The organism is Polaribacter staleyi (genome assembly GCF_038024045.1).
Classification (GTDB): domain Bacteria; phylum Bacteroidota; class Bacteroidia; order Flavobacteriales; family Flavobacteriaceae; genus Polaribacter; species Polaribacter butkevichii.
In genome coordinates this window covers 2,883,575-2,941,245 of record NZ_CP150665.1, presented here as the reverse complement: position 1 = coordinate 2,941,245, position 57,671 = coordinate 2,883,575, and the positions used below count along the sequence as shown (strand labels likewise).

At 31.2% G+C, this 57,671-nt stretch carries 50 protein-coding genes and 1 tRNA gene; 13 read left to right on the top strand and 38 right to left on the bottom strand.

Annotated features, from left to right (window positions below; genetic code table 11):
- Positions 1-91 precede the first annotated feature (91 nt).
- Positions 92-883 carry a universal stress protein gene (locus tag WHD07_RS12480; RefSeq protein ID WP_343328674.1) on the top strand — a complete coding sequence of 264 codons (792 nt, stop codon included), beginning with the start codon at positions 92-94 and terminating at the stop codon, positions 881-883.
- 1 nt (position 884) lies between these two features.
- On the opposite strand, the gene WHD07_RS12475 is transcribed toward WHD07_RS12480, so the two are convergent.
- A complete protein-coding gene (locus tag WHD07_RS12475) occupies positions 885-3,623 on the bottom strand; it encodes a PD-(D/E)XK nuclease family protein (RefSeq protein ID WP_343328673.1) in 2,739 nt (912 codons plus the stop codon).
- A gap of 145 nt (positions 3,624-3,768) precedes the next feature.
- Here WHD07_RS12475 and WHD07_RS12470 point away from each other — a divergent pair, with 145 nt between their 5' ends.
- Complete coding sequence (locus tag WHD07_RS12470) at positions 3,769-4,575, top strand: nitrilase family protein (protein ID WP_343328672.1); 807 nt, start codon at positions 3,769-3,771, stop codon at positions 4,573-4,575.
- Between the two features lie 200 nt (positions 4,576-4,775).
- Here the strand turns inward: WHD07_RS12470 and WHD07_RS12465 are convergent, their stop codons facing one another.
- The 18 genes from WHD07_RS12465 to WHD07_RS12380 form a co-directional block, all read right to left on the bottom strand.
- Positions 4,776-5,759 carry an acyl-ACP desaturase gene (locus WHD07_RS12465; RefSeq protein ID WP_105049556.1) on the bottom strand — a complete coding sequence of 328 codons (984 nt, stop codon included), beginning with the start codon at positions 5,757-5,759 and terminating at the stop codon, positions 4,776-4,778.
- Between the two features lie 4 nt (positions 5,760-5,763).
- A complete protein-coding gene (locus tag WHD07_RS12460; protein ID WP_343328671.1) occupies positions 5,764-6,492 on the bottom strand; it encodes a lysophospholipid acyltransferase family protein in 729 nt (242 codons plus the stop codon).
- Between the two features lie 44 nt (positions 6,493-6,536).
- Positions 6,537-6,959 (bottom strand): hypothetical protein, encoded by a 423-nt coding sequence (locus tag WHD07_RS12455; RefSeq protein ID WP_343328670.1) that lies wholly within the window; start codon positions 6,957-6,959, stop codon positions 6,537-6,539.
- 101 nt (positions 6,960-7,060) lie between these two features.
- Positions 7,061-8,872, bottom strand: a complete 1,812-nt coding sequence (locus tag WHD07_RS12450) for a hypothetical protein (RefSeq protein ID WP_343328669.1) — start codon at positions 8,870-8,872, stop codon at positions 7,061-7,063.
- Positions 8,873-8,882: 10 nt separating this feature from the next.
- Entirely contained in the window at positions 8,883-11,426 is a 2,544-nt protein-coding gene (locus tag WHD07_RS12445; protein ID WP_343328668.1) for a TonB-dependent receptor, read from the bottom strand.
- 214 nt (positions 11,427-11,640) lie between these two features.
- Positions 11,641-13,209: a glucose-6-phosphate isomerase gene (pgi, locus tag WHD07_RS12440; RefSeq protein WP_343328667.1), complete on the bottom strand. Its 1,569-nt coding sequence runs from the start codon at positions 13,207-13,209 to the stop codon at positions 11,641-11,643.
- Positions 13,210-13,215: 6 nt separating this feature from the next.
- A complete protein-coding gene (locus WHD07_RS12435) occupies positions 13,216-14,484 on the bottom strand; it encodes a peptidoglycan DD-metalloendopeptidase family protein (RefSeq protein WP_343328666.1) in 1,269 nt (422 codons plus the stop codon).
- Positions 14,485-14,585: 101 nt separating this feature from the next.
- Positions 14,586-15,356 (bottom strand): DUF3108 domain-containing protein, encoded by a 771-nt coding sequence (locus tag WHD07_RS12430; protein ID WP_343328665.1) that lies wholly within the window; start codon positions 15,354-15,356, stop codon positions 14,586-14,588.
- Between the two features lie 180 nt (positions 15,357-15,536).
- The gene (locus tag WHD07_RS12425) at positions 15,537-16,454 is read right to left on the bottom strand and encodes a tryptophan 2,3-dioxygenase family protein (RefSeq protein WP_105049563.1); all 918 of its coding nucleotides are present in this window, start codon (positions 16,452-16,454) and stop codon (positions 15,537-15,539) included.
- Positions 16,455-16,633: 179 nt separating this feature from the next.
- On the bottom strand, positions 16,634-17,797 hold the full coding sequence (gene hppD, locus WHD07_RS12420; RefSeq protein ID WP_343328664.1) for a 4-hydroxyphenylpyruvate dioxygenase: 1,164 nt from the start codon (positions 17,795-17,797) through the stop codon (positions 16,634-16,636).
- Between the two features lie 48 nt (positions 17,798-17,845).
- Positions 17,846-18,205, bottom strand: coding sequence for a four helix bundle protein (locus WHD07_RS12415; RefSeq protein WP_343328663.1), 360 nt, complete (start codon positions 18,203-18,205; stop codon positions 17,846-17,848).
- A gap of 28 nt (positions 18,206-18,233) precedes the next feature.
- Entirely contained in the window at positions 18,234-19,391 is a 1,158-nt protein-coding gene (locus WHD07_RS12410) for a homogentisate 1,2-dioxygenase (protein WP_343328662.1), read from the bottom strand.
- 165 nt (positions 19,392-19,556) lie between these two features.
- Positions 19,557-19,865: a hypothetical protein gene (locus tag WHD07_RS12405; RefSeq protein WP_105049566.1), complete on the bottom strand. Its 309-nt coding sequence runs from the start codon at positions 19,863-19,865 to the stop codon at positions 19,557-19,559.
- A gap of 238 nt (positions 19,866-20,103) precedes the next feature.
- Positions 20,104-20,340 carry a NifU family protein gene (locus WHD07_RS12400; protein WP_105049567.1) on the bottom strand — a complete coding sequence of 79 codons (237 nt, stop codon included), beginning with the start codon at positions 20,338-20,340 and terminating at the stop codon, positions 20,104-20,106.
- Between the two features lie 9 nt (positions 20,341-20,349).
- Positions 20,350-21,483: an Mrp/NBP35 family ATP-binding protein gene (locus tag WHD07_RS12395; protein WP_343328661.1), complete on the bottom strand. Its 1,134-nt coding sequence runs from the start codon at positions 21,481-21,483 to the stop codon at positions 20,350-20,352.
- Positions 21,484-21,633: 150 nt separating this feature from the next.
- On the bottom strand, positions 21,634-21,966 hold the full coding sequence (locus WHD07_RS12390) for an MGMT family protein (RefSeq protein ID WP_343328660.1): 333 nt from the start codon (positions 21,964-21,966) through the stop codon (positions 21,634-21,636).
- 608 nt (positions 21,967-22,574) lie between these two features.
- Positions 22,575-23,246: a tRNA (guanosine(46)-N7)-methyltransferase TrmB gene (gene trmB / locus WHD07_RS12385; RefSeq protein ID WP_105049570.1), complete on the bottom strand. Its 672-nt coding sequence runs from the start codon at positions 23,244-23,246 to the stop codon at positions 22,575-22,577.
- A 9-nt stretch (positions 23,247-23,255) separates the two neighbouring features.
- Positions 23,256-23,477 (bottom strand): DUF6341 family protein, encoded by a 222-nt coding sequence (locus WHD07_RS12380; RefSeq protein WP_105049571.1) that lies wholly within the window; start codon positions 23,475-23,477, stop codon positions 23,256-23,258.
- A 41-nt stretch (positions 23,478-23,518) separates the two neighbouring features.
- Between WHD07_RS12380 and WHD07_RS12375 the strand changes: the two genes are divergently transcribed.
- Positions 23,519-24,436, top strand: coding sequence for a DUF6427 family protein (locus WHD07_RS12375; protein WP_343328659.1), 918 nt, complete (start codon positions 23,519-23,521; stop codon positions 24,434-24,436).
- Here the strand turns inward: WHD07_RS12375 and upp are convergent.
- Positions 24,431-25,084 (bottom strand): uracil phosphoribosyltransferase, encoded by a 654-nt coding sequence (gene upp, locus WHD07_RS12370; protein ID WP_343328658.1) that lies wholly within the window; start codon positions 25,082-25,084, stop codon positions 24,431-24,433. The genes WHD07_RS12375 and upp overlap by 6 nt on opposite strands.
- 171 nt (positions 25,085-25,255) lie before the next feature.
- Here upp and lysM point away from each other — a divergent pair, with 171 nt between their 5' ends.
- From lysM to WHD07_RS12325, 9 genes are all read left to right on the top strand, one after another.
- On the top strand, positions 25,256-25,726 hold the full coding sequence (gene lysM / locus WHD07_RS12365; protein WP_343328657.1) for a peptidoglycan-binding protein LysM: 471 nt from the start codon (positions 25,256-25,258) through the stop codon (positions 25,724-25,726).
- Positions 25,727-25,849: 123 nt separating this feature from the next.
- Positions 25,850-26,746 (top strand): DMT family transporter, encoded by an 897-nt coding sequence (locus tag WHD07_RS12360; RefSeq protein WP_343331011.1) that lies wholly within the window; start codon positions 25,850-25,852, stop codon positions 26,744-26,746.
- Between the two features lie 48 nt (positions 26,747-26,794).
- The gene (locus WHD07_RS12355; RefSeq protein WP_343331010.1) at positions 26,795-27,649 is read left to right on the top strand and encodes a YicC family protein; all 855 of its coding nucleotides are present in this window, start codon (positions 26,795-26,797) and stop codon (positions 27,647-27,649) included.
- 102 nt (positions 27,650-27,751) lie between these two features.
- Positions 27,752-28,345 carry a guanylate kinase gene (gene gmk, locus WHD07_RS12350; protein WP_343328656.1) on the top strand — a complete coding sequence of 198 codons (594 nt, stop codon included), beginning with the start codon at positions 27,752-27,754 and terminating at the stop codon, positions 28,343-28,345.
- Positions 28,346-28,428: 83 nt separating this feature from the next.
- Complete coding sequence (gene nadD / locus WHD07_RS12345) at positions 28,429-29,013, top strand: nicotinate (nicotinamide) nucleotide adenylyltransferase (protein ID WP_343328655.1); 585 nt, start codon at positions 28,429-28,431, stop codon at positions 29,011-29,013.
- A gap of 83 nt (positions 29,014-29,096) precedes the next feature.
- Entirely contained in the window at positions 29,097-29,963 is an 867-nt protein-coding gene (locus WHD07_RS12340; protein WP_105049577.1) for a M23 family metallopeptidase, read from the top strand.
- On the top strand, positions 29,963-31,462 hold the full coding sequence (locus WHD07_RS12335) for a GH3 auxin-responsive promoter family protein (RefSeq protein WP_343328654.1): 1,500 nt from the start codon (positions 29,963-29,965) through the stop codon (positions 31,460-31,462). Before WHD07_RS12340 ends, WHD07_RS12335 begins: the two co-directional genes overlap by 1 nt.
- A 194-nt stretch (positions 31,463-31,656) precedes the next feature.
- Positions 31,657-32,109 carry a 6-pyruvoyl trahydropterin synthase family protein gene (locus tag WHD07_RS12330; RefSeq protein WP_105049579.1) on the top strand — a complete coding sequence of 151 codons (453 nt, stop codon included), beginning with the start codon at positions 31,657-31,659 and terminating at the stop codon, positions 32,107-32,109.
- Between the two features lie 78 nt (positions 32,110-32,187).
- Positions 32,188-32,715, top strand: coding sequence for a hypothetical protein (locus WHD07_RS12325; protein WP_343328653.1), 528 nt, complete (start codon positions 32,188-32,190; stop codon positions 32,713-32,715).
- Between the two features lie 52 nt (positions 32,716-32,767).
- On the opposite strand, the gene pth is transcribed toward WHD07_RS12325, so the two are convergent.
- The 3 genes from pth to WHD07_RS12310 form a co-directional block, all read right to left on the bottom strand.
- Positions 32,768-33,334 (bottom strand): aminoacyl-tRNA hydrolase, encoded by a 567-nt coding sequence (gene pth, locus WHD07_RS12320; RefSeq protein WP_343328652.1) that lies wholly within the window; start codon positions 33,332-33,334, stop codon positions 32,768-32,770.
- Positions 33,335-33,507: 173 nt separating this feature from the next.
- Positions 33,508-34,101 carry a 50S ribosomal protein L25/general stress protein Ctc gene (locus WHD07_RS12315; protein WP_343328651.1) on the bottom strand — a complete coding sequence of 198 codons (594 nt, stop codon included), beginning with the start codon at positions 34,099-34,101 and terminating at the stop codon, positions 33,508-33,510.
- A gap of 19 nt (positions 34,102-34,120) precedes the next feature.
- Positions 34,121-35,062 carry a ribose-phosphate pyrophosphokinase gene (locus WHD07_RS12310; RefSeq protein ID WP_343328650.1) on the bottom strand — a complete coding sequence of 314 codons (942 nt, stop codon included), beginning with the start codon at positions 35,060-35,062 and terminating at the stop codon, positions 34,121-34,123.
- A 124-nt stretch (positions 35,063-35,186) separates the two neighbouring features.
- On the opposite strand from WHD07_RS12310, the gene WHD07_RS12305 reads away from it, so the two are divergent.
- Positions 35,187-35,271 (top strand) — tRNA-Leu (locus WHD07_RS12305).
- Between the two features lie 100 nt (positions 35,272-35,371).
- Here WHD07_RS12305 and WHD07_RS12300 read toward each other — a convergent pair.
- From WHD07_RS12300 to WHD07_RS12230, 15 genes are all read right to left on the bottom strand, one after another.
- A complete protein-coding gene (locus WHD07_RS12300) occupies positions 35,372-36,409 on the bottom strand; it encodes a glycoside hydrolase family 43 protein (protein ID WP_343328649.1) in 1,038 nt (345 codons plus the stop codon).
- A 10-nt stretch (positions 36,410-36,419) separates the two neighbouring features.
- Positions 36,420-37,838, bottom strand: a complete 1,419-nt coding sequence (locus WHD07_RS12295) for an MFS transporter (protein ID WP_343328648.1) — start codon at positions 37,836-37,838, stop codon at positions 36,420-36,422.
- Between the two features lie 12 nt (positions 37,839-37,850).
- Complete coding sequence (locus WHD07_RS12290; RefSeq protein WP_343328647.1) at positions 37,851-38,999, bottom strand: endo-1,4-beta-xylanase; 1,149 nt, start codon at positions 38,997-38,999, stop codon at positions 37,851-37,853.
- A gap of 368 nt (positions 39,000-39,367) precedes the next feature.
- Entirely contained in the window at positions 39,368-40,537 is a 1,170-nt protein-coding gene (locus WHD07_RS12285; RefSeq protein WP_343328646.1) for a hypothetical protein, read from the bottom strand.
- Between the two features lie 88 nt (positions 40,538-40,625).
- Complete coding sequence (locus WHD07_RS12280) at positions 40,626-41,030, bottom strand: hypothetical protein (protein ID WP_343328645.1); 405 nt, start codon at positions 41,028-41,030, stop codon at positions 40,626-40,628.
- Positions 41,031-41,177: 147 nt separating this feature from the next.
- Positions 41,178-42,587, bottom strand: coding sequence for an alkaline phosphatase (locus WHD07_RS12275; protein ID WP_343328644.1), 1,410 nt, complete (start codon positions 42,585-42,587; stop codon positions 41,178-41,180).
- Positions 42,588-42,665: 78 nt separating this feature from the next.
- A complete protein-coding gene (locus WHD07_RS12270; RefSeq protein WP_343328643.1) occupies positions 42,666-43,403 on the bottom strand; it encodes a ThuA domain-containing protein in 738 nt (245 codons plus the stop codon).
- 25 nt (positions 43,404-43,428) lie between these two features.
- Positions 43,429-44,721: a sugar phosphate isomerase/epimerase family protein gene (locus WHD07_RS12265; RefSeq protein ID WP_343328642.1), complete on the bottom strand. Its 1,293-nt coding sequence runs from the start codon at positions 44,719-44,721 to the stop codon at positions 43,429-43,431.
- Between the two features lie 13 nt (positions 44,722-44,734).
- On the bottom strand, positions 44,735-46,414 hold the full coding sequence (locus WHD07_RS12260) for a glycoside hydrolase family 43 protein (protein WP_343328641.1): 1,680 nt from the start codon (positions 46,412-46,414) through the stop codon (positions 44,735-44,737).
- Between the two features lie 3 nt (positions 46,415-46,417).
- Positions 46,418-47,509, bottom strand: coding sequence for an endo-1,4-beta-xylanase (locus WHD07_RS12255; protein ID WP_343328640.1), 1,092 nt, complete (start codon positions 47,507-47,509; stop codon positions 46,418-46,420).
- 113 nt (positions 47,510-47,622) lie between these two features.
- The gene (locus tag WHD07_RS12250) at positions 47,623-48,978 is read right to left on the bottom strand and encodes an endo-1,4-beta-xylanase (protein WP_343328639.1); all 1,356 of its coding nucleotides are present in this window, start codon (positions 48,976-48,978) and stop codon (positions 47,623-47,625) included.
- Between the two features lie 33 nt (positions 48,979-49,011).
- Positions 49,012-50,262, bottom strand: a complete 1,251-nt coding sequence (locus WHD07_RS12245) for a carbohydrate binding domain-containing protein (RefSeq protein WP_343328638.1) — start codon at positions 50,260-50,262, stop codon at positions 49,012-49,014.
- 195 nt (positions 50,263-50,457) lie between these two features.
- A complete protein-coding gene (locus WHD07_RS12240; protein WP_343328637.1) occupies positions 50,458-51,948 on the bottom strand; it encodes a RagB/SusD family nutrient uptake outer membrane protein in 1,491 nt (496 codons plus the stop codon).
- A 13-nt stretch (positions 51,949-51,961) separates the two neighbouring features.
- A complete protein-coding gene (locus WHD07_RS12235; RefSeq protein ID WP_343328636.1) occupies positions 51,962-54,949 on the bottom strand; it encodes a TonB-dependent receptor in 2,988 nt (995 codons plus the stop codon).
- Positions 54,950-54,993: 44 nt separating this feature from the next.
- The gene (locus tag WHD07_RS12230) at positions 54,994-57,546 is read right to left on the bottom strand and encodes a glycoside hydrolase family 3 protein (protein ID WP_343328635.1); all 2,553 of its coding nucleotides are present in this window, start codon (positions 57,544-57,546) and stop codon (positions 54,994-54,996) included.
- Between the last annotated feature and the right edge of the window lie 125 nt (positions 57,547-57,671).

The window sequence follows — 57,671 nt, the reverse complement described above, 5'->3', positions numbered from 1 at the left end:
GCAATACAAACAAGTACTTAAAACCCAAAGCTAGTACCTTGTAGTAACGCCCAAAAAAAATATGTAACTTTGCATCTTTAAATACAGCATTATGAAAAATATTTTAGTCCCAATCGGATCTACAGAAAAAGCAATTACCACTTTACAATATGCCATTGATTTTGCAGAAGAAATAAATGCAAACGTATTAGTTTTTAGGGCATATAAAGCAAAATCTAAAGCGGGTAGTATGGTAAATATGACTGCAATTATTGAGCGTGAAACAAAATTATACCTAAAAACATTGGTAAGCGCTGTTGATAGAAAAAATGTAGATGTAAAGTTAATTTCTTCTAAAGGAGGAGTTCTAGAAAGTGTTGAGGCTATAGATAATGAAATTGGTGTAGATTTAATTATTGTGGGAGCTAAAAGTAATTCTATTAAACATGGTGTTTTTCTTGGAAGTACAGCGGGTAGCTTGGTTAAAAAATCTGATTTACCTGTTTTAACGATTCCTGAAGGCTATGTTTATAAACCTATAAAATCTATTTTATTAGCATTTAAATCTGGTATTATTAAAAGTAAAACAGCTTTAAACCCTTTAATTACTTTGGCAGAAAAATTTAATCCAGAAATAAATTCTTTATTAGTTAAAACTGTAGGTTATAAAGATGAAGATTTAGTTTTAGATAAAGGATTAATTGAACTACAAACCACACTTACAACTACAGAAAATGCCACAACGTATCAAGGTGTTTTAGAGCATTTTAAAACTCATAACCCAGATATGTTATGTGTTTTTAGACGTAAAAGAGGTTTCTTTAAAAAATTATGGGAAAAAAATACAGTACTTAAAAAAGAGTTTTATACATCTATTCCTTTATTAACTTTAAAAGGAAAATAAACTAGTATTTTAAATCTGCTGGTTCAATAAAATCTACATCAAGGGTATACATTTCTTTGATGTAGGTTTTTATTTCTACCATAAACTCTGCTAACTTTTCTTCCGTTATTTCAACGTCTGGTTTTCTATAATTTGATGAAAAATTGACAGATAAAAATCCGCTATTTAGGTTTTTAAAAGAATAAATACCTCCTTCTAAAGGTTGCTTAAAATCGTAGTTTTTACTTTTAGTATATAAATAAGCGTACAACAATACCTGTATGGCTTTGTGCTGCTCTTTTTCTCTTAATTTATCAAATTCTACAACACGTAAATCGGCACTACTTACCATACCTGTTTTATAATCTGTAATACGTAACACACCATTTAATTCATCTACTCTATCTACCTGACCATGTATTTTTATAGGATATTCAATACCTTCTATTTCTATGTCTTCGGATAAATTTTCTTCAGTTGCCAGAATCTTTAATTGATTGTTTTTATCTTTTAATAATTCTTTTTCTTGTGATAAAAAATTATTGACAAATCGATTGGCTACTTCAAAAATTAAACGGTTTCTACCTGTAGATATATCTCCGTTTTTAAAGGCTTCTTTAAAATGTTTCACCACCAAATCTTTCGATTTTTTGCCCATCGAATCAATATCCTCTACTTGTAAAAATTTACCTACAAACGGAGTGTATAGTTCGTCCAAAGTTTCGTGAACAACAGTACCTAAGGTGTTATAAGCAACGGTTTCCTCTACATCTTCAAACTCTTTTAATTTAATTATTTTCTGTTTGTAAAACGAAATTGGGTTGTATAAATAATTGGTTAATGCAGACGGAGAAATTCCTTTTACAGCCAATTCTTGTAACTTATCTAAAACCGTTTTATCTTTTTTAATTTCTTTTAACTCCACTTTTTGATTCAGTACTTTTGGAGCAACCGTTTTCTGAATAACGTCTGTTCGCATCATTTCTAATTGCGTAACAAAACGGCTTTTCTCTCCACTTCCTAAAACATCGTGTTCTGTATTATAAATGATAAACACATTTTTGGCTCTCTGCATCAATCTAAAAAAGTGATACGAAAAAATAGCATCTTTTTCTCTGTAAGTTGGCAAACCAAACTCTACTTTAACATCAAAAGGAATAAAAGAATTTTGTTGACTACTTGCGGGTAAAACACCTTCGTTTGTAGAAATTAAAATAATGTTTTCGAAATCTAAAACACGGGTTTCTAACATACCCATTAACTGTAAACCTCTTAAAGGTTCTCCTTGAAAAGATAAACTTTCCGAAGAAATTAATTGTCTAAAAAAGAGTGCTAATGTTTTTAAATCAGGGAAGTATTTAAACTCATTTTGTAAGGTTTTTAATTGCGTAAACGTCGTGTAAAAACGAAATAAATATTCTCTTTCTAAATCGCTTACATCTTCTTTTAAAAGATTGATTAAGTTTAAAACCCGATCTATAAATTCATCTACAGAAGCATACGCGTTAAAAATTGAAATAAGCGCTTCTTTTAACGCTGCATCTATATTTTCTAATAATTTATAGATGTCTTTTTGTTTGATAAACGTCTGGTTATGTTTGGCAATATTGTCTGAAAAAGCATCTATATCTGGTATTATTTTATAAATAGATTGATGTTTTAAAAACCGAATTACATCCTTATAATAAAATTCATTTACAACTGCTTTTTGCAATTTTTCTTGAGAAATAAATAGCTGAAATACAGAAAACAACAAGTTGGTTGTGGGCACATCTTTTAAAGGATATCCCATGGTAATATTAATTGCATTGATGTTTTTAGGCAAAGAATTTAACGTTATTGGCAACAAAGTTTCATCTGCTAAAACCAAAGCTGTATTTTTAAAATCAGTAATTTTTTCTAAAATTTCTCCTGCATATTTTATTTGAGTCGTGTTTTTAGATGCCCCAATTACTTCTATTTTTTTAGGCTCTGAAAATGTTGTACCTAACGTTTGTATTTCGTTTTTCTCGTAATATTTCCATTGTTTTTTATAACCTCTAATAAATTTTCCGGCTTGATGATTTGATTTGAAAAAGGTTTCATCAATATCCCAATAAATTTCTGAATTACCACTTTCTAAAACTTTCTGAAACAATAATTCTTCGGCAGTGTTTAAGGCATTAAAACCAATAATAAAGAATTTTTTTGATGAATTTTTTTCTAAAAACTCATCAATTTTATCGCAAGATTCTCTATAAATTAAACCTTGATATCCTATCTTTTTTTCTTTTAAAAATTGATAAAAAGCATCGTAATACACATTTAATTTCTCTAAAAACGAATAATGATCTTTCATTAACTCGGTTTCTGTAAACTCACCGTCTACAGACCATTTTTTTAAACGCTGAATGTCTCTTAAGTAAATAAAAATCTTTTTAGTTTCTATTAAATGCTGATCTATCTCGTTAAAATCTTGAATAACAGTAAATGCCCAAGAAGCAAAAACATCAAAAGTTACAGGTTCTTTCTCTAACCCTTTATAAATGGTATAAAAATGAAATAATAACTGAATGCTATCTGCCTTTTCTATACCTGAAACCTTATTTATAAATTGCTCTACATTAATTATTTCTGGTAAAAAACCAACCGTAATTTTATCTTTAAAGGTTTGCTTTACAAACACTTTTGCTCTTTGAGATGGAAGTATAAATACCACATCTTGAAAAGATTTTGTGCTTTTTAAAATGTTTTCTATAGTATCAGAAATAAAAGATTGCATAATTAAAATAGATCTCAACTGCGCTCGACCAGACATTTAGGAGAACTTGTCTCCTCGAGCGGAGTCGAGAGGTTTATATTAAATACCAAATTACAATTTTTATCCTATTTTTGAGTAATCTAATTTTTAATTTTAAAAATAAAAAATGCAAAACGAATTGAACATTGTTGGTATTCAGGCAGATTTAGTTTGGGAAAATCCTGCAAAAAATTTGGCTTTTTTTGAAGAGAAAATTAATATGCTTTCTAAAAACACCAATCTTGTTGTTTTACCAGAAATGTTTACTTCTGGTTTTACCATGAACCCAGAAAAAGTTGCAGAAGAAATGAATGGAATTTCGGTTTCTTGGATGCAAAAAATGGCAACAGAAAATGCTTTTGCAATTTGTGGTAGCATGGTGATATACGAAAGACCCTTCGACTGCGCTAAAGGTGACAAAAAATATTACAATCGTTTGGTTTTTGTACATCCTGATGGTAAAATAGAAACGTATGACAAACGACATTCATTTACTTTGGCAGGCGAAGATAAAGTGTATACTTCTGGTGCTGAAAAACTAATTGTAAATTATAAAGGATGGAAAATTTGTCCGTTAATTTGTTATGATTTACGTTTTCCTGTTTGGGCTAGAAACACTGAAAATTACGATCTTTTAATTTTTATGGCAAATTGGCCTGTAATTAGAATTAAAGCATGGGAAACACTTTTAAAAGCACGCTCCATAGAAAATATGTGTTATGTAATTGGCGTTAATAGAACCGGAAAGGATGCTAATAATTATGATTACTCTGGAAACTCTTTAGTCTTGGATTTTTTGGGTGATGAGCTTTCTCAATTAGAAAGTAATGAAATTGGAATTGTTACCACTACTTTGGTGAAAACCGAACAAGATGCAAGTAGAAAAAAACTTGGTTTTTTAAATGATTTGGATACTTTTAAAATTGATTTTTAATGTTTCTACAACATAAAAAGACCTTTCTGTATTTAAACAAAAAGGTCTTTTTAAATTATATATAAGTTTGCAAACAAGTCTAGCCCTGATTAACTCTGCTTTACTATTTTTTTGAATCGTTGAATGCTTCGCATTTGAAACGACATCCTTTTTGTTTTTTACAAAAAGATATAGTGGAAAGCAGGAAATAGCTTCTAATACTAACTAGGATTCATCATCCATTTGAATTTGAAATCTGTTTGAGGAACTACAATTCTTTCTGTAATTCTGTACATTCTATCTGGTAATTTCATTAAATAATCTCTTGCCTTTTCTGCTTCTGGCGTAAGATTTGTAATTTTATCGATTTCCCAAGCTTCATTTAATTTTCTTAAAATATCCACATAATCGAAACCGGTGTAAACACCAACTCTTTGTGCTACAATAGAAAAATCATCGAACAAACTTCCTTTTGCTTCAAAAGATTCTCTTAAATGCATTGCAGGCATTACAATCTTATGTTTCATCATGTGCTGAAAAGCCAACATCATTTCACTAGGATCAATTTTAAAAATTTCTTTTACGAATTCTGTATATGCTTGGTGATGACGCATTTCGTCTCCAGCAATAATTCTAGACATTTTTGCCAAAGCTTTGTGCCCTTTTTTACGTGCAATTTTAGCTACGTTGTTGTGAGAAACATAGGTTGCTAATTCTTGAAAACTTGTGTACACAAAGTTTTTATATGGATCTGTAGAAGTACCAATATCAAAACCATCTGCAATTAAATGTTGTGTAGAAATTTCTACTTCACGCATATTTACACGACCAGATAAGTACAAGTATTTGTTTAAAACATCTCCATGTCTATTTTCTTCTGCGGTCCACGTTCTTACCCATTTTGCCCAGCTATTGTCCGGATCTTGAGAAACTCCGTCTAAATCTAATAACCAAGATTCGTAGGTTGGTAATGCTTCTTCTGTAATGGTGTCTCCTACTAAAACAATCCAAAAATCGTCGTGCAATTCTTTAGATAATTCTCTAATTTCTTCTACTTCTGATATAAAAGAGTCTTTCTGAGAATTTGGCAAAAAGTCTGTTGGCTGCCAGATTTTTTCTGCAGGGATTAAATATTTATCTACAAAGGTATGCATGCTTTTTTCTAAGGTTAGCATCACTTCTTTTCTTACGTTGTGTATAGACATATCTTTATTTTATGTGGTCTTTAATGACTGATTCGGTTTTTTCTAATAATTCATTAAAAGGTAATGAATCTATTTTTATGGGTTGATGAACTTTAAATGTAATTGGGCTACCTAAACCTAATGGAAATTTTCCGTATTTAAAAATTTTCCAAGAATTATTTATTGTTATTGGCACAATATAACCTTCTTTATTAAATTTAGTGATGACTTTTAAGCCATTTATGGCAAATTTCTTAGGCTTACCATCTCTACTTCTTGTTCCTTCCGGAAAAATTACGGCTCCCCATTTATTGTTTTTAATTCTTTTTGCAAACTCCATTAATGCTGAAATGGCTTGTTTTGAATCTTTTCTATCGATTAATGCTGCACCACCATGTTTTAGGTTAAAAGAGATACTAGGTATGCCTTTACCGAGTTCTTTTTTAGAGACAAATTTTGGTTGATGTTTTCTAAATGCCCAACTAATTGGTGAAATATCAAACATACTTTGATGGTTAGAAACAAAGATTAGTGAGCAATCTTCTGGTAGTTTGTGTTGATTATCTACCTTAACAACTACGCCTAAAATTAATAATGTTTTAGATAAAAACCAGTTCATATAATCTACTACAAACTGATGCCCTTTATAACCAAATAATTTTAACCCCAACCATTGTAATGGATGAAATATAAGTAGTGATAAAAAAAACACCAATATAAAAATTGGTGATAATATGTAGCTTAAAATTTTCATTTTGAATCTAATATAGATGCTTGCTTATGCAAGGATGCTTGTTATTAAAACCAGTTACTCCAAGGGATTCTAGAAAGAATCAATATTAAAGCAATACCGTAGAAAATTGCAAATGTTTTAAATTTAGCTGCATCTTCTGTTTGCTTTTTATGTTTAGACCAACCTATTGTTATAAATACAATAGCAATAAGCATCATTAAAGGGTGCTCTACAGCTAATAATCTAGTTGCTTTATTTGCCATAACTTCGCCACCATTAGCTTTTAAGGCTTTAAACCAAGGAGACATAAAATACCATCCTAAACCAATTAATAATTGTATATGAGACACTATTAAGGTAAACAAACCTAGTCTTAAATCTTTATCTGTAAATTCTTTTTTTTGCTTTAAACCAATTACTGCATTAACTACTGCAAAAATTAAAATTGCTAAAACAAGGTATGCCCAATATGAATGTATGTCTTTCATGCTTTTTTTATTCTATTTGTATATGTTACAAAGTTACTAATTTTAATAATAAAAAAACCACCTCAATTGAGGTGGTTTTTGTTAAGGTTTTTTTTTAGGATTTATTCATTCCAAACCCATTCTCCATTTTCTTTAATTAAATATCTTATTACATCATTTGTACCATTGTCATACAATAAGTATGTAATTAGGTATTTTTGACCATCTTCTGCAGATGGATTTAAATGATCTAATAATAGGTCTAACGAAAATAATATTTGATCGTCTTCCCAATTATAATCATAATCAGAATAATCCGCAAGATTACTTAAACTTACATTATCAAAATCTGTATTACCTTCTAATTCTGCAGCCATATAAACATAATCATCTGCATTTAAAGTATATTTAATTGTATTATCTGGAATCCAGTTACTACCATCATGACCAAATTGTAATGTTGTACTCATTGTTGATTGATGTTTAACCCAAACTCCATCAGTTTTTGTATATCTATCTCCACGTACTTGCGCACCACTAGAACTAGATACATATTTATATAGTACATCTAAAACAGCATCGTTTTTAGCATAAGGAAATTTTAGGTTTAAAAAAGCTGCTAAATAATCATCTGCAGGCTTAGAGCTTCCAAAGTTTTCAAGTCCCATTGAAGCAAAATCTGCATCAGTAACTGAGTAAAATCCATCTGTAGATGGGATTTTCCAAGCACCTTCATTGAAAGTGTAAATAGCATTATAAGTTTCTTTATTACCTACAGTTTCATCTGCTAAAGTTTCATTACTCATAATAGAAGACCAAGTGTTTGCAACACGGATACCATCTATGATAGCTGATGGTCCACCACCACCCTGACGGATACCAATTCTTTTAGCGCTATTACCAGAATTACCCGTATTTGTAGCTTCAGGAGTAGCAGGTTCTGTATCTGTTACAGACGTTAATACATATAAATTTGCAATACCTGTTTCAACCTCATAAGAAGTTACTATAAGATAAGTAGTATCTAATTCGTAAGCAGTTGTACCATAAGTTAAAGAACTAGAACTAGCACCTATACCAAATAAAACTTTTCCGTTACCATCGCTTTTTGCTCCGGTTCTTGCAGAAAAATTAAAACTTCCGTCTTCTTCCATTAAATGGAAAAAGTAAGTTCCATTACCAACTTCACTTAATTTAATTAAAGCGCTAGAATATACTTTTTTGGAAGTTAATTCTGGAGAAATAGCTGTATTTACATCTTCAGAACCAGCAGTAGAAATAGCTAAAGCCCCCCCAACATTTGAAGAAGGATAATCTGCCATTGTTAAGTTTTCTGTTGTATACATTAATTGATTATCAGCTCCTGAATGATTAACCCAAGCTCCTGCAGAAATTGTAGTTAAATCTCCAGCATTTGTACCGTAATCTAAGTTTTCATCTAAAGAAACCTCAGGTGTTACTGTAAAAGCACTACCTGTAAATTGATCATATTGTGCAGAAACAAAATCTCCTTCTGTTGCAGTAGCATATTTAGCTGTAATGATATCTACCAAATAATCTCCTGGTGTTGCAGTAGATTGGAAACCTAATAAATCACTTCCGCTTGTTGTATAATCTGCTTGATCTAAAGTGTAATTTTTTAAACCAAAAGCATAACCAACATTTAATTGGTAACCTACTAAAACAGATGAATTTTTTCCCCAAACTGGGTATTTATCTGCTAAAAAAGCAGGTAAAGCTGCTTTTGCTTCATCTACGTCGTTAAAACGTCCAGATAATTCTAATGCGTCGTAGTCATCACTTGTAAGTGTATAAGAAGCTTCTCCTACGATTGCATTTTCATTCGCGTCAACTTCTGCATTAATATCTTCTAATGGCTCACAAGAAGTAAATACCATTGAAAAAATTGTTAGTAATAATACTATTTTTTTCATCTTTTGTTTTTTAAAATTTAACTTTTAACCCTAGACTAAATGTTCTACCTGCTCCATAATAAACTTGTGCAGTATCATAAGTAGAACCATCACCATCATTTGCATCTGAAATATATTCTACATCAAATAAGTTGTTCATATTTGCTGTTAAAGTAGTATCAAAATCACCAATTGTAAATTCGTGTCTTAAACCTAAATCAAATAAACTATAGCTTGGTAATTTCCAAGGGTTAGATGTGTTCGTTGGATCATTTCTTCTGTTTACATCAAAGTAAGCATAGTTGTCTCCTGCATAATTAAAATCTAAAGAAATTGTAGTTTTTTCTAATAAATCATACTTTGCACCTAATGCAAATGTAGTTTGTGCTGCATCAGATACTTTTAATCCTTTAGCGTAAACTGTAGAGCTAGCTATTTCAGTACCATCTTGCGCAAATGTTCTACCTACTGCATCGTTTTTCCATTTCCAGTTACCAACAGAAGCCATACCTGTAATAGCTAATTTATCCATAGGTCTAAGCAAGAAATCGAATTCTACACCTTGGTGTAAGGCATCTAAACCATTAATATTTACTGTTAAGTTTTCTCCTCCAGGTCCAGGAAGACTTCTAATAAGAGATTTATCTAACCAAGAAGTTGTGTAAATATTAAGGTTTGCAGAGAATACTTGAGATTTAAAACCGTATCCTACTTCTGCACTAAAAACTTTTTCATTAATAGCATCTTCATTTAAAGCTGTAGATCTATCACTTTGAAAAACGTTTCCTGTTAAAAATGGTGCTTTTGAGAAATAACCTACGTTAGCAAAAACATTTTGTTGATCATCAATATTATAGTTTGCTCCACCTTTAGTACTGTATCCTAAGAAATTTGCTACATCAGATTTTCTTTCAGGATCATTTGCTGCATATTTCATAAAGTCTTCTTTACTGTATGCTGTGTTAGAAATTGCAGTAGAAAAGAATACAGATAAATCATCTACAGAATATTCTAATTGACCAAATACACCATATCTTTTTACGATACCATCGTAATCTTTACTAAATCTATCTCCTACTTGTAATGCTTGACCTCCTGTATTATCAGAACTATCATCGTTATAGAAATACTCTCCTCCTAATAAGTCTGTTACCTCATACCAGTGAGACCCCACATAAGATCTTGCGTCTATACCTACAGATAAAGATAAAGTTTCTGATAATTTAGTTTTTAAAGTTGATAAAACTCCGTACCATTCGTGAGAGTTTTTTGAAGCTGCAAAGAAATCTGTAGCACCTAAAGCTCCGTTTGATATATTTTCATCAACAATTCTATCGAAATCTATTGGTTGGTCTGCACCACCTAATCTATAATCATTGCTAATAAATTTTGAACCTTGAGTTCTTCTTCCTCCTCCTGTACCAAAAGAAGCATATACAGAAGTAGTTAAAAATGTTTCTTCAGAAATTATCCAATCATAATTTAAAGAAATTTGTGGTTTGTGATAAAAGTTAAAAGAAGTATTTTCTACTTGACCATTTCTGTAACCCCAATCTGGATTAAATCTTTTACCTCCTTGTTCTGTTGCTCTATATTCTGCAATAGTTCTTCTATTATATCTTTGTCCGTGTTCTTGAATTGTACCAATTACGTTGAAAGATAATTTATGTTTCTCGTTAATTTCTTTAGAAACATTTAAGAAATAGTTTACACCACTAAACTGAAGACCATCTACATAACCCTCTCCAGAAACTTTAGCTGCAGAAGCTGTTACTGCAAAACCATTGTCCATCATACCTGTAGATAATGTCATTCCATATTTTTGGTAACCATTGTTTCCTGTACTCATTCTAACAATACCACCTTTTTCTGCATCTGTAGATTTAGAAATAACATTAATGGTACCACCAATAGAAGGTACTGCTACCTTAGAAGCTCCTAAACCTCTTTGTACTTGCATTGCAGAAGTAACATCTGATAATCCCGCCCAGTTAGACCAGTAAACTGCTCCGTTTTCCATATCATTAACAGGTATACCGTTAATCATAACTGCAACGTTTTGAGATCTAAATCCACGTAAGTTAATTCTTCCATCTCCATAACCACCACCAGATTTGGTAGCATAAACACCTGGAGTAGATTTTAAAATCTCTGGAAATTCCTGTGCTCCTAATTTAGCTTCAATATCTGCCGCTTTAATTGTAGAAACTGCCACTGGTGTTTTTCTACCAATTGCAAAAGAAGTTGCTGTAACAACTATTTCATCTAAAGCTCCAGCATCCTCTTCTAATTTAATAGATTTAAAATTTGATTTTGAAGAAGAAAACGCAAATTCTCTAGTTTTGTAGCCTATAAAAGAAACTACCACAACCCCAGACTTTGCCTTTGCTGTTAAAGTAAATTTTCCATCAAAATCTGTTGATGTACCGTTTGCTGTACCTTTTACAACAATACTTGCTCCTGGTAATGGTTGGTTTGTATCATCTACAACTGTCCCAGTAATTTTAGTTTGTCCTAAAACTGTAGCTGTTACAAATAGTAAGGCTACAAATAATAAGTTTTTAAAATTTCTCATTGTTTAATTTTATGTTATTAAATGTTCTGCAAAATTCCTCTTTTTGTAGAGTTCTAATGTTAATTTAATGTTAAGCTTTAACAAAAAATTAAGACAAGTAAGCCCATAAAATATTTTTTCTAAACTAATAATCAAACTGTTAAAAATAAACAGATATGTTAACAAAAGTTAACTAAATAATTAATAGTTTAAAAAACAAGACAAAAAACTAAATTTAAGATTTATTCAATAATTTTTTAGCCATTTCTTTTCCTAATTCTACACCAAATTGATCGTAGCTATAGATGTTCCATAAAATTCCTTGTGTATAAATTTTATGTTCATAAAGTGCTATTAATTTACCTAAAGAACGTGGTGTTAATTTATCAAAAAGGATAGCATTACTTGGTCTGTTTCCTTCAAAAACTTTAAAAGGCAAAAGTTTTGCAATTTTATCTTCATCACCAGAAAATTTTAATTCTAAATGCACCTCTTCTTTTGTTTTACCAAAAGCCAATGCATCCATTTGACCATAATAATTAGACATTAATTTTTTATGATGATCTGTTAAACCATATAAAGATTCTTTGTAACCAATAAAATCTGCAGGAATTAATTTGGTTCCTTGGTGTACCAATTGCATAAAAGCATGCTGCATATTTGTACCTGTACTTCCCCAAACAATGGTACCTGTTTGGTAAGTTACTTTTTCGCCATTTCTGTCTACACCTTTACCATTACTCTCCATGGTAGCTTGTTGTAAATAATCTGGAAGTTTAGATAAATACTGAGTATATGGTAAAACAGCCTCTGTTTCTGCTCCATAAAAATTATTATACCAGATACTTAACAATGCTAAAATTACTGGAATGTTTTTATCGAAATCTACATTTTTAAAATGAAGATCCATTTCTTCTGCGCCTTCTAAAAGCTCTTTATAGTTATCGAAACCTACAGACAAACTAATAGACAAACCTACTGCAGACCAAAGTGAAAAACGACCTCCAACCCAGTTCCACATAGGAAAAACGTTACTTTTATCGATACCAAAACTATCAACTGCCTCTAGATTTGTAGAAACTGCCACAAAATGCTTTGGAATATCAAAAATAGTTGCAGATTTTAAGAACCAATTTTTAAGCGTTTCTGCGTTGGTAATGGTTTCTTGTGTTGTAAATGTTTTAGATACAATTACAAATAAGGTTGTTTCTGGATTTAATGTTTTCATAATTTCAGAAACATGATCTCCATCTACATTAGATACAAAATGAGGTGTTAGTTGGTTTTTGTAAAACTTTAAAGCTTCTACAACCATGTCTGGACCTAAATCTGATCCTCCAATACCAATATTTACAATATCTGTAATCGATTTTCCTGTATACCCTTTCCATTTACCAGAAATAACTTTGTTAGAAAAACTTTTAATTTTTCTTAAAGCGGCTTGTATTTGTGGTTTCACATTTTTCCCTTCAACCAAAACAGGTTCATCAGAAGTACTTCTTAGCGCAGTATGTAAAACTTCTCTACCTTCAGTTACATTAATAACATCTCCAGCAAATTGCTTTTCTATGGCATCTTTTAAATCTACCTCATTTGCTAAGTCTAATAACAAACTAATGGTTTCTTTAGTTACTCTATTTTTAGAAAAATCTACCAATAAATCATCAAACTCTAAAGAAAAATCTTCTTTTCTGTTTGCATCTTTATCTAAATCTTTTATTTGGATATTTTTAATCTCGTTAAAATGATTTGTTAATGCTGTCCAAGCATTTGTTGTTGTTGGGTTGATGTTTTTTAAAGCCATTTTATTTTAATTTTGTGCTATTCTTTCTATAACTTCTGGCTCTTTAACCGGAAGTACTTTGTTTTCTAATTGATATTTAAGCGGTTTAATAAACTCTAAATATTGAGGTTTTAAACTTTTCTTTAAAGGTTCTGCAGAAGGTAATTTCTCCCTAAAAGGATCTACTTGTTTGCCATGTTTCCAAAAACGATAACACACATGTGGTCCACCTGTGTTACCTGTCATTCCTACCCAACCAATTACGTCCCCTTGTTTTACGTAGTCGCCTTTTTTAACTTTACGTTTTTTCATGTGTAAATACTGTGTAGAATAGGTCCTGTTATGTTTAATTTTTACATAATTACCATTACCACCTCTTCTTGCAGACTCAGAAACGGTACCGCTTGCTGTTGCTAAAATTGGTGTACCAATATTGGCTGCAAAATCGGTTCCTTTATGAGGTCTTATCTTATTACCATAATAAGCTATTCTTCTTCTTAAATTGTATCTAGAAGAAATTCTATATTGAAATTTTATGGGCGATTTTAAAAACTGACTACGAAGCATATTACCATTTTCATCGTAATATTCTGGAATCCCTTTTATAGAATCTGCTACATACCTAAATGCAAGCAAATTGGTTCCTTTATGATTAAATACTGCCGATTTAATTTCTCCATAACCAGCAAAAAGCGAATCTTTAATATACTTCTCTTCAAAAACAAGTTTAAAAGTATCTCCTTTCTGTAGTTTGTAAAAATCTAAAGTCCAAGCATAAATATCTGCAACTGCATAGGTTAAATTTGCTGATAAATGTAAACTATCCATAGCGTTAGAAAGATTAGAATGAATTTCTCCCTCTACAATTTTCTCTACCGTTTTTATTGGCTGAACATAAGTGTGTGCATCTATTATAGAATCTTTAAAATCGATAACTGTAGCATTTATTAAATTATCTTTGTAAATAAAAACTTTAGCTTCTTCTAAGGAATCTTTACTAGATAAAATTACATAAGGTTTTCCTGCTCTTAATCTTCTAACATCAAAAATATCCTTTATAGAAGTCGTAATTTCACTAATCTTTGGGTAACCTACATGATGTCTATCTAAAATCGCTCCAAAACTTTCACCTCTTCTTATAGTATCTTGTATTATTTTATAATCGTCTATTTTATACCCAAATTTATAAACAGGTTTAGGTTTTACTTTTTTAGGTACTATTACGGGCTTTTTAACATCTTTTTTACAAGATGAAAACGAAGTGATTAAAACTAAAAGGAGGATTATTTTTCTCAAAAATATGTGCTATTGAATGTAGTCTTCAAAAGTACAAATAAAAAAGTTTTTTTAGGTATCTATCTCTATGAACTTCCGATATCGGTTTCGTTAAAAATTTCCTAATTTTTATTAAAAGGATTTGCCAACCCTTTATAAGACTCCAATTCTGCTCTTAAAGAACCAACTGCTAAATCGGCTTTCATTTTAATTGGAATTTTGTTAGCATCATCGGTAATCCACAATGTAACACTTTCTTGTGCCTTAAAAACCCTACCAGACTGCACTAAAGGTCTAAAAATAAGTGTTTTAATTTTTCCGAATTTTGTTTTTAACGTTTCTCGTCCTAAAAAACGCAATTTAAACGGATATACCTGAGAATCTAAAAACATATCAATAGCAATTTCTTCTCCTTTATTCATATTTTTAACATCTTTATTTCTCAGATAATAAAAAGAAGAAAGAATGTCTTGCACATTAGAAAAAACAACAGAAGTATCTTTTTGTAAAGTAAAATCCTGAACGTAAGCTTTATTAGAATTATAGTTAAACGAAGTAATTCTATGCTTTTTATACCCCCCTTCGTTAATCTTTCTTTTAAAAAGATAGGGTTTCACGGTATCTTTATCAAAATAGCTTTCATATTTATCATCCACACTAAAAAACCATTTTATCATGCCAGAGGTCCAACCAGTACCTTTAGTATAAAATACTTTTTTTCCATTCAATTCCTTTTCATTCACCTCTAAAACGGCAGTTCCAGCTCTTAAAAAACCACTGTAACTCATTTTATAACGTAATAATTCTCCGCTTTTAAAAGCTACTGAGTTTTCTTGACTATTAGTAATTGTCAAGAAAAACAGCGTAAAAAATAATAAGATATGTTTTTTCATATAAATTCAAACTTATAAAAAAGTAATGACAATTACCGTTCCAAAATAAAAAAAAACCATTTACTAACTATTTGTAAATGGTTTTTTAATATAAATGTATGTTTCTATCAGTCAATCAAATTGAGTAATAATTTGACAAAAATGATCGTTTTATTTTTATTAAAAACAAACTATTTTACTTTAAAATGTTCCCCAATTTTTTAATTCCTCTTCGCTCCATAAATATGGGTAAAAAATTCTTCGTTGATATTTTGGATGCATGTATTTTCGCCAATTACTACCTCCTGTAGCTTTTAATTCAGAATCATTACCACCAATATATTTTGCAGCAGCATTGTAATGAGCCATTACCCACTTTACGTTTACCGTGTAATCATAATGACGCATAGCTTTGATTAAATCTTCATTTTCTTGAATTTCTTTTGGAAGCTGCTGAAATTTTAAGGATAAATTAATATCATTATAATCTTCCATAAAATCGATAAAATCTCCCATATATTTTTTCTCGAAAAGATTTAATAACGTCGATTTTTGCCCTGTGGTGTAATTTTTTCCTGCTGCTTGCCAATACAAATGATTATAGGCGTTTTTAAATGACGAATTTCTATCGATATTATCTCTAAAACGAACATCTATTAAATTGATTAATTCTGTGGATGCAAACTCAATTTTACGGTATTGTGCACTTTGAAAACCACTTGCGGGTGTTAATGTATTTCTAAATTTTAAATATTGTTCTCGTTCCATACCATCTGCCATCACCGTAAAAGAACTGCAAAGCATATCAAAATAACGGCTAATTCTACCTAAATGCATCGAAAATTTATCGGCAGTAACTTCTATTGTTTTTGCAACCTGATCTATTTCCCACAGAATCATTTTAAATAACAACTCATTTACTTGATGGTACATGATAAAAACCATTTCATCGGGTTGTGTGGTTCTTGGAGTTTGCAAGCCTAAAAGAGCGTCTGTCTGAATATAATCCCAATACGTAATTGGTGTACTGTGCAACAACCCCTCTAACATAGAATCTACGGGAACACCTAATGTATCGTACTTTTCTTCTATTGCTTTTAAAATTTCGTCTCTGTTCATTTTTTTTTAAGAATCAAGATAATTAGAGCCAAGAAACAAGAAATTTTTGATTTTTGGACATTATTGATGCAATTTAATATAAAAAATAAAAAATATTTCATCTTTCTAGTGATGATTAATAAAACCAAGAAACAAAGTCTTAAATCTTGATTCTTGGTTCCTTTTTATTTTGTCTCTTTTTATAAGGTTCCTCTTTTTGCTTGTTCTCTTTCTATAGACTCAAACAAGGCTTTAAAATTTCCTGCACCAAAACCTCTTGCTCCCATTCTCTGAATAATCTCGAAAAACAACGTTGGCCTATCTTCTACTGGTTTGGTGAAAATTTGTAACAAATACCCTTCTTCATCGGCATCAATCATAATACCCAAACCTTTTAGCTTTTCGATATCTTCTTTTAATTCGTGGCTATATTCTTCTAACCTACCCGGAACTGCTTTGTAATAGGCTTCTGGCGGTGTTGATAAAAACTCGACTCCTTTAGATTTTAATTGAGATACTGTTTTAATAATATCGTCTGTTGCAACGGCAATATGTTGCACACCAGAACCTTCATAAAAATCTAAATATTCTTCTATTTGAGATCTTTTTTTCCCTTCTGCTGGTTCATTTATCGGAAACTTAATTCTTCCGTTTCCGTTAGACATTACCTTACTCATTAATGCTGAATATTCGGTATGAATTTGTTTGTCATCAAAAGATAAAAAGTTAACAAAACCCATAACATCTTCGTAGAATTTTACCCACGTATTCATTTGGTTCCAACCAACATTACCTACCATGTGATCTATGTATTTTAAACCCGCAGTTGGCGGATTGTAATCGGATTCCCATTTTTTAAAACCTGGTAAAAATGCACCTTTATAGTTTTTACGTTCTACAAAAAGGTGTACTGTTTCTCCGTAGGTGTATATTCCTGCTCTTACCACTTCTCCGTGCTCATCTTTTTCTACTGTTGGTTCCATGTAAGATTTTGCGCCACGTTTTGTGGTTTCTTCGTATGCTTTTCTTGCATCTTCTACCCAAAGTGCTACTATTTTTACACCATCGCCATGTTTTACAATATGGTCATTAATTGCCGATTTGCTATTAAGGGGCGTTGTTAACATCAACTTAATTTTGTCTTGCGTTAACACATAACTTACAGAATCTTTAGAACCCGTTTCTAATCCGCGATACGCGTGCGATTGAAAACCAAAAGCTGTTTTATAAAAATGTGCTGCTTGTTTTGCGTTACCAACGTAAAACTCTACATAATCTGTTCCTAAAAGTGGAAGGAAATCTTGTGCCCCTTCAAATATTTTTTCTAAACCGTAGTTTACTGATTTTATATCTTTTTTACTCATTATTTATGTTTAATAGAACAAAGAAAAAAGAGACAAGAAAAAAGACTTTTAGAGCTTATTTTGAAACCCCATTGTCATTTTTTGAAATTCTTGAATTTTTGCTTCAATCTTTGTTAATTGTTCTTTATTTATATAATTTCTGTTACAAGCTATTATTAATTCAGTTTCGAGCTCGAAAGAAGAACCTAAAGCGATATCTATAAAATGAGAAAAAGATTTATCTGTTCTTGATGATCCTTCTGCAATATTACTTGGAATAGAAACTGAACACCTACTAATTTGAGAAACTAACCCAAATTTTTCGTCTTTAGGAAATTCATTTATAATTAAATAAACGTCATCTACAATTTCGATTCCAATTTTCCAAATCTTTAAATTCTTATAATTATGTCTTTTTCTAACGGTCATAATCTCTTTTCTTGCTTCTCCTTTCTATTTACTCCAACCACGATTTATAATACTCTTCATCTGCAATTTTCATGGCTTCTTCTGTAACCATCAAAGGTTTAAAAGTGTCTACCATTACTGCTAATTCTTCGGTTTTTGTATGCCCAATACTACGTTCTGTTGCGCCTGGGTGTGGACCATGAGGAATTCCGGCTGGATGCAAGGAAATATGCCCTTGATCGATGTCGTTTCTACTCATAAAATCGCCATCTACATAATACAAAACTTCATCTGAATCTATATTACTGTGATTGTATGGCGCAGGAATTGAGTTGGGATGATAATCGTACAAACGGGGTACAAAACTGCAAATTACAAAGGCACTTGTCTCGAAAGTTTGATGCACTGGTGGCGGCTGATGAATACGACCTGTGATGGGCTCGAAATCGTGAATTGAAAATGCATACGGAAAATTATAACCGTCGTAACCCACCACGTCAAAAGGATGTGAAGCATAGGTCATTTCTATAATTTCACCTTGTTTTTTTACTTTGATAAGAAAATCGCCTAACTCGTTATAGGTTTCTAATTCTTGGGGTCTTCTTAAATCTCGCTCACAAAACGGTGCATGTTCTAATAATTGACCAAAGTAATTTCTGTAACGTTTTGGAGTATACACTGGCGAGTACGATTCTACAATAAAAAGTCGGTTGTTTTCATCATCGAAATCTAATTTGTAGATAATTCCACGTGGAATTACCAAGTAATCTCCGTATTTAAAATTGATGTTACCAAGATGCGTTCTTAATTTTCCGGTTCCTTTATGGATAAAAATCACCTCATCTGCATCTGTGTTTTTATAGAAATATGCTGTGGTAGATTTTTTTGGTGCCGATAAAATAATATTACAATCAGCATTTGTTAAAACGATTTTTCTACTTTCTAGATAGTCGTTTTCTGGCGGCACTTGAAATCCTCGAAAACGGTACGATTGAATATTATTGGCTTTTGCAATTTTTGGTTTTACAGAATATTGTTTACCAATATGCTTAACCATTGTTGGTCTGTGCTCGTGATACGAATTGGTAGACATACCATCGAAACCAATAGTACCAAACAATTGCTCGTAATATAAGCTTTCGTCTTTTTTACGAAACTGCGTGTGTCTTTTAGGTGGAATGGTTCCTAATTTATGATAAAAAGGCATATGTTTTTAAAATTTTAAATTAATAATTTGATTAAAATAAAAAATTAAACCCTCTATTCTGGATTGCGCTTTATTAGGAATTTTAAATGTGAAAGTAAATCTACAAACATCTCAATCGATTTCGTTGGTTATTCAAATATACAAAAAGGAAAGTAGAAAAAAATACTATAAGAAGTAACCTGTATTTAAAAATTTGAAGATAGGCATAGAAACTACTATTAAAATAAAGAATACAACAATAGTTTTAGTAACAAATGAATATTCCTTTACTACTATAATTTCAATTTGACTATTATTTGAGGTTTTAAAATCTGTTTTGTTGAAAAAATTGTGAAGAATAATTGAAGTTAAAACTGACAAAAAGGTCAAAATTATTATACTGTCTGAACTTAATTGAAAAATAGAATCTGGATTAGGATAATAACCACCCCAACATGTACACAATAAGCCTAACAAATTTTCTTCTTGATTCATAATTCTAATTTTTACCTAAAATAAGAAATTTAATTTACAAAGTATGGATTCCTGCCTTCGCAGGAATGACAAAAATAAAAAGACCTCACAAGATTTTTTCTTGTGAGGTCTTTTTATGTTGTTGAGCGCGTTAGGGATTGAAATGACATCCTTTTTGCTTTTTTGCAAAAAGATATAATGTAAAGCCCGACCTTTAGGTAACGCCCAAAAATATATTTTTATAAATATTTTAATTAGTTTACGCTACGTTTATTACTTCTGTAATTTGTGGTGCAAACTTTTTAATGGTAGCTTCTACTCCGTTTTTTAACGTCATTTGATTTACAGAACAACCTGTACAAGCGCCTTCTAATTGTACTTTTACAATAGAATCCTCTATTGATAAAAGCTTAATATTCCCTCCGTCACTAATTAAAAAAGGGCGAATTTCGTCTAATGCTTTTTCTACATTATTTAATGTTTCTTCTGCTGTCATAAATCAAGTTTATTTAGAACTACAACCACTCATAGTTGTAATTCTTACCACTTCTGTTGGTGGTAAAGTTTCATTTCTTTTTAACAATTCTGAAAGCATTTCTTTGGTAATATCGTTAAATGATTTTTCTAAAATTGTTCCGTTTTGTAAGGCTACAGGATGTCCAACATCTCCAGCTTCTCTAATACTTTGTACCAAAGGAATTTCTCCTAAAAACTTTGTATCGATGTCTTCTGCTAGGTTTTTTGCGCCATCTTTACCAAAGATATAATATTTATTATTTGGTAATTCTTCTGGTGTAAAATACGCCATATTTTCGATAATTCCTAAAACGGGTACATTAATACTGTCTTGTTGAAACATTGCAACTCCTTTTTTAGCGTCTGCTAAAGCAATGTTTTGTGGTGTACTAACAACTACTGCTCCGTTAATTGGTAAGGCTTGTACTATTGATAAATGTACATCTCCTGTTCCTGGAGGTAAATCGATTAATAAAAAGTCTAATTCTCCCCAATCTGCATCAAAAATTAATTGATTTAAGGCTTTAGAAGCCATTGGTCCACGCCAAATTACTGCTTGATCTGGGTTTGTAAAAAAACCTAAAGACAATAATTTAACTCCGTAATTTTCTACAGGCTTCATTTTAGAACGCCCTTCTACTTGTACAGAAAGTGGTTTTGATTTTTCTACATCGAACATAATGTGTTGCGATGGCCCGTAAACATCTGCGTCTAAAACACCTACATTAAAACCCATTTTTGCTAATGAAATAGCTGTATTTGCTGTAATTGTAGATTTACCAACACCACCTTTACCAGATGCAATTGCTATAATGTTTTTAATATTAGGAATTGCTTTTCCTTTAATTTGATTCGGTTTTGCTTTTTCTACTGGCTTTTCTACCTTTACATGTATTTTAACCGTAATATGCTCTCCTACATTGGTTTGAATAGCCTTTGTTATTTCCGTCTCAATCTTCTTTTTTGCTTGTAAAGTAGGGTTACTAATGGTAACATCTACCTCTACTTCATTACCAAAAGTAACAACGTTGGTAACATTGTTATTTTCTATTAAACTTTTACCTTCTCCGGGAGCGGTAATTGTTTCTAATGCGTTGTATATATCTTGCTTTTTAAAACTCACGTTTTCTTATATTTAATCTTACAAGCAAAGATACGTCTTACTGCTCAGAAAAGAAAGTTTGTAGATTGTGAATATTGATGAATTGATAGGTTAGAATTATAGAATGGTTTTTGATTACTATTTGATCATGTATTTACAACAAGAAAACGTTTAAATTAACTCTTCTGAAGGGTTCCAAAATACGTTTTCTAAATCTTGAATTTGGTTTTCTATCACAACAATACCTTCACTTTCTAATAATTGCTGCATCAGGTTTGTGCCATCAAAGTGATGCTTGCCTGTTAGTAACCCTTTTCTATTTACAACTCTATGTGCAGGAATATCGTTTAAATTATGGGCTTTGTTCATTGCCCAACCTACCATTCTTGCAGATCTTGCTGCTCCTAAATACGTTGCAATTGCTCCGTAACTGGTCACTTTTCCGTAAGGAATTAAACGTGCAACCTTGTAAACTTTATCAAAAAAATTATCTTCTTTTTCCACGTTGTGAAGATACTATTATTACACAGAATTTTGCAGAGAAATTTAGAGTGTTAGAAGTATACATTAACAATAGTGATGCTATGAGATTCCTCAATCGCCTAAAAATGCCCATTTCGGAATAACCGTAGAACCTTTTAATGAATATTGATAATTAGAAATGATAGAAATAAATAATATTGATTTCAGCATCTAAAAACCGACCTACTTTTAAATTTCGTAATAATTCAAGTTTTATGGAATGTCAAGTGTCCAAAGAACGCAGTGGTCTGGACACGTGAATGAAATAAAATGTAGAATTTTAGAAATTTAAAATAAGTCTAGATTTTTTTGTTTCGTTTTTCATCAATGGAAAAAAGAAAAGAATGAAAAAAGCGAGTTATTACACAGAGCCTCACAGAGAAAAAAATAAGATTCACGGAGTTAAAGTAAGTGCTCACAATTGTATGGTAATGAGATTCCTCAATCGCTTAAAAAAGCTCATTTTGGAATGACAGTAGTGCGTTTTAATGAATCTTCATAAAAAAACTAGTACTCATTAAAATGAATACTAGTTTTTTATATCTAAGATTTCCTTAAATTACCCAAAAAGGTTTTTTGAAGAAAAAAAATTAATATTTTAATCTAAATTTAATGTAGGTAATTGGCTTATCTACTTCTAAATATTGATTTTCGTAAAAGGTTTGTGTTTCTGTAACTTCTTTCGGAGCTCCTTCATTTTTATACACGGTATGATTTGCATATAAAACCTCATGCCCTTCTCCATGTAACAAACCTAAAGTATAACCATGCATAAATTCAGAATCTGTTTTTAAGTTCATAATTCCGTCTTCATTTAAAATATGGTGGTACTTTTTCATAAAACTAGAATTTGTCATTCTATGTTTTGTACGTTGATATTTTATTTGTGGATCTGGGAAAGTAATCCAAATTTCTGAAACTTCATTTTCAGCAAAAATAAAATCGACCAATTCTATTTGAGTTCTTACAAAAGCTACATTAGGTAAATTTTCTTCTATTGCAGTTTTTGCGCCTCTCCAAAAACGAGCGCCTTTTATATCGATACCAATATAATTTTTATTCGGATTTTTCCTAGCTAAAGCAATGGTATATTCTCCTTTACCACAACCAAGTTCTACAACAATAGGATTGTTGTTACCAAAAAAAGAATGCCATTTCCCTTTATGAGAAAAATCTGTTACAACTTCTTCTCTAGTTGGTTGAATGACATTTTTAAACGTTTCATTTTCTTTGAAACGTTTTAGTTTATTTTTGCTTCCCAAATTGTTATTTTAAGCTTTATCTTCAGTTCCTTCTCGCTGAAATTTAAGAGATTCTTTCATCCAATATGCTAATAAGCATAATAAAACCACTAGAAACCCCCAGTTTACTGCATTAGAAATCCACCAACCTAAATCTGCTTGTGCTACACTTGTGCGTAACCAATTAAATGGAAGGAATAAAAAATCAGTAAATAAACTACCAATCAGTCTAAAAATATTGCTTGCTATCATAACTTAATTATCTTTACGCTGCAAAAATAACAAAAGAAACAATGCTAGCCAATTTTTTAGAGAAATCTAAACCAATCAATTTTATAGTCTATTTAGGACTCTTTTTTTGTTTCTTTTTAATAACTGTTTTTACAAGTAATTTTACAGGATACCAAACCATAGAAAACCTGTCTTTTTTATTGTTGTTTTTGGTTGTTTTTTTCTTTTATAATTTTATCGTTTCTAAGAACAAATTAACTTTCGATCATTCATATGCGTTCTTTATTTTTGTACTTACAACCATCCTTTTTATTTCTAAGCTACTTGAGTCTAAAGCCCTGTTAATGCTTATAATTTACTTGCTTTTTTTAAGAAAAACTTACAGCTTACGCTCTTCTAAACAGGTTATTCAAAAATTATTTGACAGTGGTTTTTGGTTAGGTATTCTTTTTATTTTAGAACCTTTTACATTGGTATTTATCCTTATCATATACGCATCTATTCTGTTAAGAAAAAAAGTATCAATTCATACTTTATTAACCCCAATTACAGGGTTTATTTCTCCTTTAATTATTTACTTTGCGTACTTGTTTTGGAATGATGCAACAGAAAAAATACACCATTTATTCTATTTTAAAACAATAAATAGTCTTTTTATTTACACAAAAGACAATACTATTTGGATTTTTGGGACCATCCTTTTATTAACTATCTCTTCTATTTTCTTAAAATCGCCTAAAGCATTTTCTATAAATAATTCTTTTAAAAAGAGTTGGACTCTGTTAATTATAAACACAGTTATTGCAGTTACCTATGCTCTAATTATTACCAATAAAAATGGATCTGAAATTGTTTATTTATTAGTTCCAGCATCAATAATTATTGCAAACGGGTTTGAAACCATTGATAAAATGTTGGTTAAAAATATTTTAGCAGCATTATTGTTTATTGCAACAATACTAACTTTTTTCTTTTTATAATTTAGATCCAAAAGCCAAATCGCCAGCATCACCTAAACCAGGCACAATATATCCTTTACTATTTAAAGTATCATCTACCGCTGCAATCCATAAATGGGTGTTTTCTGGAAACTTATCTTCTATAAATTCAATTCCTTCTTTAGAACCAATAACCACTACAATATGAATTTCTTTTGGAATTCCTTGCTTTTTTATCGCTTCGTAAACAGACACTAAAGATTGCCCTGTTGCCAACATTGGGTCTGCCAATAATAAGGTTTTATTTTCTACGGATGGAGCAGCAAAATACTCTACTACAATTTCAAATTCGGCATTATTATTTGGGTGATGACGGTACGCAGAAATAAAAGCATTTTCTGCATCATCAAAATAATTTAACAAGCCTTGATGTAAAGGCAAACCAGCTCTTAAAATAGAACATAAAACAACCTCATTAATAGATAGCTGCTCTTTTTTCATTCCTAAAGGTGTTTCTATAGAAACATCACTATATGATAGTTTCTTACTTAATTCATATCCCAGAACTTCTCCAATCCTCTCAATATTTCTTCTAAAACGAAGTGAATCTTTTTGAATTTTGACGTCTCTAATCTCGGATATAAATTTATTAAGAATTGAATTTTCTTCTTGTAGGTAATGAATAATCATCTGTTAAGGTATTTCTACAAAGATAAAAAGAAAACTTCATCTGAAAGTTTAATTAAGGTTGATATAATTTGCGAATTTTATATCCTTCTAAAAATAGATTTAAAATATCTATTTTTTTGTATCTTGCATCAGTACAAAAAATTAAAATTTTAACAAAAAACAATTAAAAAAATGGGAATTTTTTCATTCATTAAAAATGCCGGAGCTAAAGTTTTTGGCATCGGTAAAACTACAGAAGAGGAAAATGCAGAGAAATCTGAACAATTAAGAGGCGCAATTGCTGCTTTAGAATTAGAAGTTAAAGACTTATCTATTGAAGTAGATGATGATGCTGTAAAAGTTTGGGGAGAAACTGCAGACTTAGCTACCAAAGAAAAAGTAGTTTTAGTAGTAGGTAATACCAACGGTATTGCTTCTGTAGAAGACAACTTAACAGTTGCAGAAGTAGAGGTAATTGAAGAAGCTGCAATGGCGCAATTTCACACTGTAGAAAGTGGAGATACTTTAGGTAAAATTGCAAAAAACTATTATGGTAACGCAATGAAGTATCCTGTAATTTTTGAAGCTAACAAACCAATGTTATCGCATCCAGATAAAATTTATCCTGGTCAAGTTTTAAGAATACCACCATTAGTAGACTAAACATAGAATCATCTAACCAAACCTTAAAAGAGTTTTAAAATATATTTGAAACTCTTTTTTATGCTCTAAATTAAAATTTATCACCAACTTTGCAGGCTAATTATAGAATTTTAAATCTTGAAAATAAATCAAAGAACATTAGCATTAACTGCCGTTTCTGTAGCTACTTTAATTTACGGTCTTAATTATACCATTGCTAAAGAAGTAATGCCTGTTTATGTAAAACCCTATGGTTTTATTTTGATACGAATTCTTGGAGCAACAGTTATTTTCTGGTTTCTTGGTTTATTTATTAAATCAGAAAAAATAGAAAGATCAGACTATAAAACAATTCTCTTTGCTTCCTTTTTTGGTGTTTGTTTAAACATGCTTTCCTTTTTTAAAGGTTTAAGCCTAACAACCCCCATAAGCGCTTCTGTTATGATGGTTACATCACCAATTATGGTGTTAATTTTCTCTAGCTTACTAATACGAAAAGCTATTGAAAAACAAAGAATCATAGGGGTTATCATTGGTTTAATAGGTACAATTTTACTAATTACGTACGGCAATTCATCAGACACAAATGCAACAAATAACAACTGGGGTAATTTTTTAGTCTTTGTAAACGCAGCTTCTTATGGCTTATATTTAGTTATCTCTAAAAACCTAATTGCCAAATACCATCCAATTGTTCTTGTAAAATGGTTATACTTAATCGGATTATTTTTGGTTATTCCTTTTGGATATACTGAATTAAGTGAAGTTGTTTGGCAAGAGATACCTGTAAATATTTATTGGAATATTAGCTATGTAATTATCTTTACTACTTGTATTACCTATCTGTTTAACTTGTACGGTTTATCTAAATTAAAACCAACCACTGTTAGTGTTTTTATTTATTTACAACCTGTAATTGCCACTATCTTTGCATTAATTGTAGGTAGCGACTCTTTAAACTTTATAAAAATTGGGGCAACCTTACTTATCTTTTCTGGGGTATATTTAGTAACCAGACAAGTAGAAAATTCTGTGAAATAAAAACTATATTTGCCTTTCATCTAAAATGTTGATTTTATGATTCAATCTATGACTGGTTATGGGAAGTCTGTATTACAATTACCTACAAAAAAAGTAACCATAGAAATTAAATCTTTAAACAGTAAAAACCTCGATTTAAACGTTCGTATTCCTTCTTATTATAAAGAGAAAGAATTGGCTGTTCGTAAAAAACTAGCAAGCGCATTAGTTCGTGGTAAAGTAGATTTTTCAATCTTTGTAGAAATGACTGCGGATGAAACTTCTACAACTATAAATCATGGTGTAGTAAAAGAATACATGCAACAACTAAGAAACGTTGTACAAACAGGCACTACTGATGATGTTGAATTATTAAAAATGGCCGTAAGAATGCCTGATGCATTAAAAACAGAACGTGAAGAATTAGATGAAAACGAGTGGAACCTTATCAACGAAAGTGTAGATATTGCAATTAAAGATATTGTACAATATAGAATTGATGAAGCTGCTTCTTTAGAGATAGATTTTAAAGAAAGAATAGCAAATATTAAAACATATTTAGAAGAAGTAAAAGCTTTGGATGGCGATAGAGTAGAAAACGTTAAAACACGTTTAAAAAAGGCTATCGACGATTTAAAAGTTGATACGGATGAAAACCGTTTTGAACAAGAATTGATTTATTATCTAGAAAAATTAGATATTAACGAAGAAAAAGTTCGTTTGGCAAATCATCTAGATTATTTTTTACAAACAATGGATTCTGAAGATTCTAATGGTAAAAAACTAGGATTTATTGTTCAGGAAATGGGACGAGAAATAAACACAACAGGTTCTAAAGCTAATTTTGCACCAATGCAAAAAGCCGTTATTCAAATGAAAAACGAATTAGAGCAAATTAAAGAGCAAATTTTAAATGTGCTTTAAATAACTATTTTTCCTGCAAGGTTTCTAAAACCTTGTAGGTATTTACACTATTCAAATTATTAAGATGCTGAAGAAAGTTCAGCAAGACAAATACTAAAATATATGTCAGATTTTAAAGGAAAATTATTCGTTTTTTCGGCACCTTCTGGTTCAGGTAAAACTACAATTGTACGTCATTTATTAAAACAAGAAAGATTTAATTTAGAATTCTCTATTTCGGCTACTTCTAGAGCACCAAGAGGAGAAGAAAAAGATGGTGAAGATTATTACTTTATCAATTTAAGAGAATTTAAAGATAAAATTAAAAATGATGAGTTTTTAGAGTGGGAAGAAGTTTATAGAGACAACTTTTATGGCACTTTAAAAAGTGAAATTGAACGTATTTGGGCATTAAAAAAACATGTTATTTTTGATATTGATGTGGTTGGCGGATTACGAATTAAAAAGAAGTACCCAAATGAAACCTTGTCTGTTTTTGTAAAACCACCAAGTGTAGATGAATTAAAAATTCGTTTAAAAAAGCGTTCTACAGAAAGTGAAGACAAAATAAACATGCGTATTGCAAAAGCTTCTGTAGAGTTAGCAACGGCTCCGCAGTTTGATAAAATCATAAAAAATTACATTTTAGAAGACGCTTTAAAAGAAGCAGAAGATTTAATGAGTGATTATTTGGGATTAAAAGAAAATAAAGAGTAGAGAAACAAGAAAAGAGAGATAAGACAAGAGACAAATAAGAAGTCTCTTGTCTTTCATCTTTTTTCTATCATCTTTTAAAAGATATGAGTAAAATCGGTTTATATTTTGGCACCTTTAACCCCATACATATTGGGCATTTAATTATTGCCAATCACATGGTAGAATATTCAGATTTAGATGAAATTTGGATGGTGGTAACCCCTCATAATCCGTTTAAAAAGAAAAGCTCTTTACTAGAAAATCATCATCGATTTGAAATGGTTTACAGAGCAACAGAAAACTATGTAAAAATTAAGCCTTCTGATATTGAATTTAAATTACCACAACCCAATTACACCGTATATACATTAGCAAATATTACAGAGTTACATCCAGACAAAGAATTTTGTTTAATTATGGGTGAAGACAATTTAAAGAGTTTACATAAATGGAAAAATTATGAAACTATTTTAGAGCATCATCATATTTATGTATATCCAAGAATTGCAGAAGGTACCGTAGATCATCAATTTAAAAATCATTCTAAAATTCATAAGGTAGATGCACCTATTGTGCAGATCTCTTCTACCATGATTAGAAAGGGTATAAAAAATCAAAAAAACATACAACCACTCTTGCCAAAAGAAGTTTGGGAGTATGCCGATGAAATGAATTTTTACAAAAAATAATTAAATTAAATTTGTAACGTTAGTAAACTGAGTACATACTGCAAAGGTTTCTTGTATCTTTGTTAAACATCAAATACATTTTTGTGGCTAAAAAAAATAACAAAAAAGGAAAACTTAAAGAAAAACTGACCGACAAATACAGGTTGGTTGTTTTAAATGAAGATACTTTTGAAGAGCGTTTTTCATTAAAACTATCTAGATTAAATGTTTTTGTTTTAGGCGGATTTTTTTCTATTTTATTAATAGCCAGCACCATTTTATTAATAGCCTTTACCCCTTTAAAAGAATATATACCCGGTTATTCCTCTTCCGCTTTAAAAAGAAAAGCAGCCAATTTAACTTTTGAAGCAGACTCTTTAAAAACTAAATTAGCCATTTTAGAAAACTATACAAAAGCCTTAAAACCTGTATTAACAGGCGATATTGAACCCGATAATATAGATTCTATTCAGGTTGAAGCAAGACACCGTTTAATAGACGAAAGCAAGCTAGATGCCTCTAAAGAAGATTCTATATTTAGAGAAAAAGTAGAAAGCGAAACCCGATTCTCTATACAGAAAAATGCGCAAAGCAATGTTAAAATTGTATTTTTTGCTCCTTTAAATGGTACTATTTCTCAAAGTTTTGATGCAAGTGCAAAACATTTTGCCGTAGACATTACCGCAAAAACAGGAACCCCAATTAAAGCAACGGCAGATGGTACTGTTATATTTTCTGGATGGACTGCAGAAACGGGCTACGTTATTATTTTAAAACATGCTAAAGATTATATTTCTGTTTACAAACACAACGGAAATTTACTAAAAGAACAAGGAGATTTTGTAAAATCTGGCGAAGTTATTGCCACTGTAGGTTCTACCGGAGAATTAACAACCGGACCTCATTTGCATTTTGAACTCTGGAACGGTGGTTATTCTGTAAACCCAACAAATTTTATTGATTTTAAATAATGAGCATCAAATCACTTTTTGCAATACCGTTTGCTAAAATAGCAACAAAAAAAGTTTACAAATGGGCAAATAACCCTCATAAAACACAAGAAAAGGTTTTTAAAAACCTACTCTCTAAAGGAAGTAAAACCGCTTTCGGAAAAGATCATAATTTTTCTAATATTACTACCTACGAAGATTTTAAAAAAGAAGTTAAAGTTACTGATTACGAAGGCTTAAAGCACTATGTAGATAGAGTTGTTGCCGGTGAACCTGATGTTCTTTGGACCGGAAAACCGCTTTACTTTGCAAAAACCTCGGGTACAACTTCTGGCGCAAAATACATACCTATTACCAAAGATTCTATGCCAACACACATTAAAGCGGCAAGAAATGCTTTGTTATTTTATATCAAAGAAAAAAACGATGCTAGTTTTGTTGATGGAAAAATGATTTTTTTACAAGGAAGCCCTGTTTTAGCCGATAAAAACGGCATAAAACTAGGTAGATTAAGCGGAATTGTAGCGCATTATGTTCCTCAGTATTTATTAAAAAACAGGTTACCAAGTTGGGAAACCAACTGTATAGAAGATTGGGACACCAAAGTAAATGCCATTGTAGAAGAAACCATTAACGAAGACATGTCTGTAATTAGCGGCATTCCGTCTTGGGTACAAATGTATTTTGAAAAATTAATAGAAAAAACAGGTAAACCAATATCAGAAACGTTTCCTAATTTTAATTTCTTTATTTATGGAGGCGTTAATTTTGAGCCTTATAAAAATAAATTTGAAAGTTTAATTGGTAAAAAGATAGATTACATAGAGTTGTATCCTGCCTCAGAAGGATTTATTGCCTATCAAGATTCTCAGACAGAAAAAGGAATGTTGTTGCAATTAGATTCTGGTATTTTTTATGAGTTTATTCCTGCGGATGAGTTTTTTAACGAAAACCCAACAAGAATTTCTTTAAAGGATGTAAAAATGGGCGTTAATTATGCCATTATTTTAAACACCACAGCAGGTCTTTGGGGATATAATATTGGTGATACCGTAGAGTTTACATCAACAAAACCTTATCGAATTAAAGTTACCGGTAGAATAAAACATTTTATATCCGCCTTTGGCGAACATGTTATTGGTAAGGAAGTAGAAAAAGCACTAAACGACTCTATTAAAGGCACAAATATAAACATTAGCGAATTTACAGTAGCACCACAAGTAAGTCCAGAAAGTGGTTTACCGTATCATGAGTGGTTTATAGAGTTTGAAAACGAACCAGATGATTTAGAAGCTTTTGCGGCTAAGATTGATGCTTCTATGCAGGCTCAAAATATTTATTATATCGATTTAATTGAAGGGAAAGTTTTACGTCCCTTGGTGATTAGAAAAGTAAAAAAGGGTGGTTTTCATGAATATATGAAATCTATTGGTAAATTTGGAGGACAAAATAAGATTCCGCAATTATCTGATAACAGAAAAATTGCAGATGTTTTAAATAATTTTTTAATTACAGCATAACAAAATACACACAAAATGGGAGGAGATTTTTTATTTTTAGGGTTGGCAATAGCATTAGTTGTTGTTTATTTTTACAACAAGTTTAGAAACAGAAGATAATTTTTTTGTCATTAAGAAGCATAAAATAATCTGATAATAAAAAACAGATTACTTCTTTATTCTTACTCGTAATGACAGATTCATAAAAAACACAAATGAGCACAATTAGAATTACCAAACAGTTTAATTTTGAAACAGGACATGCATTATATGGTTATGATGGAAAATGTAAAAATGTGCACGGACATTCTTACAAACTATCTGTAACTGTTTCTGGAAAACCAATTAAAGACAATACCAATGTAAAATTTGGTATGGTAATAGATTTTGGGGATTTAAAGAAAATTGTTAACGAAGAAATTGTTGATATTTTTGACCATGCCACTGTTTTTAATAAAAACACACCTCATGTAGAGTTGGCTAAAGAATTACAAGCAAGAGACCATCATGTTATTTTAGTTGATTACCAACCAACTAGTGAAATGATGGTGATAGATTTTGCCGAAAAAATTAAAAATAGATTACCAGAAAACATCAAGTTATATTCTATAAAACTACAAGAAACAGACTCTAGTTTTGCAGAATGGTTTGCTAGTGAAAACAAATAGTCTGTTTTAAAAAAGTGTACTATTTTAATCGTAACATTTTAAATTATGACTTATATTTGCCCAAAAAATCAAAATATTATGAAATTATTAAAATCATTTTTAATCTTATTTATCGCAATCTCTATTACTAGCTGTAGTAGTGACGATGACAATTCTTTTGAGTTATCAGCAGTAAATTTAGCTGGTACTTACAAAATTACAGCTTACAAATCTGTAGAAATAGAATCTGCAACATCTTCTGCAGGTAAAGTTATTACGCTTGCTACAACCACAAAAACTAGAAGTTCTTCTACTGTAAAAGTAATATTAAATGCAAATAATACATACAGTATAGATGGAATTCTTGTAATGACATCTAAAACAGATGGAGTTGATAACGATGATGATATACAAGACCTAGACGACACTGCAGGAACCTACGCTTTAAATTTAGATTCTAAAACAATTACCCTTACAGAAACATTAGGTAATGGTTTGGTTATTGGTACTTTTGACCTTAAAACCTTTAATGCAGACAAATTAATCATCAAACAAGATGTAAATAGCACTACTAAAGGAGGTAATGACATTAACACTGTTACAGACATTACTTTAGAAAGAAATTAAAAAAGTAAATAAACTTTAATAAAAAAAGGTATCTAGAAATAGATACCTTTTTTTATTTACCGTTAAAAGTATTCATGGTATTATTTAAGCCTGCAGTACCAAAAGAGGTTATTACTTTTGCAGAAGTTGGCAAACGTTCTATTAATTGGCTCGTTTCTTCTTTACTCCATTCTCCAAGCACAAAATCTACCTGTCTACCTCTACTATAATTCCCCCCTACTCCAAAACGAAAACGAGCGTATTGCTGTGTATTCAATTTTTCTTGAATGTCTTTTAATCCATTATGTCCGCCAGCAGATCCTTTTGCTTTTAAACGAATTGTACCAAAATCGATATTTATATCATCTGTAACTACTAAAATATTTTCTATAGATATATTTTCTTTATCCATCCAATACTTTACCGCCTTTCCACTTAAATTCATAAACGTACTTGGTTTTAGCAAAATAAAAGTTCTGCCTTTAAATCGAAAGCTAGCTACATCACCTAGCTTTTCAGTTTCAAAAGTTGCATTGTGTTCTTCTGCCACTTCGTCTAGCACCTTAAAACCAATATTATGCCTTGTATTGATATATTTATCACCAATATTACCTAAACCAATAATTAAAAATTTCTTCATCAACTCTTCTTTAGTTTCAACTTTTATACCCAATATGTCAGAAAAAAAGTTTTTAAATTTCATTCTTCAAAAATAAGAAGAATTACATAATGTGTGACCTTCAAATAAATTTAAGACAAAAAAAAAGCGTTACAAATTTGTAACGCTTTTTATATTTTATGCTTGCAAAAAATTTATTCTGCAGCAGCTTCTGTTTCTTCTTCTTCATCTGCTGATTTAGTAGCATTACGAGAAGTTCTAACCTGAACAACAACTGTATTGTCTGGGTGCATAAACGTGTACCCTTCTGTTGGTAAAGCTGTTACTACTAATTTATTTCCAATTTTTAATTTAGAAATATCTGCAGTTACAAAATCTGGTAAGTTAGCTGGTAATGCTTTTACTCTTAATTTACGGTTTGTAAAACGTAAAGATCCACCATTTAATACACCAGGAGAAGTACCTGTTAATTTTACAGGAATGTTCATTGTAATTTCTTTATCATCAAATAATTGATAAAAATCAACGTGAATGATTTTATCTGTTACTGGGTGATATTGAATATCTTGTAACACTGCTGGTATTTTTTGACCATCAATATCAAGACTTGCAGTATACACATTTGGAGTGAATACCAACTTTTTAAACGCTTTTTCTTCTGCTGAAAAATGTATTGGGTTTTCTCCTCCGTATATAACGCAAGGAACCATACCAGCATTACGTAAGGCCTTAGTAGCTACTTTACCCACGCTTTCTCTTTTTGATCCTTTAATTGAAATTGATTTCATTTCTTTGTTTATTATTTATTTACATTAAAAATTGTCCACTAATTGAAGTATTGTCTTGCACTTTATGCATAACATCAGCAAATAATGGCGCGCAAGATACCACTTTTATTTTAGATGTAGCCTTTTTTAAAGGAATTGTGTCTGAAACAATTAACTCTGTTAATCCTGAGTTTTCTATTTTTTCATAAGCACCACCAGAAAGTATAGGATGTGTACAGATTGCTCTAACACTTAAAGCACCTCTTTCCATCATTAAATTTGCTGCATGAGCCAAAGTTCCTCCTGTATCAATCATGTCATCTACTAAGATTACATTTTTACCTTTAACATCTCCAATTAACTCCATATGACCTATTACATTGGCTTTTTTACGCTGTTTGTAGCAAATAACAACATCACAGTGTAAATGTTTAGAATAGGCATACGCTCTTTTAGAACCACCCATATCTGGAGAAGCAATTGTTAAATTTTCTAATTTTAAACTATTAATGTATGGCATAAAAATAGTGGAAGCAAACAGATGATCTACTGGCTTTTCGAAAAATCCTTGAATTTGATCTGCATGTAAATCCATCGTCATAATTCTAGTTGCCCCTGCAGATTGCAATAAATTGGCTACTAATTTTGCTCCTATTGCAACCCTTGGTTGATCTTTTCTATCTTGTCTTGCCCAACCAAAATATGGCATAACAGCAGTAATGTGTCTTGCAGATGCTCTTTTTGCTGCATCTAACATTAATAACATTTCCATTAAATTGTCTGCATTCGGAAATGTAGATCCAATAATAAAAACACGTCTTCCACGAACAGATTCTTCAAAAGCTGGTTGAAATTCTCCGTCACTAAAGTAAGTTGTTTTAACTTTTCCTAAAGTAGTATTGTATTCTTTTGCAATCTTTTCTGCCAAAACTGTGCTTTGTCTGCAGGCAAAAAGTTTTGGTGCTAATTGATTTGTAGGCATTTAGTTGTTTTTTTGTTGTGTTGTTCTGAGTTGACAAAAGTAGAAATTATTTATTGAGTTTCGAATTAATTTTTTGACTTTAAAATAAAATAATTTTATACCTTTGCAATCTTATTAATTTTTTGCTCAAGTGGCGGAATTGGTAGACGCGCTGGATTCAAAATCCAGTTCTTTCGGGAGTGTGGGTTCGATTCCCACCTTGAGTACCAAAAAAAACCTCAACTATAATAGTTGAGGTTTTTTTATTGTGTAAAACAATTCAAATTTTGAATACGTTTTGATAATCAAATTTATCTAAAAAGTTAGATCCTACTTAGAATAAGGAATTAAAGTAATAATAGTTCCATCATCTCGATAATTAATTTCTACAACTTTTACAGAACGCAAATGCGTTACTCCTTTTGATAAACTTGAATCATGATAAAACAAATAATCTTTTCCATCAACATTACAAATAGAGTGATGCGAGGTCCAACCAACAACTGGTTCTAAAATTCTACCGGCATAGGTAAATGGTCCATAAGGAGTATTTCCAATTGCATAACAAATAAAATGTGTATCTCCGGTAGAGTATGAGAAATAGTATTTGCCATTGTGTTTATGCATCCACGCAGCTTCAAAAAAGCGTTTTTCATTATCTTTTGCTAATAATAAATCTCCATTTTTATCAATAATCTCTATTTCTTTTGGTTTTTTTTCAAATTCTAACAAATTATCAGTCATTTTTGCTACAAAAGGCAATAATGCTGGCTCATTATCTTCAGGAAAAAATGCAGTTGGACTCTCTGGTTGGTCAGCATTAAACTCACCCGTTCTCCAACGCTGTAATTGTCCACCCCAAAGACCTCCAAAATACATATAATAACTACCATCATCATCTTTAAAAACAGCAGGATCTATAGAAAAACTACCTTTAATAGCTTCTGGTTCTGCTTTAAAAGGTCCTGTTGGAGAATCGCTAATAGCAACACCAATTCTAAAAATATCATCATGTGCTTTTGCTGGAAAAAACAAATAATATTTTCCATCTTTTTCATTTGCATCTGGTGCCCACATTTGTTGTTTTGCCCAAGGAACGTCTTTTACATGTAAAGCCAAACCATTGTCTACAGCCTTACCATCTATACTATCCATAGATAATACATGATAATCTTCCATAGCAAAATGGCTTCCTAAATCATCAAAAGCTTCTCCGGCATCAATATCATGAGATGGATAAATATATATTTTACCATCAAATACGTGTGCAGATGGATCTGCTGTATACATATGAGATACTAATGGTTGTGAAATGGCTTTTTTATTTAATTCATCAAAATTTATGTGTTCTATACTTTCTTCTGGCATTGTATTCTTTTTAAATTGCTCTTCTTTCGTTTAACTCTTTTTCAATTTTTAATTCCATTTTTTTATCAATTTCATAAAAATATAACAGGCCTACTCCTATTAAAAACGGAATTGCAGCATACACACTAATTAATAACTTTGTACCATTAATAGCTGCTTCACTTTGTACTTCTAGAAGAGAATCATATCCATAGGCTCCTAAAATTGATGAAACTAAAGCACTACCAATACTTATACCTCCTTTTAAACCAACCATCATTGCAGAAAATATAATGGCAGTTGCTCTTCTGTTTGTTTTCCATTCAGAAAAATCAGCTACATCGGCAATCATCGTCCAAAGAATTGGAGTCCCAATTCCGTAAAAAAACATGTGTAAAATTTGAGTAATAAAAATTAGTTCTATAGATTCTGGTTGATAAAAATAAAAAGCAATGATAAATAAGGTTGAAATAAAAAGAGAAATGGCAAAAACATTTCGTTTTCCGTATTTATCTGCCAAACGTTTAGAAAGAATGATCCCTATTAAACCAACTAAAATTCCTATTCCATTAAACACCCCTAAACCAAAAGAAGTTTCATTTTCAAATGTGGGTAGCATTGATCTATACGGATCTAAAAACACTCTTAATTTTTCTTCATTGACAAAGTTTTCGAAATAATAAACATAAGAGCCACCTTTCATGGCTAATGTTATAAATATTAGAGTTGTAAGCACTAACATTATTACCCAAGGTTTATTTTGAAACAAATCTGATAAATCTTCTTTTAAACTAGATTTTTGTTCTGGTTTAGGTATTACTCTTTCTTTTGTTGTAAAAAACGTAATCATTAGCATGATGGTTCCTATAATGGCTAAATAAGTCATAACAGTTTCCATACCTGCGGCTTTGTTACCATCACCTGCTTTTAAAATTAAATCGTACATAAAAACTTGTACAAAAAACTGTGCCCCTAAAACACCTACAAATCGATATGCAGATAGGCTATTACGCTCTTTCATATCTCCAGTAATAACACCACTTAAAGCAGAATACGGTAAATTATTTGCAGAGTATAACAATAAGAGTAAAGTATATGTTATTACGGCGTAAATAACTTTTCCTTGATATTCAAAATCTGGCGTAGTAAAAGCTAATAGCGCGGTTACTCCTAAGGGTATTGCAGTCCATAAAATCCATGGTCTAAATTTACCCATTTTGGTATTTGTTCTATCTGCCAAAGCACCCACTATAGGGTTAAAACCAAACGCAGCTATAAGACCAACTGTTAAGGTTACTAATGCGGCATCTTCTGGTTTTAAGCCATAAATATCTGTATAAAAATAGGATAGATAGGTTACTAGAGTTTGAAAAACTAAATTGGCTGCTAAATCTCCAAGAGCATAACCTACTTTTTCTTTTACGGATAATTTGTGTGAAATAGTTGTCATTTTTAGGAGCTATTAGTTTGCCTTATTTTTAAGCGCAATTACATTATTATATACTTCTTTTGGTTTATTATCTCTTCCAAAAAGTAGTGGATAATTTGTTCTCCCTTTAATTGGCCAATTATTTAACCAAGATTGCCCATCATTAACTCCCCAAAAAGTAACACGACTAATTTTATCTTTGTGTTTTAAAAAAAGATTAAAAATATCTTCATAACGTTTTGCTATTTTTAGTTGAATGTCTGCTGTTAATCCATTTGGATAAGGATTCATTTTAGGGTCATTCTCGTACCTTTCATAGCTTTGTTCTACAGCAGCTCCATCCAATTCCCAAGGGTTTGGTAGCACAGTAATATCTAACTCTGTAAACATTACTTTCACTCCTAAGTCGGCATACGCAATTATACTATTTTCAATATCTTCTAAAGACGGACCATCTAAACTCCAATGTGCTTGCATACCTACACCATCAATTCTAATACCTTTTGCTTGCAAATTTTGCACAATTCTAATAACTCCTTCTCTTTTTGCGGGTTTCCAAAGATTGTAATCGTTGTAAACTAGCTCTGCATCTGGTGCTGCTTTTTCGGCAAGTTTAAAAGCTAATTCTAAATAGCTTTCATCTCCAAAAATTTTATAAAAAAGAGATTCTCTTGGAGATCCATCTTCATTTAAAGCTTCATTTACAACATCCCAAGAATCAATTTTTCCTTTATATCTACCTGCAATAGTATTTATGTGCTTTGTAATATTATTTGCTAAAGTGTCTTTATTTGTAATTTCATGAACCCAAGGCGCCAATTGACTGTGCCAAAGCAAGGTATGCCCTACAACATGCATGTTATTTTTAGTACCAAAAGCAACATAAGCATCTGATACATTAAAATTATAAGTGTCTTTTTTAGGGTGAATTTGCTCCCATTTTAAATCGTTCTCTGGAGTAATGGCATTAAACTCTCTAGTTATTAAAGCTGTTTGTACTGCATTTACTTCTTTAATTTGACCTGTATTAAGTGCTGTTCCTATTAAAAAGTCTTCTTTATAACTATCTTTTAAAGACGTTTTATTTTGAGGTGTTTCTTTTACAGTTTCCTTTTTTGCTTCTTTACAGCTTAAAAGGCAAATTGATATTAAGAGTAAAGTTGTATTAATTTTATTAAACATATCTATATTGTATTTATTTGTAAATTTCTATGGATAACACTTACTGCTATTAAGTGAGTTTTTTTTATATAAACTGACCAATAGGTAGTTTTAAAAAGTATCACTTAATATTGGTTTAAAATTAACTGTAATCTATAGATTGCTGTAAAACAAATACTGCTTTTAGTAGAACAATTCTTGCATTACATGAAATAAATTCTATTTTAAAAGTGCTACATAATTCTAGCAATCCCTTATAAACACTAAACTTATAAATAGTTCTTGAAAAATACTTTTCTACTAGTAATAATCAAGTTGATGGAAAGTTGGTTTGATTAGGACTATTGGGAAAATAATCTTCTTAAAACCTAAAAAGGTTTTAAAAAAACTTACTTCCTTGTATAATTTAAGAATTTATTAATTTCAAACTCACCATCTAAAACAGTTGCTTTAAAAACATATTTACCTGCTTTGGGCATAAAAATACGTGGTGTTGTAGTATTGGGATTATTATTTTCGAACTCACAATTGGCAGGTCCTTTTACTTGCTTCCATACTATTTCCGGACTAATGGCGTCTTTATCCTCGTCTGTAATCACCGTAGTAATTGCAAGACTGTTATCCGTTTTTGAATACGTATAATCAATAGTAATCCTTGGAGGTGTATTTATTGCAGAAACTAAAGCATTGGTGTCATTTACAAAGCGTTGCTCATCCTCAATACCTGCTACCCAAAGGGCAATACGTTGTGCAAACACCCTATTATCGGAATGACTTAAACGGGTTCCAGCCCCAGCATTCCAAAACAAATTACGATCAAAAACGCCTATTACTCTACCTTTACCTATTTCAGCTATTGCTAAAGAGACATCAGTATTTTCATTAAATTTACCATCATTAGAATTTACAACTAACCTACCTCCTAATCCGCCTTCTTGCGCTTTCGCTAAAATTACTGCTGGTTTAGAAACACGAACAAAACTTACTCCTTCTCCCCTAAAAGCAACGCCTTTATGTTTATTGTTTTTATTAATAAAATGATCTTGTGTATACTCGTTCACCAGGTAGTTTCCAGCACCATTGTCGGTCAAAAAATGCATACCAAATTGCTCCATTAAAACATTGTCAGAAATTCGCCCCATTTCATTATCCACACCTACAATGCTATATTCTCCTCCAAATCCACTATCTGACCAAGCAATTACTCCGCCGCCTTTTTTCACCCAACGCTTTAAGGCTTTAGCTTCTGCATCGATAAAAACGCGCTGATTTGAGCCTAAAATTAAAACATCAATCGCCTTTAGAAATTTGGCATTAATTACTATTTCTTGATCGTAAACTTCATTTACAGTAAACCCAACAGCTTCCAATGCTTTTTTAAAACCACTCATCCCTAAATCACCTTCATCATTCAAACGCATTTGATGAAATGGTTTTTTACTTCCGGATGGTACCGTACCATCAGCAGCAACATCTCCATATACATAAACAATGTTTTGCGCATCTACAGCAAGAAAACAAATTAAACTTATAGCTAATAATATTATTTTACTTTTCATATTTTTATTTTTAGTGATACCTTATGAATAGTTTATTTTTTTGCCTTAAAAAAGAGTATTCAGCTTACTCAATTCAACAACTAAAATACTAATAAGTTACCTTCGATTTATTTTTTAACTTTTTTTCCATAATAGGATATAGATCATAGGTTGGATACATCTCTGATTTAAAAGCTTTCCATGCTGTTCTTTCTATCGCTAAATTTACAGCTGATAATTTTGAAGCAGGGAGTTCTAACACCACCATTTGCCCAATTCCCATAACTACAAACCAATTAACTACAGAAACACCTTCTGGAGGGAAATTTTCATAAAACCCTTGATCCGTTCTTATCTTTTCAATCTCATTTAAATTCATACTTTGATCATGTTTAAGAAAAATTGTTAACAACAACTTGTCATCACCTTTTTCAGAACGTGTTTTTACATCAGCCGATTGCGAATAACCAATGAATTGTAATAAAAATAGCGCAAGTAATAATGAGTATTTCATATTTTATAAATTTTAGATTTATTGTGTTTTTATGAAGTTTATACTTCTTGTTATGTTAGCGGATAAAAAGAATAGTGGAATATTATTTCTTTTTTTATCCTATTAATTGAAGATATTTTTAAAAGATTTTTTTCTAAAATGATTCAACTATATACCCATAAGTTTCTCTATTTTTTTTGGTAAATCTGTATTATCGAAATACTCAGAGAACTCTTCTTGACCTTTACCAATAACTCTAACAGGAATCGGTGTACCAGAATGATCGCCAGAACCCCAACTTATACCTGCCTTTTTATTTAAAATATAGGCTGCTGTTTCTCCAATGGATTTTACTTTAGTTTTAGTTAAATAATCGGCATCTGCGTTTACTTTTTTATCTCCTTTAAACTGTTTTTTATAGGCTGATTTTAATAGGGCTAATTCTTTATCATCTAAAGACAAACCGATTTCACTGTTTCCTAAGCCAAAATCTGCCTGTATTAAATCTAAAATAGTACTGAAAGAAACTTCTGGATCTGTATTTTTAAGTTCTGTCATTTTTCTTTTAAACTCTTGAACTGAAATTATTTGGTATTTCAACAATTCAGGATGTGTGGCATAATTTATCCCTGTAAATAGAGCGCCTGTTTCATGATCTGCAGTAACTATAATTAATGTTTCATCTGGTCGTTCTTTATAAAACTCATAGGCTTCTTTAATAGCATCATTAAAAGCGATTACTTCATGAACCATGGATACACCATCGTTTCCATGACAGGCCCAATCAATTTTACCTCCTTCTACCATCATAAAAAAACCTTTATCATTATCAATCACTTCAATCCCTTTTTTTGTAAAATCGGTAAGAGAAAGTGCTCCTTCTTTTTTATCAATAGCCCAGTAAAATTCTCCTGAAGGATACATTTCAGGATTTATTGCTATTATTTTTTCATCGCCATTTTTTAACTTATTAAATTCCTTATGAGAATCTGCAATGGTATACCCCTTTTTAATAGCATTTTCAAATGAATCTGGTTGATCTCCTTTTTTTCCTTTAGGATGATGAAAGCCTCCTCCACCAAAATAATCAATATTATAATTGGGTAGCTCCATACTAATTTCGTAATACATATTGCGAGAATCTTGATGTGCATAAAACGATGCTGGAGTGGCGTGATCTATCATTACACTTGACAAGATACCGACTTTAAAACCTGCTTTTTTTACTTTTTGAGATATGTTCTCATACGCTATTTTTTTGTCGGGAGATTTTCCTATAATACCATTATTGGTTTTAAACCCTGTTGACATTGCTGTTGCTGCTGCACAAGATGTGGTAACATAAGAACTAGCTGAATAGTTAGTCATATTCGAGTTCACCGGAAAACTACTCATTAATAGTTTGTCTGCTTTAATCTCCTTAGGTTTTGCATTTAAAAACATTTCGGTAGCATAAACTTGATTTGCTCCCATACCATCGCCAATAAACAGAAATACATATTTTGCATTTTGTTTTGTTTGACTATAACCAATAGCACAAAAAAAGGCCATTGAAATTATCATTAGATTCTTTATCATAATATTTATTTTAGTAAATGTAAAGTGAGTTCTATTTTTTTGATAAAACCAAATAGGCTCTAAAATTTTGCAAATAATTTATTTATGTTGCACCCAATATATTGCACCAAAAATGTGATTCAAAAAGTTTTTATCTTTAAACGATTCTGGTTTATGACCTAAAGCCGTGTAAAACGATCTTCCGCCTTCATATTCTTGATACCAAGAAATAGGATGTTTTGCTCCCATGCCTTTTAACGGAATGTCATCATAACCTGCAGTAAAATCATAAGAAGCTTCATCAACAGTTAATAAAATATTTAGTGTATCTAAATTCATGTTTTTAAAATTATACCACTCATCACTACGAAGCCATTTATTTGGAAGATGCCAAGTTGCTGGAAAATCATTATTCTCGACGTTTACAATTGCGGCTTGTAATTTTGGGTGATCTACAAATTTGGCTCCAACAAGGCCATCAAACCAAGCATTATCGTTTTCACCATCTGCTGTTCCGTGTATGCCAACAAAACCTCCGCCTCGTTTCATAAATGCTTTTAAAGCATCCATGTGCTTTGGCGTTAAAAAATTGGCATTGGCGTTCATAAATATGACTACATCATGTTTTGGTAATTTTTCTATAAGATCATCTGGTCTTTGTGTCCAATCAAATTGAAACTGATGTTCTGCTGCCATTTCTTGAAAAGCATCAACAGCAACAGGAATGGTATTGTAATGCCAAGTATCATGTTGGGTAAACAATAAAACACGAAACTGATCTTGTGCATTGGTTTTCATCATTGAAAAGAAAAATATGGTTAATAAAAGATACTTCATTGTAAAAGCTTTCATAAGCAAACGTTTATTTTAATAATTCATAATACATATATTCCCAAGCTAAACCTACACTAAACAAAGGAGGAAATCTATACGCTTCAACCTCTGACAAGATGTATTGAACTCCAGCTATTTCTTTATAGTTGAAAATGTCCTTGAAATCTATTTTACCACTTTCACCTAATTCTTTATAGTCCTTTACATGCCAACTAATAAATCGTTTAGGATGGATTTTAAAATAATCAACAGGATTTACACCGCCCATTTGCATCCAATATAAATCAGATTGAAAATAGACATATTCAGGGTTGGTATTTTGAAGAAAATAATCATAAATGGTTACGCCTTCTACCTTTAAAAATTCATCGGCATGGTTGTGATACACAAACTTCAATCCGTTCTCCTTACACAGTTTTCCAACTTTATTATAATAATTAGAATACTCTTGAAGTTCTTTGATCGTCTTGATGCCTTTTAATTTACTATTTGATGTAGAAAGATATTCAACACCAGCTTTTTTATGATCTTGTATCGTTTTATTCCACCACGTATTTATGGAAACATCATCATTTTTATCTTCTGGATCGAAAAAAGTCATAGAGCCCAAAAACTGCATACCCGATTTTTCAACCATAGCCTTAAACTGTTTTGGATTTTGACCGTAAAAACTACCTTCTTTATATACAAAGGTCTCCACATAGCTATACCCCATTCTACCTAACTGAATTAAGGTTTTTTCTGGGTTTTTTAGCATCTCTTTGTGAACAGAAACCAACTGAATACCAATATTTTTGTCTTTAGGATTCTGCTTAATGTATCTCGTTTTCCATAAACTCTTTTCATTTGTATCAAATCCTTCCAATATAACATCCGTATAATTCTGAAAGTTAAAATCAACCTTTATTGTTTTTTTACCATTAAGATTTCTGTCTTGCATCGTCCATTGATTTTCTGAAGGAAAGGTGCCTTTCCCCGTAAAAAATGCACCTTGTGCATTATGACCTGCAGCAAAAATAGTATCGGTAACCTCATCATAACCAATAATTTCATGCAGTATCGAATTGTATTGATTGGTACTATCTTTTTGAAAAACATCAACGGTGAGCGAATGCTTATTGAAATTATTCATGCTACTCATTTTTATTTCAGGAAGTTTTGCTACACTATCTGTGTTAGGATTCATAGCACTTACCCATTGACCAGCATATTGTCTTAATCTCTCTTTTTGAGAAGAAATACTGTAGTTTTCTTGAGCTTTTAGATGTAAAGTATTTATAATTACAACTACTAATAGAACTATTTTTATATAAAACTTCATATACTATTTTTTATTATTTTTTTTGATCGTTGTTACTTATTTTAAACCAATTAAAAATAGCAGCATTAGTACTTTTAACACCTGATGAAGTAGTGTACATTCCGTAAATAGTTCCTACAAAACCACCGGCTTTTTTGGTGCTTAAAAAAGTAGCATCTGCGTTTTCATATATAGTTTCCCAATCTGTATTGTTTATGGAATAGAAAAAATTGTAATATTTTCCTTTTGCCTCAATCTTAAAAGAAATATTATCACTCTCTTTTATTGATTTAAAAGCGATTTCTTCTGTTCCGTTTTCTGTTGATTTTAATAATTGAACTACAGGTTTATTATCTTTTACCGTTTTACACAAGTAGTAATAATGCGTTTCATTTTGAAAAGCAATTAAGCCTGCTTTTTCATTTTCATCAACTGCTTTAAAAGATAACTTTGTAGTTACCTCACCAAATAAATGTTTTTGTCTGTACCCAATAAAACTTGGGTTTGATGTACCTGAAGTGGTTTCTGGACGCGTATTTATAGTTAATTCTCCGTTTAAAATTGAATACCATTTTTCTTTTGGTGTTCTTAAAAAAAGCCAATCAAACGCTAAAGTATCTGTATTAAACTCATCTATAAAATCTGCATTAACAGACGGTTTATTTGCAAGTGGTTTTTCTATTGTTATTTGATAATGGTCTTTTACAACATCTCCTTCTAAATCAAAAACAGGCCAATCATTTTCCCATTTTACAGGTGCCATAAAAGTTTCTCTACCCGTATTAAAGTGGTGATTACCATCATAAGGTCTACACCCTAAAAAAACACCCCACCAATTCCCTAAATTGTCTTCTATAAGATCTGCATGCCCTGTAGATGTAATTGGATTTTTTCTAGTATCCTTTAAATTTCTTTGCGTTAAAATCGGATTCTTTTCATAGCTTTTATAAGGTCCTAAAATATTTTTACTTCTAAAAATAACTTCAGAATGATCTTCTGCTGTGCCTCCTTCTGCAGCCATTACATAGTAAAATCCGTTTCTGTTATAAACATGCGGACCTTCAATCCAAATAGGTTTGTCTTCTGGTTTTGCACCTTTATTTATAATTATTTTAGCTTCACCAACAGTTTTTAGATTCTTAACATCTAACTCAATAATTTTAATAGTTCTGTGTCCATCATATTCTGGTGAGTTATTTGGTGGATTGCTATTAAAAACAACATAAGTTTTTCCGTTTTCATCAAAAAATAATGAAGGATCGATACCTTCTACTTTTGGCAACCAAGTTGGGTTAGACCAAGGTCCTGCAGGGTTAGAAGCAGAAATAATAAAATTATTTTTACCACCAACAATTGTGTTAATAATATAAAACACTCCATTATGATAAGAAATTGCAGGTGCAAAAACGCCTTGAGAAACTTCTAAACCTTCTAAATCTAATTGTTCTGGTCTGTCTAAAGCATTTCCTATTTGTTTCCAGTTCACCAAATCATCACTTTTAAAAACAGGAATACCAGGAAAATAGGCAAAAGTTGAGTTTATTAGATAATAACTATCCTCTACTTTACAAATACTTGGGTCAGGATAAAATCCTTTTAAAATAGGATTTGTAAATGAAGTTTTTACGAATTCACTAGTCTTTTCATTATCTTTTTTACCAGAACAATTGAGGCAAAAAACAGAAACAATTATTATTATAAAAAAATTCTTCATAACTTAATTCTCTTCTTTTAATCCTTCTAAAAAACCAAAATAAGCAGGTTTAGGTGCTAATTTTTCATCAAAAATAGTTGGCCAATCATTTATATTAAAAAACCCTTTAATCCATGTATCTCTATCCGTAAAATCCCAAAAAGTGATTCCGTATTGTTGTTCTTTTGGCACAATAGACTTATACATTTTAACTAAATTCTTATATTTTTTGGCTTGTGCTTCTTTCATTTCTTCGGTTAGTTTTTCATAAACCTGTATACCGCCACCTCTAGTATCATCGTGTTTATTAAAAATAATATCTAACTCAGAAATGTGAATTTGTAACCCTGTTTTTACCGCTTTTTTTAATGAATTAGCAATTACCTCATCAGGAGTATCCATACGAATATGCATTTGAAAACCTAAACCAGATATAGGCACTCCTTTTGCTTGTAATTCTTTAATCATAGTAAGCGTACTATTCAATTTTAACGTATCTCTTTCAATATTAAAATCATTATAAAACAAAATAGCTTCTGGGTCTGCTTCATGCGCGTATTGAAATGCTTTTGCAATATAATCTTTACCGATTGCATTGTACCAAATTGTTTTTCTAGCTTCACCTCCATGAGATTCTAATCCTTCATTAACCACGTCCCAAGCAGCCACTTTTCCTTTATATCTTGTAACATACTTTGTAATGTATGCTTTCATAAAAGTACCCAACCACAAACTATCTTTGGATGCTTTTTCTTGAACCCAATTTGGCGTAGAACTATGCCAAATTAAATTGTGTCCAAATAATCTTTGCTTATTTTTCTGTGCATAATTAACAATACTGTCTACTATTTTCCATGAATAAACACCTTCTTTAGGCATAATATTATTCATTTTCATATCACTCGCAGAAGTAATACTATTAAAATTACTCTTCTGTAATTTTTGCAGTTGTGTGTCTTTTAATAAAGTATTTATTTTGATAGCAGTTCCTATAGGAAAATCTGCATAATTTTTTAATCCTTTTAATTCTTCTTTCTTTACACCACTTTTACAAGAAAGCAATAAAGAAACTGTTATAATTAAAAATATTGAATTGAAATATTTAGTATACTTCATCGTAGTGTGATATTTAAAATATTAACTAGTTTTTTTGATAAAAAAACAGTTAAATGTTTTTATATATTTAACTGTTTTTCAATTCAAAAATTCACTTAATAATGATTATTCACTTATTGTAATCCTTCTAAAAAACCAAAATAAGCAGCTTTTTTATTATAATTTGAATCAAACAATAAAGGCCAATCTGCATTTCCCCAGAAATCTATCAACCAAGATTCATTATCTCTTACTCCCCAAATTGTTAAGGCAAATTTATTTGCTAAAGGAATTGAATTGTATATTTGAACCACTTCTTTATATTTTGCTCTTTGTTCTTGAGCTCTATCATCTGTTAAAGAAGTAATATCCTTATTTGGATTTGCTCTAATATCTAACTCAGCAAAGTGTAATTTTAAACCTCTAGATACAGTACCATCTGCAACTGCCTCAATATTAGATTTTGAAGGACCGCTATACGAAATATGCATTTGAGCGCCAACACCATCAATTAAATCACCTAGCTCATCTACCAATTTAAACATTGCTGCTCTTTTTGTTGCACTAGAAGCCATATTATAATCGTTATAAAAAAGCAATACATCTGGATCTGCATCTCTTGCAAATTGAAAACATTTTTTAATATAGTCATCACCCATTTTTTGTCTAAAAACAGAATTTCTAAGTGGATGACCTGATCCATCTTCAAAAGCTTCATTTACAACATCCCAAGAACGAACTTTGCCTTTAAATCTTGTTAAGGTGGTTGTAATATAATCTTTTACCATTGCTTCAAATTCTGCATTGGTACCTGCAAAATTTTCAACCCAAGAAGGCGTTGCATTGTGCCAAATTAATGCATGTCCGTGAACATTTATATCATTTTCTTGCGCAAAACTAACCATAGCATCTGCAGCACTAAAATCATAGTTTCCTTGTGATGGATACATCACATTCATTTTCATCTCATATTCTGAAGTTATATTATTAAACTCCTTTTTTAAGATTTCTGTATGTTTTCCTCCTGCTTTTACCCAAGATGATCTAGTGATTGTACCAACTGAAAAAGTAGTTGCTGCATCTTTTAAACTTGTATCACTTGTAGAACCACAGAATCCATCTGGACAAACTCCATTTTCATCAACCCTAATTATTTGGGTAGCTATTGTTGTAAGTCCATCATAAATAACATAGTATTTAACAATGTATTCTCCTGCATCATTATATCTCACCTCGGCAACACCTGCGTTATCACTTACAACTCCACCCCCTAAACCATAGTCCCAAAAACTTTGGTATTCAACTGTACTTTCTGTAGTACTTTGTAAAACTGCTACATAAGGATCTGCTGTTGAAACTGTATAACTAAATGAAGCTTTAACTGTAATAGGTGTTTCACCTTCAGTCCCCATGATACTCTCATCCTCTTCTGAACAAGAGAATAAGAATAACGTTGAGATTAATAATATTATTAATTTATTTATTTTCATAAAATCTATATTTCGTTAATTAAGGTTTTACTATTATTTTTTTTCTACTTTTAAATCATCAATAATGAATGTACCTGCTGATGCACCCATATCTAAAGATATATTTGTATTTGCTTCATTCGCTACAAAAGTCCACGTATATTTTGCCCAATCTGCAGTAATTGTATAATCAGGTCCATATTTTGCCGTTGCATCTGGTTTTGTTGAATAACGAATTACAGCAGAGTCTCCTTTTGCCCATAAAGTAACTTCATATTCTGCATCTATTTCTGTTTCTATGGAATCACTTACAAATTGTACACTCCAAGGGTCTCCAGCTGCTGAGTTTGATACTTTAACGGCTCTAGCACCTGATAAAACATCACTTGTTTCTTCAACAATAAAATCGCCTCCATTGTATTTTCCCCAATTTGTAAAATCATTACCTGAACCATCTTCAAAACCACCATTTAAAATTAAACTAGCGTTAGAAGGAAGTGCTGGTGCTGTGTCTCCTTTTACAACTTCAATAACATCTATTACAAATGTACCTGCAGATTTACCCATATCTAAAGAAATATTAGTAGCTGCTTCATTTGCAGTAATTGTCCAAGTGTATTGTTGCCATTCTGATGTTAATATATAATCTGGCCCATATTGAGCAGATGCATCTGGTTTTGTTGAAAAACGAACTACTTCTCCATTTCCTTTAGCCCAAAATGAAACAGTATATTGTTCTCCTACTACTGTTTCTATAGCGTCACTTACAAATTGAACACTCCAAGGATCTGCATCTGCAGAATTTGATATTGTAGCTGCTCTACCTCCTATAAGTGCATCTGTTGTAGCAAAAATATTATCGCCCCCATTATATGCGCTCCAGTTTGTAAAGTCATCGCCATCACCTTCCGCTAAATAACCATTTGCTAATAAATTTTCTGGATTTGTTACATATCCTTCCTCTACTGGTACAGTTACTTCAATAATTTGAGACGTTTGTAAAGCATCTCCTACACTAACCATGGTAAGTGTTACAAATTTGCTTCCAGACTCTTTGTATTTATATTCTACAGCACCTGCTTTATCAGCTACTTTATTTCCAGCAACTTCAAACTCCCAGTAAGAATAAAAATCTGCTTTGTTTGGTGTTGTATTTTCAAAATAATAAATAGCTGAATTATCCGCAGATGCTGTTACTGTAAATGTTGGTTGCGTTAATTCAGCAACATCATCATCATCATTATTTGTACATGAACAAAAGGCTATGAACAAACATAATAGCCCTAATATTTTATTTTTTTTCATAATTGTATGTGTTTTTATAATTATTTTAATCCTGTAAAATAAAACTGGAAGTTGCACTAAACGCTTTCTTTCTTACAACCAATTACTCTACAACCTATTTTTAAATGATTAACTTTAAATAGCTTAATAACAGTGTGCTTTATTACACACTATTATTAAAACTAAGAACTAAACTTAATTTAATGAACTCGAGTATTAAAAACCTGGGTTTTGATCTTCTGAATTAATATTTGCATTTGAACTAATCTCTGCATCTGGTATTGGCCATAATTCATTTTTACCTACCTGAAAATTAGTGCCTGCTAATTCTGTAGCGGCAATACCCCATCTAAGCATATCATCAAAACGAACTTGCTCTCCGGCTAATTCAACTTTACGTTCATGAACAATAGCTTTAAATACAGCATCTTTAGATAAGTTTACATCTAAACCTGCTAGTCCTGCTCTTTCTCTAACTTTATTGATGTAACCAATTGCGTTTGCTTGAGAACCAACTTCATTTTCACATTCTGCCATCATTAATAAGACATCTGAATAACGAAGTACTTTTACGTTAATTCCTGATTCTCCATTTTCTGAAGGTTGTTTGTAATAATTTTGGTATTTTTTCCAAGCTGCAGGTCTAATATTACCTCCGTTTTCAGCAAAATCAGACTCAGCAAACGTATTATCGCCATTGTTATAGCTATCTCCTGCCACGTAAAAGTTAGCTGCAAATCTTTTATCTCCTGATTCGAATTCGGCAACTAAATCGTCTGAAGGGTATACATTAAACCAATCTAACACACCATAATCTTGACCTCTTTTAGTGGCATGATTTGGACCTAAACCATTTACAGGAGACCACCAAAACTGTTCTGTCCCTAATGTTATATCATACTCAATTTCAAAAATTGATTCAATACCATGTTCTGTTTCTTCCTTAAAATTATCGAAGTAATTTGTTTCTAAAGCGTAACCAGATAATTTATTAAATTCACCTAAGGCTAAATCATAAGATTCTTGGTATAAATATACTTTTCCTAAAAAAGCTTGAGCCGCTCCTTTTGTTACTCTACCAGGAGTTTCTGCACTTTTATCTAATAAATTAGTAGCCGCATATTTTAAATCGTCTATAATTAATTCAATTACTGCTGCTTTTGTACTTCTTGGTTGACCTTCTGTATTGTCTGTTCCGTCTCCTAAATAAATAGGAACTCCTCCATAACGATTTACTAACAGCCAATAATAATGTGCTCTTAAAAAACGTGCTTCAGCAATATATTTTGCTTTTTTAGCATTGGTTAAAGTTCCTTCTGATAATGCATTAATTTTTTCTGCATTAGCAATTACAAAATTTGCTTTATTAATTCCTCTATAACATGCATCCCAAAAATCTTTAATTGAAGGTAAACTCGAATCGAAAGAAAAATCTGCAAAGGTTACCTTGTCTCCTTCTTGTTGTCCGTTGCCAGAATTTTCGTGAGCCATGTTATCCATCATGTAAAATATTAATCTGCCATACAACCCAAATGGTTGTAAATTTGAATACACTGCATTTACTGATGATTCTACTTGAGACTCATTAGAGAAAAAAGTATCTGGCGATAATTGATTTGGGTTTGATAATTCCAAATCATCTACGGAACAAGAATTTGTTAAAATAATTCCGAAAAGTGCTAAAACTATTAATATATATTTTTTCATAATTGTTTAATTTTTAAAATGAAACTTGAACTCCTAATAAAACAGATTTAGGTTGTGGGTATTTACCTCTATCAATTCCATATTCCCCTCCTCCAATTTCAGGATCTAAACCAGAATAATCACTTATAGTTAGTAAGTTTTGACCACTAACATACACACGTAATTTTGAAAAATATTTTTCAAACATTTCACTTGGTAATGTATATCCTAAAGAAACATTTTTTAATCTAGTGTATGATCCATCTTCTACAAAACGGTCTGAAATACCATTGTTTTGAGGTGCTCCTAAAATTCTAGGTTCTGTTCCTGTTGAGTTTGTTGCAGACCATTTATTATTGTAATATGATTGACTTACATTAAATAACCTGTTTGCTCCCCCCACTAAATCGTACGTATTTGTATTAAAAATTTCGTTTCCTGCAACGCCTGTAATAAATAAACTCATATCGAAGTTTTTATATTTAGCGTCTAGATTTAAACCGTATGTTATATCCGGAAATGGATTACCAATAATTGTTCTATCATCTGAGTTAATAGTTCCATCGCCATTTAAATCTTTAAAACGAATATCTCCTGGTTTTACAATAACTTGATTTGGGTTTGCAGTAAACACAGCATCTACCTCATCTTGATTTTGGTAAATTCCGTCAGATACTAAACCATAAAAATGAAATAATGATTCTCCTACAACAGTACGCGTAACATCTGCTCCACCTAATTTGTAAGGAGATCCTGTAATCTGATCTCTAGCACCTAAACTTAATACTTCGTTTTTTGAAGTTCCTAAATTTAAGTTTGCAGACCATGTAAAATCGCCATCATAATCATTAAATCCTAATACTAATTCAAAACCTTTCGTTTCTACAGAACCCGCATTTACAGGTAAGCTACCTGCATTAATACCACTAGATAATACAGCTGGTATGTATATTAATAAGTCATCACTTGTATTTTGGTAGTACTCTAAAGAAGCTGTAAATTTATCATGATATAAACCTACGTCTAAACCAACGTTTATAATTTCTTTGGTTTCCCATTGTAAATCTTGATTTGAACCTCCGTTAGCCGTTACACCAAATGCAACTGCACCTCCAATAGGATATTCGAAACCACCAGTTAAAGAAGGCGCGTATAAATAATCTCCAATAGCATCACTACCTACAGTACCGTAACTAGCTCTTAATTTTAAGTTACTAAAGTTAGAATCTTGCATAAAAGATTCTTTTGCAATATTCCAACCAGCAGATGCTGAGTAAAAGTTAGCCCAACGTTTGTTTGCTCCAAATCTTGATGAAGCATCACGTCTATAAGATGCAGATGCAATGTATTTACCATCAAAATTGTAATTGATACGACCTAAGTATCCTATTTTATTTACTTCTGAAGAACCAGAGCTAACACTTGAATCTTCATTAGAAACTTGATTTACTTCATCTGTAACAGCATTTCTACTACTTGCATTTAAACTTTCGTTTTTTCCTTCATATTTTTCAACCAATAGTAATGCTTCAAAATTATGTTTATCTGCAATTGTTGTATTATAGGTTAAACTATTATCAAATATAATTGTTTGACCATTACCGCTATTGCGTGAAATTGCTGCGTAATTTTGTGCGTGTGTTGTACTTCCATCAACACTATCATCACTATATGAAGGTTTAAAACTACTATTATTATATGTGTAATAATCTAAACCTACTTGAGATTTAAAATTTAATCCATCAATAATTTCTACTTGTGCATACACATTACCTATAATTCCTAATGTTTTATTTACTGCATTACCAAGTGTTTGAGCTCTTACTGGGTTTACAGCATCTTGTCCATCTCCTGATGAAGAAGGCCCTTGAAAACCACCTAAGTTACTAGAATTATAAACAGATAAATAAGGAGCAGACTTAATAGCGTGCTCTATAAGTGATCTACCCTCTTCATCTCTTTCTGGATTTTGTTTTCCAAAAGAAATAGACATAGATTCTCCTACGGTAACCTTACCAAATTTAGCACTACTATTTGCTCTAAAAGAGTATCTTTCAAAACCTGAATCAATTAAAGTTCCTTCTTGTTTTAAATACTCCCCAGAGAAAAGATGTGATGAATTTTCTGTACCTCCAGAATAACTTAAATTATAATCTTGAATAATACCTACTCTAAAAATTTCATCTTGCCAATCTGTATTGGTTTTGTAAGTAGATAAGGGTCTATTAGGAAATACACCTAATTCACCGGCGTATTTTAAATAATCTATGGTTTCTAATACATCATATCTTTGTGTTACTGTTTGGAAACCTGTATAGGTATTAAAATTTAATTTTCCTTTTCCGTTTTTACCTTTTTTTGTAGTAACAACTACTACACCACTAGACCCTTGTGCACCATAAACCGCTGTGGTAGAAGCATCTTTTAATACAGATACTGTTTCTATATCATTAGGACTAATACCAGACAGGTTGCCCACTATAACACCATCAATTACATATAGTGGACTATTATTACCCACTGAACCTAACCCTCTAATTAATACCGATGGTGAAGATCCTGGAGAACCACTATTCGTAATCGTAAGACCAGCTGCCCTACCTTGCAAAGCAGATTCTGCGTTTGATACTGGTAATGCAGAAATATCTTCTGACTTTACCGTAGATATTGCACCTGTTACTGTTTTTCTACTCTGTTTACCATAACCTACAATAACAATTTCGTCAAGTTTTTCTAACGATTCTATTAAAACCACATCAATTTGTGTTCTGTCACCTACAACAATCGTTTTAGTAGTCATACCAATGTATGCAAAAACTAATTGGTCTGTAGGCATAACATTATCAATCTTAAAAAGACCATCAAAGTCTGTCTGTATCCCTTTTTGCGTTCCTTTTACTACTACACTAACACCTGGCAATAATTCTCCTGTAGCATCTTTCACTACCCCACTAACAGTCTTGGATTGCGAAAACATACTATGAGAACATATCATAACTAAGGCTATGATCGCTATTTTCATTTTTATCATTTTGAGTAATTTAAATTAATTGAATTTGTTTTTATTTATTGAATTTGAACTTTAGTTACTATTACATTCTTTTCTGACGATAACTTTACATCTGGTTGTTTGCCTCCAATACTAATATTTATCGTTCCAGATTCTATTACTTTTTTTCCTTCTTCAGATATTCTTGCATATTTTGTAGATGGAATTTTAAATGTTACTGTTTTAATTTCGTTTGATTTTATACATACTTTCTTAAAAGCAACCAAACTTCTAATTGGATTGTTTTTTATTGTATCATTCTTATGCGTAACATAACTTTGCACAACTTCTTCTCCTGAATATTTGCTATTATTTTTTACATCAACAGAAATAATGATATCATCATTCTTTGCAATTTTATCTGATATTTTTAAATTAAAATACTCAAATTTAGCATAACTTAAACCATGACCGAAAGGAAACAAAGGCTCTCCTTTAAAGTATCTATAAGTTCTATTTTTCATGTCGTAATTTTTAAAATCTGGAAGATCTTTTACCGATTTATAAAAAGTTACTGGTAGTTTTCCTGACGGATTATAATCTCCAAAAAGGATATCTGCAATTGCGCGACCTCCAAATTCTCCAGGATACCAAGCCTCTAAAATTGCAGGAATATTTTTTGCTGTCCAATTGATAGCCAGAGCACTTCCGTTCATTAAAACAACGATTGTTGGTTTGCCTAATTTCTGGATGGCTTTTACCAATTCTAACTGCGTTTTTGGTAAGGTAATATCTGTACGATCTCCTTTATCAAAACCTTCTATAACAACTGGCATTTCTTCTCCTTCTATTTCTGGTGACAATCCTAAACATAGAATTACAACTTCAGATTTTTTTGCAGCTTTAATTGCAGGCGATAATAAATCTGTATTTAATTTTGCCCATACTAAATGTGCTTGAGGATCTGCAAGAGAATTGCTATAGTCAATTCTAATTTTATATGATTTTCTAGCTTCTAATTTAGCATCAAAATATTCTAATTTTGGATCGTAATCTGCATTGTATTCAAACTTAAGAGAATCATTAATATATAATTTAGCATAATTACTTGCCTTTAAACCAATTCTATAATCTCCTGATTCTTTTGGTACTATTTCTCCAGACCATTTTACAGAAAAATTATCTGAAATTAAATTATCAATAGGTCTTTTTGGTGTCCACGTAAAATTGATTGTTTCATCATTTCTAGTAAAAACTGGATTGCCAACAAAAGAACTATTATTATAATATTCTGCATGTAATCCTGTTCCGTTTTTATTTTTTAAAACTTCTTTTGGAATCGCAGTTAATGTTGGCCATCCTTCTGCTATATTTGAACCTAATGCATAATTTATAATAGTGTTTGGTAATTTTTCTTGCAATCCTTTTAACGGAGTAATAAAATTATGAGGAGTTCCATGATAATTACCCAACAAGGCTTGTTTAGAATCTGCATTTGGACCAATTACTGCTATCGATTTAATGTCTTTACTTAAAGGTAATAAGTGGTTATCATTTTTTAATAACACCATAGATTCTTTGGCAATCTGTTCAGACAATTTATAATGCTTTTCACTCGCCACAACGCTGTATGGTATTTTAGACCATTTAACATTCTTCTGATCATCAAACATTCCTAATTTAAAACGCGCGGAGAATAATCTTACCAAAGCAACGTCTAATTCTTCTTCATTTATCAACTGTTTTAAAACCGCTTCATTTAGGTTAGGGTCGTACACACTACCACAATTTAAATCGGTACCACTTGTTACTGCCAATGCAGCTGCTTCTTCTGCTGTCTTTACAACAGCATGTTTGTCTTCTTCCCAAAAATCATTAATTGCCCAACAGTCTGAAACTACATACCCACTAAAACCCCAATCTTCTCTTAATATTTTTTGAAGTAACAAATCGCTACCGCAACAAGGTTTATCATTATATCTATTATAAGCACACATTACAGAGTGTACTTTTGCTTCTTTTATAGCAGCTTCAAAAGCTGGCAAATAGGTTTCGTACAAATCTTTTTTAGTAGTTACATAATTATCTTGATGTCTCGATTTTTCTGGACCACTATGAACTGCAAAATGTTTTGCCGTGGCTACAACTTTTAAATGCTTTTCATCATCACCTTGCAAACCTTTTATATAGTTTACTCCTATTCTACTTGTTAAATAAGGATCTTCTCCATAAGTTTCTTGACCTCTTCCCCAACGTGGATCTCTAAAAATATTAATGTTTGGTGTCCAAAAAGTAAGTCCTTGACTCATTTTTCTTTGTCCTTCGCTAATAAATTGATGATATTTTGCTCTTGCCTCATCAGAAACAACAGTTCCCATATTAAAAATTAAGTCTGGGTTCCAAGTTGCTCCCATACCTATTGCTTGAGGAAAAACAGTTGCTTCACCAGCTCTTGCAACTCCATGTAAACATTCATTCCACCAATTATATTCTGGCACACCTAATCTTTCTATTGAAGGAGCATCATATCTCATTTGAGATATTTTTTCTTTCAATGTCATTTGACTAATTAAATCGGTAACTCTTTCTTCGGTTGATAAAGATTGATCTTGAAATTTAAATTCAATCACTTTTTTACTACATGAAAGACCAAGAATTAAAGCAATGAAACATATATAAAATGTTACATTCGATTTTATTGTTTTGATATTTATTACACTTTTATTCAAAATCATTAATTAAAGATTAAAACTAG

Coding starts and splice junctions, on each gene's coding strand:
- WHD07_RS12425 (WP_105049563.1), bottom strand. CDS start 16,454: ATGAACAGAGACGAAATTTTAAAAGCAATAGAAGAAAAGTACGATACA.
- WHD07_RS12460 (WP_343328671.1), bottom strand. CDS start 6,492: ATGAAAATTTTAAGCTACATATTATCACCAATTTTTATATTGGTGTTT.
- WHD07_RS12250 (WP_343328639.1), bottom strand. CDS start 48,978: ATGAAAATAAATAAATTAATAATATTATTAATCTCAACGTTATTCTTA.
- upp (WP_343328658.1), bottom strand. CDS start 25,084: ATGATTATTCATTACCTACAAGAAGAAAATTCAATTCTTAATAAATTT.
- pgi (WP_343328667.1), bottom strand. CDS start 13,209: ATGGCTTTAAAAAACATCAACCCAACAACAACAAATGCTTGGACAGCA.
- WHD07_RS12260 (WP_343328641.1), bottom strand. CDS start 46,414: ATGAAGAATTTTTTTATAATAATAATTGTTTCTGTTTTTTGCCTCAAT.
- WHD07_RS12480 (WP_343328674.1), top strand. CDS start 92: ATGAAAAATATTTTAGTCCCAATCGGATCTACAGAAAAAGCAATTACC.
- WHD07_RS12315 (WP_343328651.1), bottom strand. CDS start 34,101: ATGAAATCAATTTCAATTAAAGGATCAAAAAGAGAAAGCGTGGGTAAA.
- hppD (WP_343328664.1), bottom strand. CDS start 17,797: ATGAGTAAAAAAGATATAAAATCAGTAAACTACGGTTTAGAAAAAATA.
- WHD07_RS12430 (WP_343328665.1), bottom strand. CDS start 15,356: ATGAAAAAACATATCTTATTATTTTTTACGCTGTTTTTCTTGACAATT.
- WHD07_RS12285 (WP_343328646.1), bottom strand. CDS start 40,537: ATGAAAAGTAAAATAATATTATTAGCTATAAGTTTAATTTGTTTTCTT.
- WHD07_RS12465 (WP_105049556.1), bottom strand. CDS start 5,759: ATGTCTATACACAACGTAAGAAAAGAAGTGATGCTAACCTTAGAAAAA.
- WHD07_RS12330 (WP_105049579.1), top strand. CDS start 31,657: ATGAGCACAATTAGAATTACCAAACAGTTTAATTTTGAAACAGGACAT.
- lysM (WP_343328657.1), top strand. CDS start 25,256: ATGGGAATTTTTTCATTCATTAAAAATGCCGGAGCTAAAGTTTTTGGC.
- WHD07_RS12400 (WP_105049567.1), bottom strand. CDS start 20,340: ATGACAGCAGAAGAAACATTAAATAATGTAGAAAAAGCATTAGACGAA.
- WHD07_RS12300 (WP_343328649.1), bottom strand. CDS start 36,409: ATGCCAGAAGAAAGTATAGAACACATAAATTTTGATGAATTAAATAAA.
- WHD07_RS12245 (WP_343328638.1), bottom strand. CDS start 50,262: ATGAAAAAAAATAAAATATTAGGGCTATTATGTTTGTTCATAGCCTTT.
- WHD07_RS12475 (WP_343328673.1), bottom strand. CDS start 3,623: ATGCAATCTTTTATTTCTGATACTATAGAAAACATTTTAAAAAGCACA.
- WHD07_RS12280 (WP_343328645.1), bottom strand. CDS start 41,030: ATGAAATACTCATTATTACTTGCGCTATTTTTATTACAATTCATTGGT.
- WHD07_RS12380 (WP_105049571.1), bottom strand. CDS start 23,477: ATGATAGCAAGCAATATTTTTAGACTGATTGGTAGTTTATTTACTGAT.
- WHD07_RS12410 (WP_343328662.1), bottom strand. CDS start 19,391: ATGCCTTTTTATCATAAATTAGGAACCATTCCACCTAAAAGACACACG.
- WHD07_RS12240 (WP_343328637.1), bottom strand. CDS start 51,948: ATGAAAAAATATATATTAATAGTTTTAGCACTTTTCGGAATTATTTTA.
- WHD07_RS12415 (WP_343328663.1), bottom strand. CDS start 18,205: ATGACCGTTAGAAAAAGACATAATTATAAGAATTTAAAGATTTGGAAA.
- WHD07_RS12235 (WP_343328636.1), bottom strand. CDS start 54,949: ATGAAAATAGCGATCATAGCCTTAGTTATGATATGTTCTCATAGTATG.
- WHD07_RS12255 (WP_343328640.1), bottom strand. CDS start 47,509: ATGAAGTATACTAAATATTTCAATTCAATATTTTTAATTATAACAGTT.
- WHD07_RS12405 (WP_105049566.1), bottom strand. CDS start 19,865: ATGAATCAAGAAGAAAATTTGTTAGGCTTATTGTGTACATGTTGGGGT.
- WHD07_RS12325 (WP_343328653.1), top strand. CDS start 32,188: ATGAAATTATTAAAATCATTTTTAATCTTATTTATCGCAATCTCTATT.
- WHD07_RS12375 (WP_343328659.1), top strand. CDS start 23,519: ATGCTAGCCAATTTTTTAGAGAAATCTAAACCAATCAATTTTATAGTC.
- WHD07_RS12275 (WP_343328644.1), bottom strand. CDS start 42,587: ATGATAAAGAATCTAATGATAATTTCAATGGCCTTTTTTTGTGCTATT.
- WHD07_RS12270 (WP_343328643.1), bottom strand. CDS start 43,403: ATGAAGTATCTTTTATTAACCATATTTTTCTTTTCAATGATGAAAACC.
- nadD (WP_343328655.1), top strand. CDS start 28,429: ATGAGTAAAATCGGTTTATATTTTGGCACCTTTAACCCCATACATATT.
- WHD07_RS12445 (WP_343328668.1), bottom strand. CDS start 11,426: ATGAGAAATTTTAAAAACTTATTATTTGTAGCCTTACTATTTGTAACA.
- WHD07_RS12355 (WP_343331010.1), top strand. CDS start 26,795: ATGACTGGTTATGGGAAGTCTGTATTACAATTACCTACAAAAAAAGTA.
- WHD07_RS12470 (WP_343328672.1), top strand. CDS start 3,769: ATGCAAAACGAATTGAACATTGTTGGTATTCAGGCAGATTTAGTTTGG.
- WHD07_RS12335 (WP_343328654.1), top strand. CDS start 29,963: ATGAGCATCAAATCACTTTTTGCAATACCGTTTGCTAAAATAGCAACA.
- WHD07_RS12295 (WP_343328648.1), bottom strand. CDS start 37,838: ATGACAACTATTTCACACAAATTATCCGTAAAAGAAAAAGTAGGTTAT.
- pth (WP_343328652.1), bottom strand. CDS start 33,334: ATGAAGAAATTTTTAATTATTGGTTTAGGTAATATTGGTGATAAATAT.
- WHD07_RS12450 (WP_343328669.1), bottom strand. CDS start 8,872: ATGAAAAAAATAGTATTATTACTAACAATTTTTTCAATGGTATTTACT.
- WHD07_RS12310 (WP_343328650.1), bottom strand. CDS start 35,062: ATGCCTACAAATCAATTAGCACCAAAACTTTTTGCCTGCAGACAAAGC.
- gmk (WP_343328656.1), top strand. CDS start 27,752: ATGTCAGATTTTAAAGGAAAATTATTCGTTTTTTCGGCACCTTCTGGT.
- WHD07_RS12265 (WP_343328642.1), bottom strand. CDS start 44,721: ATGAAGTTTTATATAAAAATAGTTCTATTAGTAGTTGTAATTATAAAT.
- WHD07_RS12290 (WP_343328647.1), bottom strand. CDS start 38,999: ATGTTTAATAAAATTAATACAACTTTACTCTTAATATCAATTTGCCTT.
- WHD07_RS12455 (WP_343328670.1), bottom strand. CDS start 6,959: ATGAAAGACATACATTCATATTGGGCATACCTTGTTTTAGCAATTTTA.